The organism is Vibrio sp. D54 (assembly GCF_021728075.1).
GTDB classification, from domain to species: domain Bacteria; phylum Pseudomonadota; class Gammaproteobacteria; order Enterobacterales; family Vibrionaceae; genus Vibrio; species Vibrio alginolyticus.
In genome coordinates, this window is the sequence record NZ_JAKKCS010000001.1 from 440,970 (window position 1) to 498,640 (window position 57,671).

Here is a 57,671-nt window from a genome sequence, read left to right on the forward strand (position 1 = left end):
GTTTTAGCTTTTCTTCTACAACCGATAGGTTTTTCTTCGCGGCTTCAAAGTTAGGCTTTTCCTCTAGCAGTTTTTTATACAAATCAGCCGCATCTTCTAATTGACCATTTTGAGCGAGCGAGTTGGCGAGGTTATAGCGGCCGTTAAGGGAGGCATCATGAGAAAATGCTTCGATAGCGGCTTCGTAGTCACCTTTTTGATAACTGGCGGCTCCTTTCCAGCTTGGGTTTGTAAATAGGTTTTGCGCCTGTTCATACTCACCTTGCTTGTATAGTTCCGCTCCTTGTTGGTCGGCATTTAAGAACGGATTAGCTTCTGCATGCGGTGTCCACGTTACTGGGACTACAGTCGCAACTACCATCCAAATCAGGCCGCGTCGAAACAGTAAACCCGCAGGAAGAAGTAACAACGGCAGTAACCAAAAGCCACTGTTGAGACGAGAATCAGTTTTAACTTCTTCGCTTTGGGTCGCAGAAAGCTGGCTACCAATGTTATTGGTAAAGGCCGCGATGTTTTCAACATCACGGTTGGTGTGCTGAATAGGAACAAATAGGCCACCAGTCTTATTCGCTAGCGTTTGTAGATTTTTCAGATTTGTTTTCGCTACGACGGTAGTGCCTTGTGCAGTTTTTAGCAGAGAGCCATCGGGCAGCGCGATAGGCGCACCGTTAGGAGTCCCGACGGCAAGAACAGAAATGCGAAACTTTGTACCTTGGACTAAATCTAACGCGCGAGACAGCTCTGACGTATCAAGATCATCCGCTAACACGATGATATCGCCTTGTTGCGTGCCGGCTTGAGAAAACTGATTGATCGCCAGTTCAATCGCGGCAGGCAGGTTTGCTCCTTGAAAAGGCATCAGCTCTGGTGACAAATTTTCGATAATGCCAGCAAGCGTGCTGGAATCAGTTGTCAGTGGACTTAAGTTATAGGCATCGCCAGCGTAAGCAATAAGTCCAGTGGCTCCCTCTTTCCATTTAGGCAGCAAATCGAGCGCCTTATAACGTGTTTGTGCTAGCCGATTGGGTTTGATGTCTGTAGCAAACATAGAGCGAGACATATCAAGCACCAAGATACGGTTTTGGTTTAACTCAAAGCTTGGTCGAGCATTGGACTGCCAGCTTGGCCCCGCTAATGAAATGCAAGTTATTGCCCAAGCTAAACCCCATAGAGTGAAGTAATGCTTAGACTGCGTGTTTTGTCCGAGCATCCGCGCTAGGTGAGGGGCAATCAGTGTGGATTTTTGGGCTCTAAATTTGTGATTAAGCAAGAGTGCGATAGGGATCACGATGAGCCCCAAAAGCCAATAAGGATTGAGGAAAATAAACTCAGCCATGTTTTCTCCTTAACAGGAATAACAATACCGATAATACAAATGCAGCGCTTAATGGATATGGAAACCATTCAGACTGTGGGCGCCAAGTTTGTGTGTCGCTAGATACGGGTTCTAGCTGGTTGATGGTGTCATAAATATTTTCGAGCTCTTCTGTATCTCGCGCTCGAAAATATTGTCCACCTGTCACCTCTGCCACTTTAGTCAGTGTTTGTTCATCTAAATCGGCTGCGGTGTTGACTTTGCGAGTCATGAAAAACTCCTTCACCATCATTTCACCAGCGCCCACGCCCACGGTGTAAATAGTGGCGTTGTATTTTTTCGCAATTTCCGCTGCTTCTAGCGGCTCGAGAACCCCTGCAGTATTGCTGCCGTCACTAAGCAAAATCATGACTCGTTGCGGAGCATCACTGTCTACAAAGGTTTTTGTGCCTAAACCAATACCATCACCAATGGCGGTTCGTTGACCAACCAAGCCGATGACGGTTTGATTAATCTGTTGCATGACGCTTTTGCGGTCTGCAGTGAGTGGTGTTTGCAAATAAGCATGGTCGCCAAACAAAACAACTCCGAGACGGTCACCTTTTCTCTTTGCTACGAAATCAGACAGAACTTGTTTGACTGCTGTGAGGCGATCGATATATTCGCCGTTGAGTTCCATGTCTTCCTGCTGCATCGAACCGGACAGATCGACGACTAACATCAAGTCCCGATATTTGGGTTGGAATTCAACGGGATCGCCAAACCAAACTGGACGCGCACAAGCGACGACAAGAAGGCCCCAGATCGCGATTGAAAGCGCTTTTTGCAGCGCTTGCTTAGGCTTGCTGCGATTCTCATTAGTTGGTAAGTACGCCAATTTGATCTCGGCTTGTTGAGATTCTTGTGGCAGGAACTTGTATACCAGCCAGGGGATGGGCAACAAAAACAGTGCCCACCACCAGACAAATTCAATGTTTAGCCATTGGGCAAGATCGGCTATGAGTGTTTGCTCAGTCACGGTTATTTGCCTTTTTCTTTGGTGGCAAAGCGTAGGTTATCCAAAAGACACAATCGTCTACCAAGCTTTGATGCTGCCCTTGGGAGGAATTCTGATACAACGCTTCTTGCCACTGATGTTGTTTGTCTACGAATCGAGTCTCTTTGGTATGGCTATCGAGAAATTTATACCAAGCGATTCCAGTTAATGGTGCGATCTCTTCACGCGGAAAGTAACTCAATGCTGCCTGGCGCAATATTTCCAGAGCAGAAGAGGGGGTATGAGGCGCGGTAGGTTGAGTTAAAAGTGTTAATGCTGTCTTTTTTGCGCGTAAGTGTTTTTTACGCCATCTCACATAAAGACAAATGCCGAAAACGAACAGCAAGGTTGCTGCAAGCACCACCCACCATCCCCAAGCGAGCGGAAACCAATCCGGTGCGTTTGGCAAAATCAAAGGTTCAAGGTCTAGGCTTTGGTTGTTTGTTGTCATTATTATTACTGCTTAATAAATACTGCTTGTCAGTTTGTTAGCTTAATTGTGAAATTAAGGGCCAGCCACTTGATAGCGTGTTAAATGGAATTGCTATCGAATGGCACTGCTGCTTAATGGTTTCTTGATGTTGGGTAAAGTGGCTTTCGAGTTCTCTTCGTTGTCCTTTAGAGCCAAAGTTAAACCATTGACTATGCAGCCCATCCGAAGCTTTCACTTGACCTCTAAAGTCTGTTTCGCCTCTTTCTAACGGATCATAAAACTGAACGGCCCTTACGCTATTGTGTTGTTTGAGTCGACGTAGTTGTGCCAGTTCCGTTGGTGTTACGTGGGCAAAATCACTGAGCATAATAAATTCGCTGCCTTTTGGGGTGAGCGTATGAAGTGTCTCCAATACTTGTGCATACGGCAGTGTACGAGTGTCGTTGCTTGCAGTACGAGTTACTTGCGCATTATGTATGTCGACTATGGCGTTAAGAATCCGCAGCCCTTGTCTTTGTAAAGAAGAGGGGCGAAATTCAAGACATTGATGTCCGTCATCAATCACTGCGCCGATGCGATCCTTTTTAGCTAGAGTTAGCCAAATTAGAACACTGGCAAAGTGGGCCAATTGAACGGATTTGAGTACATACTTAGATCCAAAATGTAGACTAGAACTTAGATCAAGATAAAGAATGACCGCTTGCTCTTTATCTTCTGCAAACAACTTCGTATGTGCTTTACCGGTCCTAGCGGTGACTCGCCAATCAATGCTGCGAATATCGTCGCCAGGTTGATATTGGCGCACCTCCATAAAATCCATACCTCGCCCTTTTTGGCGACTGGTATGGTTACCACTCATCTGCGACCAGAGACTCTGTGCTGGTGGTAACCAACGTACAGATTGAGTGCGATATTGGAGCAGCTCTTCAAGGGTTAATGTCACCCCATTCGCATGAGGTGGTAATGAATGTGTAGCGGACATATCACTCACTCGTTTATGCACTGCCAACAAGGTTTAGCAGTTTATCGATGACCTGGTTTGCCGTAATGCCTTCCGCTTGAGCGTGGTAACTCAATAATAAACGGTGGCGCAGTACCGGATAAGCCATGGTTTGAACATCTTCCGGAGAGACAAAATCACGACCAGCAAGCCAAGCGTGCGCACGTGCACAGCGATCAAGAGCGATGGTGGCACGCGGACTCACACCCATTGACAACCACTTGTCCAACTCAGTGTCATATTTGTTGGCTTGACGTGTCGCCATAACTAAACGGACGATGTACTGCTCTATCGTTTCCGCCATATGAATATCCAACACCTCTTTACGTGCGGTGAATATATCTTGTTGGCTTAACATTGGGCGTTCAACCTTTGCTTCGCCTTTTGCTTCTCCGCGGTTAATACGCAAGATAGATAGCTCATGCTCCGCATCTGGGTATTCCACTTCTAAATGCAATAAAAAGCGGTCTAGCTGCGCTTCAGGAAGGGGGTAGGTCCCTTCTTGCTCTATCGGGTTTTGAGTTGCCATAACCAAAAACAACTCTGGCAGCGGGTAGGTATGACGACCAGCTGTGACTTGTTTCTCTGCCATTGCTTCAAGCATTGCCGCTTGTACTTTGGCTGGTGCACGGTTTATCTCATCCGCAAGAATAAGCGAGTTGAAGATAGGACCTGATTGGAAAGTGAATTCTCCGGTTTCGGGACGGAAGATATCGGTTCCGGTTAAATCGGCTGGCAGCAAGTCAGGGGTGAACTGAATGCGGTGGAAGTCGCCTTCAACACAGTCTGAGAGTGATTTTACTGCACGGGTTTTTGCTAACCCAGGAGGGCCTTCAACTAAAATATGCCCATCCGCAAGAAGCGCAACAAGCAGTTGCTTTACCAGATCTTGCTGTCCGATGATCTGCGACTCTAAGTATTGCTGAAGAGTTTCGAAGTTAGATTTATGCATGCTTTGGACTCTCGGTATCCATATGATTTTCGTGTTGAGTATTGGTCATTTTCCATGTGAAAAAAGTTCCAACGCTCTATTGCAATTTATCTTTTCAATATTGGGACGCTACAGAGAATTGCAAGTACGTGCTATCTCTGAAAGTGCTTATTTGACAGTGTGTTACATTTATTTTTCATAATATAATGAGAAATGCCTCTAGTTTTGTACATATGAGCCGATAAAGATTCCGTGGTGTGCGTGTCATGAGATATGCACCTGATTCCCCTTGCGGGGCCAATAACAAGTGATTCTTTTAAAAGGTCCGAATATGTTGAAACTTCATTCCTTGAGCATCAAACAGAAGGTTGTACTTGGCATTACGTTTGCTGTTCTAGCATCAACAATCATTGTTGGTGTTATGGCTCAGCGTCATGCGAGAGATGTATTGAGCCATCGCCTTATTGACATCGAGCTACCTGCGATGTTGCAGCAAATCAATACCGAAATTGACCGCGAAGTTGTCGAAATGCAACAAGCGGCAAAACAGCTGGCTACAAACGAATTTATTGTTGAAGCCCTATCTAATACAGACCGTGATCCGTCAGTAGAAGTTCAGTTGGTTCAGCAGCTCAATAACGTTAAATCACAGTATGGTCTTAATGATGCGTCGGTAGCGAATCGTCAAACGGCATATTACTGGAATCAAAACGGATTCTTACGTCAACTTAACCGAACGCAAGATGCTTGGTTCTTTGGATTTACGTCGTCTGGTCAAGAAACGTCCGTGAGTGTGTTCCAAGAGGCAAATGGCGAAGTGAAAATGTTTGCCAATTTCCAAGATCTTAATGGTACATCAATGTCAGGTCTCTCTAAATCTATGGGAGACATGGTTGCTTTGCTCAATGGGTTTAAAATTGAAGATACGGGTTACGTGTTCCTCACTAATGAACAAGGCCAGATTCAAATACACCGCCAACAAGGTAAGAACCAAACTTCTATCACTAAACTATTTGGTAGTGACGCAAGTGCGCTGTTGAACAAAAATAGCTTCAACCTAATTAATGTGGAGTTTGAAGGGCAGGATACTTTTGTTTCTAGTTTGTATGTTCCTTCAATGAACTGGTTTGTTATTGGCGTGGTTCCCGTTGATGAAGTATTCGCAGACCTGAATGCGACAGCTAAAAAAATGCTGTTTACGACCATCATTGTTGCCGTTGTATTCATCCTCATGGGCGTATGGTTGGCAAACAGCATTACGAAACCAATCCGACTGATTGCCGATCGTTTTACCGACCTTGGGCAAGGTGAAGGCGATTTGGCGCAGCGTATTGAAATTAAGGGTAATGATGAAATTGCTCAGCTTTCAAAAGGCTTTAATGGATTTATTGAGAAGATTCATGCCACGATGAAAGAGGTTGCTCTAACCAGTGGCTCATTAAGTCAAGCGGCAGAAAGTGTGTCAACGAAAGCAACATCCACACACGACAACAGCCAAGAGCAGCGTGATCAAACCATTCAAGTAGTTGCAGCTATCAACCAAATGGGTGCGACCATCAGTGAAATTGCATCGAACGCTGCTACCGCTGCTGATACGGCAAATCAGGCTTCAGATAACACTCAAACTGGTCGAGAAGTTGTGATGAAAGCAAAAGAGGTGATCAGCCGCCTAGCCGATGATGTTGAAACAACCAATATTGTTGTTACGCAGTTGGCATCGACAACCAAAGATATTGGCTCGATTCTGGGTGTAATTCGTGACATCTCTGAGCAAACGAATTTACTTGCGCTAAACGCTGCAATTGAGGCTGCTCGTGCTGGTGAGCAGGGACGTGGTTTTGCGGTTGTTGCTGATGAGGTAAGAAACCTAGCTTCACGCACGGCTGATTCTACAGAAGAGATTCAGCGCATGATCAATCAGCTTCAAAGTGACGCACAAGACGCGGTAAGTGCTATGGAAGCGGGCAAAGCGGTCACCATAGAAGGGGTTACTTCTACCGATGAAGCAGTCGAGGTATTAATCAGTATTTCTGAACGAATCACCGACATCTCTGATCGTAATACACAAGTTGCAACGGCGACGGAAGAGCAATCCACGGTGGTGCATACCATTAATCAAAATATCGAAGAAATCAACGCGATAAATGAAATGACAACCGCGACAGCAGAAGAGTTGGCGGATGCAAGTCGCGATCTTCAAGCGCTCTCTTCTCGTTTAGACAAGATGGTTGGTAGCTTCAAGTTATAGAGTTGGATAGAATAGGCGAAGTTTAAAAGTTCAATCATTAATTTTAGGTAAGTACTATGAATGACTTCGAAAAAGAACTAGAGCAAATTTCTCAAGAAACCGCTCAGGAGCCAGAAGTAAAACTGCCGTCGCTAGAAGAGCAAAAAGCGATCGTCGCTGAGCTGAAAAAGCTGGAAGCGGAAGGTAAGCTGACGCCAGAAGTGTTAGAACAACACTTTGGTAAGTTTAACCAAAAAAACGCAGTTCCAATCCACTAAGTTAGGTGGTGTTTTGCCTCTAACGTGCGTGATTAAATCACCTGCTCAAACACAAAAAGGGAGTTTATACTCCCTTTTTTAATGTCTGAAAAATGCTAATACCTCTCACATACTTGCCACTTAAAAATTATTGACACTTCAATGAGTTATTAATTAGTACTAGTGATTTTCATACTTGACAATACTACCGCTCTATCTAAATCTATTGCGTATTTCAATAAAAACGACCAAGGGAATGCGATCAGGATGGAGCAGCAAAAAAAAAGAAACGTTATTTTAATCACGGAGGGAAGTCTACAGTCATCTCTGTTGAAAGATGTATTGGAGACCAAACTCGGTATTAGTGTTGCTCTAATCACGCCAGATAATCTGATTCACGGAGTGTTACATGAATCTCTTGCATCAGCCATTATTGTTGATTGCAGCGTGATCACGGATGAAATTTTTCGCCGTTATGCGGAGTTTAAAGCGGCCAAGCAGAAAGACACGCTTGAAATCTTAATTAATTGTGAGCAATCCATATCGACAGAAGATCTCTTTGCTTGGCGTACTTTGGCCGGTATTTTCTATACCTCTGATGATATAAAAACGTTGCAAGTTGGTATTGGTAAGGTGCTTCAAGGAGATATGTGGTTCAGCCGTAAGTTTTCTCAGCAGTACATTACTTACCTTCGTCGACATTGCAAACCTATAAATAAGAATGTTTCCGCTATTCTGACCAAACGAGAGCAACAAATAATTACCTTTCTTTCCATGGGGGCGTCCAATCAACAAATCGCCGAACAATTATTTGTCAGCGAGAATACGGTAAAAACGCATTTACATAATATTTTCAAGAAGATTGATGTGAAAAATAGAGTTCAAGCACTTATTTGGGCAAAGGAAAATATTTCAGACAACTCGTTAACGGTGTAATGCTATTGCAATATTAGGTTGCCTAATTTAGTAAACTCTTAATAATTTCTGTGACCTGAATGTGTTAAAAGTGTTTCTTTTATGAGAAACACTTTTTTTGGTTCTCTTTTTAATAACTTTAGAATTTAAAAAAGTAGCAAATAACTTTACTCTGTGAACTAGCACTTACATATCAAACTAAGTGCTGACGATTAACTACTAATTTAAGAATGTTAAGTCACTGAAAGTATGAGAAACATTATGGAACAGTATATGGAAAAGCCTGAAATCCTAATGCTCACTCAACAAAGTTTACAGAGTGAAAACTTTAAGGAAATGCTTTCTAAAAATACAGAAACTAAAATAACGATCATTGATACTAAAAACCCTAGTTATCATGAACTCATTCCGGAACGCTACTTTTTGCTTGTTGATTTTTCAGTTGAGATTCCTTCCGAAACTTTAGTTTATTTAAAAGATAGTAATAAAGTGCTAGGAACTATAATGCTTAATCTAGGTTATGACTTAGACACAGAAGAACTCGCTTCTTGGCCTCATGTAAAAGGTATATTTGGTCCAGGAGATTCAATGGACAAGGTTTGTCAGGGATTAAAAGCAATAATAAAAGGGGATAATTGGCTGTCTCGAAGATTACTTGATCAGCTAGTAAATTATTATCGAGGCAGAGAAGTAAATAGCATTATCGAACCTGCTATTGAGGTTGAGCTTACTCGGCGTGAAGTTCAGGTTTTAAAAATGTTGAAAGAAGGTGGTTCAAATATGGAAATCGCTGATTCTTTATTTATCAGCGAGCATACTATTAAATCACATCTATACAATATTTTTAGAAAGTTAGAAGTAAAGAACCGTACGCAAGCTACAAGTTGGGCTAAGAGAAACCTGTAGTACTAGTATTAACTTGCTGTAATAAAAAGAAAATACTCTATAAAGTACTAAATTTTATATTTATTATTAAAATGTCAGTCTGAAATATCATCCCATATTCAAACTTATTCCTATTCAGTTGACTATTAGACTTCTCATGTCGTGACGAATCTAGTCAGACGTGGAACAGAAGGTCTATTCAATTAATAAGCTAAGAGGGAATAAAAATGAGCGCAAGTGACAATGACACGTATTTAGGCGATGCAGGTGTAAATAACCAATTTGCTGATTTCGATGGCGGCGATGATTTGTTTATCGGTTTTGGTGGTAATGACTCGTTTGTTGGCGGTGGCGGTAATGATTATGTGATCGGCGGCGACGGCGATGATCGCCTAACTGGTGGTGCTGGAGATGACATCCTTAGGGCTGGTACAGGAAACGACTACCTCGGCGGTGGTACCGGTAATGACTTGCTGTTGGGTTTGCTGGGCGACAATAAATTAAATGGTGGTGTCGGTGAAGATATTCTTGTTGCTGGTTCTGGTGACAACGTTTTAGTTGGCGGCAGCAATGGCGATAAGTTTGTGTTCACGGATAAGTTTGGTGGCCATGGCGAAGCCAAAGTTGTTGATTTCACCATTGGTGAAGACTCTTTGCACATCATTAGCGACTCTGTCACAGACTTTGGTGATTTAAGCTTTAGCTACGATGCAGTTGGGAATGCAGTGTTTACCGATGGGGCTGATCTAACAGTGAAACTTATTGGCGTGACTGAAACTGACATCAACACCTATGGTGCTGATCTGTTCGTAATCTAAACGACTGAAAATAACTCTGGATGGGAATTAGTTTGCGTGGCTCTGCCATGCTGAGGTGAACTAATCGGACACTCTAGAGCGATTTGAGGTTACCTTAAGCTAGGCGCTAGTATTTCTGGCGCCTACAATTTTCACGTTAAACGGAAGTAGTCGTGCAAAAAACGGTTTTCAAAGAAGTGAAACAAAAACTATGCACGCTTGCGGGCTTGCTGATCGTTTTTAGCCTTTTTATCAACTTATTGGTTCTCTCGATTCCGCTGTACATGCTTCAAGTGTACAACCGAGTGATATCCTCCTACTCAACCGATACTTTATTCTTGCTCACTGTCATCGTAATTGTCGCGCTGTTAACCATGTCCATCATCGACATTGCACGAGCACAAATGAGTAAATCTTTTGGTTATTGGATGGACACAAAACTCTCCGCTTTCATGCTCAAGCGCACGATTCAATATCAATCACATACCGGGAAGAGTTATACCTCGCAAACTCTGAGAGACATTCAGAACATCAAAAGCTTTTTGAGCAGTCAAGCACCTTATCCACTGTTGGATGCGCCCTGGACACCGCTGTTTATTTTATTTGTGTATTTATTGCACCCGATACTAGGTCACATCGCGTTACTTGGATCTATCGTATTGTTTAGCCTAGGTCTACTCAATGAGCTGATGACGCGTAAAACAATGCAAGAGAGCGAAGTCAGAGCGATTTCTCATATCAACAACGCAGAATTAGCCACGCAAAACTCCAATTCAATTCTCGCAATGGGGATGATGAATGCATTTTTAGAGAAGTGGCAGTCGCGCGTGAGCGAAGTGAATGTGCTTGAAGAGCGAGTTGCAGGTAAGTCTATCTACATGGCTAACTTTTCTAAGTTTGTGCGTGGCTCATTACAGATATTTTTACTGGGAGGTGGTGCATGGTTAGTTATCCAACATGAGATAACGGCAGGGGCGATGATCGCGAGCTCCATATTAATGAGTCGGGCATTATCGCCGATGGAGCAGGCGATAGGCACGTGGCGAAGCGCGATGTCTGCTAAAGGCGCCTATAAAAGGTTGAAAGAAATCGATGCGATCGTGCGCCAAGATGAATCAGATATGCCACTGCCTAAACCAAAAGGACACTATGAGCTTTCCGGACTGGCCTATCGCCACCCTGGAGCAACTGAACCAGTGCTCTCATCGCTCAGCTTATCGATTCCTCCTGGTGTTGCTGTTGGGGTGATTGGCCCTTCTGGTACGGGTAAATCGACGTTAGCTCGGCTGCTATTAGGTACGGTTAAGCCATTAGCGGGTAAAGTGACTCTTGATGGTATGGAAGTCTCCGTATGGGCATCTGAAGATCGCGGCGTGCATTTTGGGTATCTCGCTCAAGAGGTGGAGTTATTTCCTGGCACAATTCGAGAGAACATCGCGCGCTTTAAAGAAGAAGACCCCGCTAAAGTCATCAAGGCGGCGCAACTAGCAGGATGTCATGAATTAATACTCAAGAAAAACAAAGGCTATGATTGCATTATTGGTGAAAATGGCCGTGGTTTATCTGGGGGGGAAAGGCAGAGAATCGCTCTTGCAAGAGCCGTTTATGGCGACCCATCTATTGTGATTTTCGATGAAGCGAATGCCAACCTCGATGGTGAGGGAGAGGCTGCGTATCAACGTTTGATTGCCCATTTAAAAGCACAGAGTACAACGATTATCGTCATTGCCCACAATCCGAGTACGTTACGACAAATGGATAGGCTGTTGTATTTGGCTGACGGCCGAGTCAAGTTATACGGCGCTAAAGATGAAGTATTAAAACGTTTGATGGGCGAAGAAAGAACAGATATCCCAAGGGTAAGAAATGAGCAATCAACTGCCAACCGTTAATCAGAGTTCTACCGAGATCGTATATCGTTTTAGCCCCAAAGCGAGACTAAGCTTTCGAAAACCAATTTTACTTGGTGTGGTGACCTTAAGTGTTTTTCTTGGAGGTCTTGGCTACTGGGCTGCAACAGCCAAATTAGAAAGTGCAGCGATTGCTTATGGTGATTTGTCAGTTCTCACTAAGCGACAAGAAATTCAGCATTTAGAAGGCGGTATTATTGAAAAGCTATATGTACAGGAGGGGGATTTAGTCGAAAAAGGTCAGTTATTAATTCAACTTTCTAAGCGTCAAGCTATGGCTAAGTTGGACTCGTTAAGTGGTCGTTTTATCCATACTCTAGCAAAGGAAAACCGTTTAAGTGCGGAGCTTGACGAGCTTCCAACGATTGTATGGTCTGATGATCTTGAAAGCATTCCCCGTGTCGATATCGTACAAGAAGCACAACTGGTTCAAAACAAGATCTTTGAAGCGAGAAAGCGATTCTTTGATAGTAAACTGAGTATCATTGAGCAGAGTATTTCTGGAGCAAATTTAGAGCTTGAAAACCTTCAGCAAACCAAAGTGATTGAGACGGAACGACTCAACTTTATTGCTGAAGAAATAGACAGCAACCAAGCCTTGGTGCAAAAAGGTTTCTCGGGAAAATCTACTTTACTTCAACTCAAGCGCTTAGCAGCGGAGGTGAGAAGTACCTTAAGCCAGTTAGACAGGCAATCGCTCACCGTTAGAAAAAGGTTAGATGAGAACCTAGCGCAAATTGAAGAGTTGAAGCTTGAAAGGCTGAATGAGATTGTCGAGGAACTACGAAATACCAAAACGGAAATTGTCGCAATTCGGGAAGAATATCGCTCCGCTCAAGATATTGTCGCAAGAACAACGATCAACGCACCTATTTCTGGTCGCGTAGTCAACATGCAAGTGTTTACCGAAAAAGGTGTGATTGGGTCGGGTGAAACGTTACTAGAACTGGTCCCGCAAGACGATAAGTTGTTAGTCGAGGCTCGTGTTAATCCTCAGGATATTGATTTAGTGAATCCAGGCCAGCAAGCGCATGTTCGTCTGACCGCTCTGAATGCACGGACGTTGGCACCTTTAGACGGTACAGTGCTGACGATTTCTGCCGATAAGCTCTCGCAAGAAAACCAAGAAGATTTTTATCTCGCTAGAATTGCAATTTCACCGGAAGATGTGACAAAACATCGTTTAACCTCAGGTATGAATGCCGAAGTGCTTATTTTATCTGAGCCACGAACGCCATTGAGCTACCTAATAAAGCCAATTACAGAAAGCATGAATCGCGCCTTCAGAGAGGAGTAATTTCAAAAAGACTTGAGTGAGCACGGACAACAGACAAAATAATTTGTTATCGTTAGCTGTTACTGGGCCGTATTTTTATTCGAGGGAGCCGTGGAATGGAGAAAGTGCAGTTAGTTGTCGATTTTCTTCTCACTCATAAATTGATTTTTACCGCATTGATCTTTGCGATTATGTGGTTAATTCGTCGTGCAATTTTATCGATGATTCGTGGTGATCACGCTTTTCTCTCAGAAGATCAGCGTAGTTGGATGTCCAGAACTAAAAATGGCACCTTTGCTGTTACATTACTGATTTTATTTATTTTATGGCAATCAGAAATTAACGAGTTTGCTCTGAGTGTAACGGCGATTGCCGTTGCCATTGTAGTGGCATCCAAAGAAATCATTTTGTGTTTTACGGGTTCGATTCAAAGAGCAAGTTCACGTTCTTTTCGCGTTGGGGACTGGATTGAGGTCGGGAAGTTATGCGGTGAAGTGATTGAGCACAATATGATGGCGACGGTGATTCAAGAGATCGACCTGCATCATGGGCAATATCATTACACCGGCAAAACAGCGACATTGCCTAATAGTATGTTCTTTACCTATCCAGTAAAGAACCTCAACTTCATGAAGCGGTACGTTTACCACAACTTTTCTGTAGTGGTGAAAGACTTCGTCAATTTGTATCCACTGTTACCGATTTTAACTGATAAAATTGAAGAACATTGCAGTTACTTTGCTGATGTTGCACATCGTTACAATGCGATGATTGAAAAACATGCCGGTGTTGACCTTCCTGGTTCTGAGCCACATATGCATATTTCTAGCAACATTAATGGTGAACAAATTCTGCACGTGATGATTTTCTGCCCAACCGATAAAGCGAACCACTTAGAGCACTTAATTCGTAAGGACTTTATGGAACTTTATGAGCAACGTTTTCCTGTAGTGCGAGAAGAATAGAGCATCGTACTTCGCCTTTCATTTCAAACCCCGCTATCGAAATAGCGGGGTTTGTTTTTCTTAGCGTATTTTTAGGCTGTAACAATATTCCCAACTTAGCTGAATTTACTCTTCAGCATTAAAAATAGGAAGTAAGTGCTGCCTATAATAGCGACCAACGTGCCAGCTGCGACCTGACTTGGATAAATAGCGATTTGTCCTAGCCAATCTGCCCACAACATTAGGGTTGCGCCAATTAAGGCACCGACACACAGTTGCTCTTTCACTTTTCTTGCTCCTAACATCATCGCCATATGGGGAGCGACCAAGCCAACAAAAGATATTGGACCAACTGTAGCGGTAGAAAAGGCGCATAACAAAGCAACGATGGTGAGCATAAGCGTATTGGCTACGGTAGGGTTAAGCCCTCGTGCATTTGAGAATTGTCGCCCGATGGAAATTAGTGTTAGCCAACGAGAAATCGAGAATACAGCGGCAAGCAGAACTATTATGGCCAAACATAGCATCAGTGCGGTGTCGGCTGTGACTCGATAAATAGAACCAGTTAGCCACAATAAAATTTTGTAACTGTCACCTGAGCCTTGAGCTAGCGAAAATTGAACGAGGGCTTCTAATAGTGCCGTTAGTGCGATGCCGGACAACACGAAGTTAGATGGATTAAAATGGCTTCGTTTACCGATAATCAGCAATAACATCAATACGGACATACTTCCGAAAAAAGCGATACCCCAGCTAAATGCGGAGAGAAGCGACCCAGCGATGACTCCTGTCGTTATAATGGCAAACGTGGCTCCGGAAGACACACCGAGAATATCGGGACTTGCCAGAGGGTTATAAACAATGCGTTGCAAAATGATTCCGGCAACGGATAGCGCAATACCGACAGAAAGTGCGGTTAACATTCGCGGCCAACGCAATTGCCATTGGAACTCACCTGGCACAGACCATTGAATTCCGTTTATACCATGGGTAACGAATGAGTAAGCTAGAATCCCAACCAGACTGAATAGCGCAATGCTGCATACCGCGCGTTTAGAAAGCGCCGTTTTTCCTTGGCTCATTGAAAGGTTAAGTTGATCGGTTGCCGTCAGCTTTTTACGAGTAAACCAAATTAAAGCGGGAGCGCCAATAGCTGCAGCCGCTACGCCGCTAGGAATGGTTTCCTCTAACCATAAGCTCAGCGAGATAGCGGCAGAGTCTGTGATGATTAGTAGCATTGCGCCCAAAAGCATGCTGCTGATCAATTCGTCGCGCGGTGTTCTTGCCCCCATCGCTCTGGCAATATTGGGTGTCAGTAATCCGATGAAGCTGATAATGCCAACTGCGGTGATTGAGGCAGATACCAGCCAAATACCCATCACCATTAACGCACCAAACGCGGGTAATACCGCTAAGCCTCGGGCTGCTGCGCCTTCTTGTCCTAGTTTCATTAAGGTCAGAATACGTGGTGCGACGATCAAAATTACGATTGCGATAGCGCAGCGAGGCAATAACCACTCAAACCAATCCCAGCTGTATTGAGAAAGGTCTCCGGCTCCCCACATAAAAATATTCTGTGCGAACTGGGCGTTTAAAATAATAATGGCTGTGGCGATAGAACCGAGCAAGATATTGATCACCATCCCCGAAACGACCAACGGCAAACCTGTCATATTACGCACACCGGCAATTGATACGATCAGGCCAAACGCCACTAAAGCCCCCACCATTGCGGCTAATGCAGAGTAATCGGCTACCCAATCGACGAACCAAATGTTTACCACGACTAATGCAAGCCAAGCACCAGAAGAGGTGCCAAGAGTCAACGGCGAGGTGAGGTTATTCTGCGTTAATTGCTGCATTAAGCTGCCGGTGAGACCAAGCATGGCACCAACAAGCAGGGTCATACTTAACCTAGGAAGCTGCGCTTGCGTAAAGAATACGTCACGAAACTCGGTTGCTACCTCTGGTTTTGTTAATAATTGCCATTGTTCGAAAAGTGATAAATTAGTATCAATTTGTAGGCTAAAGACGCTAAGTAACGTAATCAGCGCCAGATAACCAATATAATGTTTCGTTCTCATTGTTCTGGTGCCAACTCTATTAGACTGTCGGTAATCGCTTCAGCGGTGTATTGCAAAGACATGGCACCGCCATACGCCCACACTGCTCTGACTGAATTTACCCGCTGCTTTTTCACAAACGGCATCGCTTGCCAAAGTGGCGACTCTTTCAGTTTTCGTTCTTCTGGGAAAGGTTGTACGTAGAGAACGTAGCTGTTTTGAAGGCTCTGAAGCCGATTGATTCGATCTTGCTTTACTCCCCACGCACGTGGGTCCTCTTTAATTGGAGCCTGTAATCCCAGTTTTCTAACCACGTAGTCAGTGGTGGAGTTTTCGGTTGCAAGTAATACAGTATTCGGGGTTGAAAATCGCATCACAAGAACGCTGAGTGGAGCAGAGTAATAGTGGCGAATTCGCTGGCGCATCTGCGCAAATGAAGCATCTAATTCTGCCAGTTTCTGTTCAGCAAGTGCCTCTTTATTGAATAGCTTGCTGAGCGTACGAAAGTGACGAATGGCCGTTTCAGCTGCGGCCTCATTTTCAGAAAAATTAGGTAAATAGATTACCGGAGCAATTTGTTTGAGTAACGGAATCAAGTCTTGCTGTGGAGACGCAGCAAGGATGACATCTGGTTTCAAACTGGCTATTTTTTCTAAGTTGGGCTCTGCTCGGGTTCCAATATCTTCAATTGACTCTGGTGCAGTTGGATTGACGACCCATTGGCGGTAGCCTGGTAAATTTGGGGCTGCGATTGGTTCTACGTTTAGCGCCAAAACTTGTTCTAAGATGTCCCAGTTTAAGGCTACAACGCGTTGTGGCGCGTGCTCAAAACTATGCTCACCATATTCATCGGTAACGGTGATGACTGCATGTGCATTGGTCATAAAAAATGCGAGGAGAAAAGCAGATTGTGTAACCACAGTAAGTAAACGAGCTATTATGCGCATACAACAGCCACCTTTTGGCTCGCTAATGTGTTAGCCGGGCTTGGGTGCTCAATCAGCTTAATTGGTGACTCATATAGTTTAGAAAGGCGTGCCTCGTCTAACAACATGTCGGCGTTGCCTTCGAAGGCAATTTTACCTTTTTTGAGCGCAACAATGTGGGTGGCGTAGCGCAGTGCTAAGTTCAGATCGTGCAGGATCACGATAATGCCTACATTTTCGGTTCGATTCAGTTCTGCCAGCAGCGCCATTAGTTGAAACTGATGGTGAACATCGAGCGCCGAGGTTGGCTCATCGAGAATTAAAATTGGCGATTGTTGAGCCAGTAGCATAGACACCCAAGCACGTTGGCGTTCGCCGCCCGATAAGTCATCCGCCAAAGCTTGAGCAAAAGGTGTAACTCCTGTTCGTTCCATAGCCTGCGTGATGATCTGTTTGTCTTCGGTTTTCCAACGACCAAGTGCCCCACGCCACGGAAAGCGACCTAAGCGCACTAGCTCTTCTACCGTTAAACCAGCCGAAGAGGGCAGCTTTTGTGGCAAATAGGCGATCTGTTTTGCCAACTCTTTGGTTTTGAGTGATGAAAGGGAAGTATCGTTTAGTGTTACCGTGCCTTTATCTGGTGGCATTTGACCAGAAAGCAGGTTCACCAGTGTCGACTTACCTGAACCGTTATGGCCTAAAACGACCGTTAGCTCATTTGTTGGGATGTTAAGTTGTTCGATGCCGAGGATCTGACGTCCACCTCGTACGATCTCAATATTAGACAGTTGAAACATGGATGGCTCTTAGGAGAAAACTCCCCTCAATAGAGGGGAGTAGAAGTACAATTACCAGCGGTAGTTTGCGTTTAGCATAACAGAGCGAGACTGGCCGTAGTAACACCAGTAATCGCAACCTGAAACAAACTCTTTATCTAGGATGTTGTTCACGTTTAGCTGTGCTTGCCACTGTGAAGTGATGTCGTAAGTGACTGACGCATCCCAAAGAGTGACTGAAGGAACCGTTAGGTTCGAGCTCTTAGGGTTATCTTTTGACTCACCTACGTAGCGCACACCAGTACCGATATTGAGGCCTGGAATCAGGCTGTAGGCGCTGTAGTCTACCCATGCAGAAGCTTGGTGCTCAGGAATAAGTGCGGCTTGTTTTTTACCTTGGCCAAAGCTCTCATCTGTTTTCGCTTTAGTGTAGGTGTAGCTTGCCATCAGTTTTAGATCGTCGGTTAGCTGCGCCGTGCTTTCAAGCTCAATACCTTGAGATGTCACTTCACCTGTTTGTGTCGCAATCCATGTTGATGGGTTAGTGACCAACGCGTTCTTTTGCGTGATGTCGAACCATGCAAGGTTGATAAAGCCATCCATAAAGCTTGGCTCATACTTCACACCCACTTCTACTTGCTCGCCTTCCAGCGGTTTGTAAAGTTCATTGGTTGCCGCATCAATAGTGCTGATCACTTCAAACGACTGAGAGTAGTTTGCGTAAGGTGACAGGCCATTGTTTGCAAGGTACATCACACCCGCACTTAGAGAGAGCTGACCATCATCACGAGATTCACTTTGATCAACGGTAGCGCCTTTGCCAGAGTTTTCTGTTTTCACCCAGTCGTAACGAGCACCGATGTTACCAATCCACTGTTCATGCAGTTTCAATTGGTATTGTGAATAGAGACTTGCTTGAGATTTCTCAATCTCACGTTTCACGTTGTTGGCAGGATCAAGAGGGGTGAAGTTGCCGTAAACTGGGTTCCACGGATTGATGGTGCCAAATGCGTAGTTGTCCTGCTCGTCGCCATCGGTTTTGTGGAATTGCAGATCCATACCGATAAGCACTGTGTGCTCTGCGTTGTCTGTCATCCAGTTGCCGACAGCATTGTTATCGAACGTGATGCTCTGGTTTTTTCCGTCACGGAATACGATGCCTTGCGTTAATTCTTCTTTCGCTGGATCGTTGTTTGAGAACGCGTAAGAGCTGCGCAAGTACAACTCATTCGAACCGTAGTTGAGGTTTTGCGAGAGTGACCACGTGTCATTGATGTCGTGCTCTAGTAAGTAACCCAGAGAAAACTGCGTGCGTTCGTATTTATCGTAGTTTGGCTGACCAAGGTTAGTCGAAGGATCGATTTTGCCAAAGTTAGAACCAATCAGAGTACCTGCTGCTGGGAAGAATGGGTTAGTTGGTACACCGTCATCACGAAGGTAAGTTGCCAAAACGGTCAGCATTGTACGGTCAGAAATGTCGAACTCGACACTTGGCGCTAGGTAGAAACGCTCGTTATTTGTGCCGTCCAGTTCACCATCTTGGCTTGTCATCAAGCCAACCAAACGATAGCGCACAGTGCCTGAGTCGTTTGCTTCGTCAGCAATGTCAAAACCTACGGATTGGTGTTGGTTGTTGCCAACTTCGACTTTTACTTCGCCTTGAGGCGTAAACGTTGGTTTTTTCTGCACCGCATTCACGATACCGCCTGGTGCCGATTCACCAAACAGAATAGCCGATGGGCCTTTAACCACTTCTACACTTTCTAGGCCGTAAGGCTCGACCAACCATGTGTAGTAACCATCGCGGAATAGACGGTTGCCGTTTAGGTAAGTCGCTGCATCAAATCCACGAACTTTGAACCAATCAGTGTCGTTGTCTGCGCCATAAGGCTGAGCGGTTACACCAGACGTGTAGCGTAATGCTTCATCTAGCTTTTTCGGTGCACGAACACGAAGTTCATCTTCAGAAATGATAGATACGCTGCGCGGCGTTTCTGCCGCAGGGGTTTCTACTTTAAGTGCTTGCGCGGTGACCGTTATGGTCTCCATGGCAATCACGTCATCTTGTACGACGTCTTCTTGAGCTTGTGCTGTGAATGCAACCACTGCTGTAGGTGCTAAAGCACAAACCAACGCGTTGCGGATAGCGATGGTCAGTGAGTTATTCTTTTGCATAAATCTATTCCCGATAATTATGATTAACGCTAAGCTTAATTGTAATTATTATCATTTGAGCTTTTGTTTCGGTATTTTACTGACTTTTGTATCAAAAGATAGTAAAACGTTCGCAAATTCATTCGCGGTACCTAAAGTCATTGTTATGTTCAATTGGTTTGAAAAACTGACCCAACCCTTTCCCCAGATGGAAACCGAAAAGCCACCGAAGACGCTATTTGGCTTTTGTCGTTTTTACACTCGTGGCTTTGAAGCCCCTTTACTCGTTATGGCTGTGTTCAGTGCGCTTATTGCCATTACAGAGGTGACGCTGTTGCGTTATATGGGCGAGCTCGTCGATATTCTCTCTAATCAAGATCGCGCAACATTCTGGCAAGACCAGGGTGATCGCATGCTAATGATGCTGTTCTTAGTGGCGGTTGTGATGCCAGCTCTCGGTTTTGTCCACTCAATGGTGATGCACCAAACGTTATTGGGTAACTACCCGATGTCTATCCGTTGGTTGATTCACCGTTACTTGCTAAAACAAGCGGTTGGATTTTTCCAGCGTGACTTTGCAGGCCGAGTTGCGACCAAAGTGATGCAAAGTGCGTTAGCGGTACGAGAAACGGTCATGAAGCTGGTGGATGTACTGGTTTATATCAGCGTTTATTTTCTTTCGATGCTTTGGATGATGGGCGAAGCCGATGGTTTGCTAATGCTACCTATTGTGATTTGGATAGGAATGTACGCGGTTATCCAGTTCTACTTTATCCCTAAAATGAAACAAGTAGCGACAGAGCAAGCGGATGCTCGTTCTGTAATGACTGGGCGCATTGTCGATTCTTACACCAACATATCTACCGTAAAGCTATTCGCGCACTCGCAACGAGAGTTGGAATACGCAGAAAGCAGCATGAAGCAATTTTTGGTGACGGTTTACCGCCAAATGCGCATGGTGACTTGTTTACTGTTTAGTGTGGATGCCATCAACTATTTGCTGCTGATGTCTATTAGTGCCATTTCGGTTTATCTATGGCTAGATCACGCTGTAACAATTGGTGCTATTGCGATTGCCATCAGTATTGCATTGCGCGTACAAGGTATGTCGAAGTGGATCATGTGGGAAGTTAGCGCACTGTTTGAAAACATCGGTACAGTAGTAGACGGTATTAATACGATTTCAAACGATGTTGAAGTGAAAGACGTACCAAATGCTAAGCCTTTGCAAATCTCCCAAGGTGAGATCTGCTTTGATCACGTAGGTTTTAACTACAGTGACGAGAAGGCGGTATTTGAGAACTTGAACCTGACTATCAAACCGGGCGAAAAAGTCGGCATTGTCGGTCGTTCTGGGGCAGGTAAATCCACGTTGGTCAACTTGTTGCTGCGTTTTTACGACGTAAATACCGGTAAGATTTGTATTGATGGACAGGACATTTCTCAAGTCGAACAAGAGTCGCTTCGCCAACACATCGGTATGATCACGCAAGACACCTCTTTGCTGCATCGTTCAATTAAAGAGAACATTCTTTACGGTGATCCAGATGCTTCAATGGATGCCGTTATCGCAGCTGCTGAGAAAGCACATGCTCATGATTTCATTCAATCTCTACGAGACGAGCAAGGTAACGTTGGCTATGACGTTGAAGTGGGTGAACGCGGTGTGAAGCTGTCTGGTGGTCAGCGTCAACGTGTGGCGATTGCTCGCGTGCTGCTGAAAAACGCGCCAATTTTGATCATGGATGAAGCAACGTCTGCACTTGATTCAGAAGTGGAGTCGGCAATTCAAGAAAACCTTGAAGTTCTGATGGAAGGAAAAACAGTGATCGCGATTGCTCACCGTTTATCAACGATTGCCGCGATGGATCGTTTGATTGTAATGGATGACGGCAAAATCATTGAGCAAGGCTCACACCACGAACTGCTGCAATTGGGTGGCGTTTACGCTCAGTTGTGGAAGCATCAAACCGGCGGTTTTTTGTCTGAGCAAGATGATGCTCAACTGCAAGTCATCTAATATGACGCTACACGAAAGAGGAGCAAATGCTCCTCTTTTTTGTGTCTGTCGTTTATACCGAGTAAGTAGGCGTTAATGGGCAACGTTAACTTGTGATTATTCATTGAGTTAGGCCAACTTAATGATGGTTATGTTTATAACTCACTGTCGTTATTGAATTTTTTACGCTTTTTTTACGCGAACTCCGAATGGGCTTTTGCTAAAGTTTTCTACATCGAATTTTGGTTGATGTATTTTATGTTTGTTCAATGGCGAGATAACACCTTTCTCTTTTCTACTACCGTGATTGTTGGCGCGGTTGTGGTCTCATGGCTGTTAGACCAACTGTTTGGCTCTACGGCTGCCGTCCTGCTGATTTTACAGTTAGCGGTCGTGGTGGTAGCGTTTCAATGCAACTCGCGATTCGCTTATGCGGCGGCGGTGATCGAAGCGTTGAGCTTCAACTTCTTTTTCACGACGCCTCGTTACTCTTTGCAGATGTTTCGTCCGGAAGACATTTTTAATTTAGTCGTGTTTATGGTGGTGGCATTTATCACCAGCACCTTTGCGGATCTTTATCGTCGTCAGCAGGGAGAGTTAAAACAAACCAAGCTGCAAAACAGCATCCTGCTATCGGTGTCCCATGACCTACGCACGCCGCTGGCAACCATTATTGGAACACTGACCACACTCAACGAGTACATGCCCAAGCTCAATGGCTTAGAGCGCAAAGAATTGCTCGACAGTGCGACTTCAGAAAGCCATCGCTTGCATCAATATATCGAGAACCTCTTACAGGCGACTAAGCTCCAGCACGGCACATTAAAAATTACCAAAAAAGATGAGCCTATTGCGAATATTGTACGGGACGCGGTTTCTCGTTTGCCAAATTACACCGAGAAAGTGTCCATGAATATGGATGATTCCGTTGATTATTTGTCAGTAAGTCGTTCGCTCATCGAGCAAGCGATTTTTAATGTGTTGGATAATGCCATGCGATTTTCACCAGAGAATGAATCTGTCGAGGTTTCACTTTCTAAGCAGGGTTCGTCGTGCGTGATTGATGTTCGGGACATGGGGATTGGCATCAAAGCTGAAGATGCGGAAAAAATATTCAGCCTTTTCTATTCCGACGCGAACAACAAATCGGCCGATTCAGGCACCGGAATGGGACTCGCGGTTGCCAAAGGCATCATCATCGCACACCAAGGAGAGATTCAATCTATGCCAGTATCAGAAGGGACGCTGATCCGCATTCGACTTCCACTCAATCCAGGAGCAGAGCAGGCGTGAGTTACAAAGTTTTAGTCGTGGACGATGAGCCTCGCATTCATACCTTTATTCGAATTTCGCTGTCTGCTGAAGGGTTTGATTACATTGGCGCGAGTACCATTGCAGAAGCCAAAGCGTGTTTCGAAGCGCATTCGCCGCACGTCATTCTGCTAGATTTAGGCTTGCCCGACGGCGATGGGAAGGAGTTTCTCACTACGCTTCGTCAGACGTATAAAACGCCAGTGCTAGTGCTGACGGCTCGCGATCAAGAAGAGGAAAAAATCCGCCTTTTAGAAGCGGGCGCGAATGATTACTTGAGCAAGCCTTTTGGCGTAAAAGAGCTCATCGCGCGCATCAAAGTGCTGGTTCGAGATTTGGTGGATGAGAAATCCATCGCTGATGAGCTGGTGGCTGGCCGAGTCAAAATCATCAAAAGCACCCACCAATTTTGGTTGGATCAGAGGGAAATTCCACTCACCAAGAAAGAATTTTCTTTCATTGAACAGTTGATTCTCAAGCCGGGAAAACTCATTGAGCAAACTCATTTGCTAGCGGTGATTTGGGGAAAAAGTCATGTCGAAGATACTCACTACTTACGCGTGTTAGTGAGTCAACTACGCAAAAAACTGAACGATAGTGCTGACGAACAGCGACTTTTAAAAACCGAGCCGGGGCTGGGTTATCGTTTAGTGCTAGAGGCGTCCAAGCACCACTAAATTCCAAATTTAATCAACGTTAATGCCAAGGTTTAGTGCTGGTTATCGGCACTCGAACAGGATTCGTGTTGCCTATTTTCCGTGACGGAAAATCAGTCTAGCCCTTAACGCATTAGCATTTTCTATACATAAAACACAGTTAGGTATTGATATGGCTCACTTTACAGTAATTGGTCTAGGGCGATTTGGCGTTGCCGCCAGCTTAGAACTTATTCATCTTGGACACACCGTAACGGGGGTGGATAGCGCCCCGAAAATCGTCGAAAAATACGTCGAGGAGTTAACGCAAGCGGTCATATGTGACGCAACAGACGAAGGTGCACTCAGAGAGTTAGCGTTAGCAAACAGTGATGTGGTGTTGGTGGCGATTGGCGAAGACATGCAAGCCAGTTTGTTGTGTACTCTGGCGCTGAAAAATCTGGGTGTGAAATCCATTTGGGTCAAAGCGAGCACCAAAGCACACCACACCATAGTGTCTAAGCTTGGTGTACAACGCATTATTCATCCGGAAGAGGAGATGGGCGTAAGAGTCGCACAGGCACTCAACTATCCGATGGTGAACAACTATTTGGAAATGGGGCATGGCTTGTATGTGGTGGAAATCCACGTTAAATCCAATCTGCACGATACGCCGCTTTCTAAGTTGATCAGCCGAGGCAGTTACAACATTCAGCCGATCTTGGTGAAGCGCGAAGAAGCCGTCTACACCAATATCAATGATGAGTTTGTGCTTAATGAGTTCGACACGCTGTTGCTTTGTGGTAGTCGCGCTGAGCTGAAATACGTCGCTCCAAGGTTGGTGTAACATGGTTTTGTGGCATCCCTCTATTATCCCAATCGAGCGAAAACCCAAAGCGGGCAAAAAATTGCTGGGCGCACCGCCATTAATACTTAGCCTCAGCTTTGCGTGCTTGATCATGCTCGGCACGGTCTTACTCAAACTGCCGATTGCCACCACAGAGCCCATCACTTGGATTCAAAGCCTGTTTACAGCAACATCGGCCATTACGGTGACGGGATTAGTTGTGGTAGACACGGGCACGGCGTTTACGCCTTTTGGGCAAGTGGTTATTGCTTTCCTGATTCAATGTGGTGGCCTAGGTTTGATGACGTTTGCTATCGTGACCTTGCTGGCTCTGGGCGGAAAAATTGGCTTTTTGGAGCGAGCCGTCGCGAGAGAGGCGTTCAACCAGACTGATTCATCGACACTCATTGCCACTGCTAAATCTGTATTGATGTTCGCTCTGCTCGTTGAACTTATTGGTTTCACTATTTTGAGCGTTTATTGGAGTGAAGAGCTGGGCTGGGAAACCAGTTTGTTCCATGGTTTCTTCTACACCATCAGTGCGTTTAACAATGCAGGTTTTGCGTTGAGTGCCGATAGCTTAATGCCTTACGTGGACGACCCGGTCGTTAACTTCACCATTACCAGTTTGTTCATTATTGGTGGTTTAGGCTTCTCGGTTTGGATTGACTTAAAACGGAATCGCCGTTGGCATCGACTCACCGTTTACAGTCGAATGATGATCTTAGGCACGATGATCATTAACGTGGTGGCACTTATCGCGATTTATCTGATTGAATATGACAACCCCAACACGCTTGCCCCGTTGAACGAAGCAGGGAAATGGTGGGCATCGTGGTTTCAAGCGGTGACGCCAAGAACGGCAGGGTTCAACACTTTAGCTATCGATCAGTTGGAAGATGCCACAACGGCGATCATTCTGGTGTTGATGTTTATCGGCGGTGGTTCATTGAGTACGGCAAGTGGCATTAAAGTTGTGACATTTATGGTATTGGTCTTGGCAACTTACAGCTATTTGCGTCGCGATGAAGCAACCTATGCATTTCAACGCGAGATTCCCAAAGAGACCATCAGCAAGGCATTGGCGCTGACTCTGATCTCGGTGGGGGTGACTTGGTTTGCCATATTCACGCTGTTACTGACAGAGAAAGCGTCTATGTTAGATATTATGTTCGAAGCGGTCTCGGCACTGGGTACGGTTGGGTTATCGCGAGGCTTAACGGGCAGTTTGTCCGAACCAGGTGAGTTAGTGATCATCTTCATGATGTTTATGGGACGATTAGGGCCTCTTACATTAGCGTACTTCTTAGCCAGTCCAAGAAAGAAAAAAGCGCGTTACGCGAGTACTAAACTGGCAATAGGGTAAATGGGCTAACTCGAAGAAAGTGAGCAAAAGGCTAGGCAAAAGAGGAGTAACTGCTCCTCTTTTTGTGCTTGTTGTAGCCACGAAACTGTATACGGCAGTCTCTCTCACAACAATTTATGATTCATCTCTATTTTTTATCATTTATAAATTGTCGTTTTTGAGGTGTTGTCCAGAATGGCATTATCCACGTGCAACATAAGATTGCCGGGAATAAAAATAATTACAATACTGCCTTACTGGAAGATACATGAAAATCAAACCCCTCCCACCTTTAAATAGCCTCGTTGCGTTTGAAGCGTCGGCGCGGCACTTGAGTTTTACGTTAGCCGCTGACGAGCTAAACGTGACCCAAGGTGCTATCAGTCGCCAAATTAGACAATTAGAAGAATACTTAGGCAAGGCTATGTTCACGCGAGCCAATCGAAGCATTAATTTAACGCCTACAGGTCTTCAATATTATCAAGCTGTCAGCCAATCTTTGCTCGATATTGCTCAAATCACGGGTGAAGTGAAGAAATGGCAGGGCGAACAAAAGATCACGGTTGCGACGACAAATGCAATGGCAGCCTTGTGGTTGTTGCCTAAGGTTGCTCAATTTCAAAATGAACATGATGACATCGATATAAGGATATTGGCCTCAGATAATGTGTTGGACTTACGCCGATTAGATTGCGATATCGCTTTGTTTTATTGTCGCACTCCACCTGCGGAAATGGATGTGACAACGCTATTTTCAGAAGAAGTCTTCCCTGTGTGTAGCCCGCTTTATTTAGAGAAAATAGGCCAGCCTAGTGAGCCAGAAGAAATCTTCAATAAAACGTTACTCTATCTGCAAGAGTCTCAAAGAGATTGGGTGAATTGGGAGCAGTGGTTTGCAAGTGTGGGGTTGCCAAATATTTCGCCTCGTAATCGCATGAACATCAATAACTATCCAATGCTGTTACAAGCGGCAATTAATGGTCAGGGAATCGCGTTAGCCTGGGGGTCATTAGTGGACGACTATTTACAAAGCGGTGCTTTAGTTAGGCCAGTCGAACACGTGCTTTCAACACCTTCCAATTTCTCTATGCTTGAACCTAAAAATAGAGGTTTAATCCCAGCAAGCGTCAAGCGTTTTAGAGAGTGGCTTTTGCAACAGTTGCCAGATGAGGTGGGTGATCGAGGTTTAGCCTAAATCAATAAGCAGAGAAAATAACAGAGTTTGGTCATGTTAAAAAGCGGGAGTACCAGTTCCCGCTTTGTTTTAATTGATTGGATGAAACGACGCACTAACTTAGTACTGGTCCTTGATTGAGTGTGGAATCATCTTTCAGCGAGGATGTTGAAGCGATAGGCTCGGAAGCCACAGCTTTGCTTTCAACAAGCGGTTCAACAGGACCATCAAGTTTCTCTTGCTCTGGGTGAACATGCTCAGGCAGCATTGCCCATGGCTTAGGTTCGCGTCGAATACTATGGAACAGCGTTAAGCTCATCACCGCGATAAAAATGGCGATAGGGAAACCGGCAATAATGGAGGCCGTTTGCATTGCTTTTAACCCTTCTGCGTATAGAAGTACTCCCGCAATGGCTGCGATCATGATCCCCCACAATACGCGTATAGAGGTAGGAGGCTCACTGTGCCCAGCGGCATCGAGGGTGCATAGAACCAAGGTACCCGAGTCTGCGGAGGTAATGAAATAAGTACCGAGCAATAGACACGCAAGCACGCTAAGTAGTTTACCAAACATACCTGTATCTAGATTGTCGAATAGCGTAAACAAAGCGCGTGTCGTATCGGCTTTAGTCGCTTCAAGAATCGGGCCGCCAGAAAAATCCGCAGGTGGTGTCTGTTTGGCTTCTTGTGCCGCAGTGACTTGCTCTTGATGAGCAACACGAGCGTCTTGCTCTACCTTCAACGCTGCACCACCAAATACTGAAATCCATAAAAACGTGATTAGCGTAGGTACGATTAATGCGCCACCGATAAGTTCACGTATTGTGCGTCCTTTAGAGATACGAGCCACAAACATGCCAACGAAAGGTGCCCAAGTCATCCACCAAGGCCAGTAATAAGCCGTCCACCAGTTTTGCCAGCCAGAGTCATTCTGTGCATCGCTCCATAAGCTCATACCGACAATGTTTTGTGCATAAAGCCCCGTACTTTCGAGTAGCGTATTTAAGATATAGCGAGTTGGACCAATGTAAAGTACGACTAGCACGAGTGCGAGTGAGAGCAGCATGTTCCATTCTGATAAACGGCGAATACCTTTTCCTACACCAGATAGCACCGACGCAACCGCACAAGTACAAAGGGAAACGATAATAAAGAGTTGAATCCCCAAACTAATTTCTAGACCAAAGGCTTGATTCAAACCAGAGTTTATTTGGATAACTCCCATCCCCAAGGTTTGAGAGATACCGAAAGCTGTCACCGCGACTGTTAGGATATCAACCGTGTGCCCGATAGGCCCATAAATACGATCGCCAATCAAAGGGTACAAGATAGAGCGTAGGGTAAAAGGCAGATCTTTACGGTAGGAAAAGTAAGCTAATGCGAGTGCAACAATAATAAAGACAGACCAAGGATGTAGACCCCAGTGAAAGAATGTCAGTTTCATTGATGTTGTTGCGGCTTCATTGGTCAGGCCTTGAGTAAATGGGTTGTCAGCGTAATGCCACATCGGTTCGGCGACCGACCAGAAAATTAAGCCTATCCCCATGCCTCCGGAAAAAAGCATGGATACCCAAGACAAATAACTAAACTCTGGTTTTTCGTCATCTTTACTCAAACGAATATGCCCATATCGACTAACCATAAGGTAAAGAAGAAACCCGACAACGAGTGAAACAAGTCCGATGTAAAACCACTTCATATTCTGTAGCAAAATGCCGGAAATCGTTTCGAAGTATTGGCCCGCTTGGTTGGCGAGAATGGCGCAGAAAAGTACAAAACCGATAACGACGATCTTTGATGCGATAGTCACAGTCGGATTGAGTCCTTTCAATATCCCAGATGTTGCTCTCATAGGCATCCCTCACAGTGCGTTTGTTTTAGCGTTATTGTTTGTTGCGTTATTGTTAATTTTTGAAAGAGAGTAGAGAGAGGGCTTTTGTGTTTCAACTGATTAATACTCATCGGTTAATGAGTATTAATCATGACAAGAAGATCATTGTTAATTAAAAGGTTATTTTTTTGTTCGAGATCAATGCATGAATGACAAAAACTCATCCAAGCCCGGCGAAAAAGTCGTTTGTTTGTTGCCGGGTTGTTAATCAAAATCATCTCCACTAACACAACACGATGTTGTACGCACTGGATGCAACTCGACTCTCGGAGATAAGAATATGAGCAATGTCAACCAAACCATTATTCCTGTTGAACTTGTTGATAATGTACTGAACCCAATCAGTGAAGCAACAGGAATGCCGAATCAGGCCTACACCAGCGAAGAGTATTTTACTTTTGAGCGTGATCAGGTGTTTGGTAACACTTGGGTATGCATTGGTTTTGCATCAGACCTGCTTAAAAATGGCTATGTGATGCCACTTGATTTCATGCATCTTCCACTACTCATGATGAGAAATCGTCAAGGTGAAGTCCAAGTCTTCCACAACGTATGTAGTCATCGTGGTATGAAGCTGGTGCATGAGGCAGGCGAAGTTCAAGGTATGATTCGCTGTCCTTACCATTCATGGACGTACGATCTTGACGGCAATCTAAAAGGCACACCACACATTGGTGGTATCGCAAAACACAAAGATGACCGATTTAAGTGTGAAAAACATGGCCTTAAGCCACTTCGTTCAGCCGTTTGGATGGACATGGTGTTCGTCAACTTATCGGGCAATGCAGAAAGCTTTGAAGAGCATATCGCGCCGCTAGAGCAACGTTGGCAGCAATTCTTAGGTGAAGAAGGATTAGGGCTTCTTCGCCGCGTGAACATGGGTGGCAACCTAGAGATAGAAGTGAAAAGTAACTGGAAGCTTGCCGTAGAAAACTACTGTGAAGCTTACCACTTACCTTGGGTGCATCCGAGTTTGAATAGTTATTCTCGCCTAGAGGATCACTACAACATCATGTTTGCAGAGCGTTTTGCTGGCCAAGGTAGTCTCGCATACAACCTCTCTGATACTGCAGGAACACACTTACCTAAATTTCCAAACTGGCCAGAAGATAAACTGCGTCATGCAGAATATGTTGCACTCTTTCCAAACGTGTTGCTTGGTATTCAAGCCGATCATGCCTTTGCGATGATGATTGAACCAATCACTGCGAATAAGAGTGTTGAGCACCTACGTGTTTTCTATGTGGGTGATGAAGCAACGAAAGATGAGTTCGCTGCGTGCCGTACTGCTACCGTTGAGTCATGGCGAGTCGTATTCGGCGAAGATATTGGAGCGGTCGAGGGCATGCAGGAAGGTCGTTACTCACCTGGCTTTGGTGGTGGTGTGTTCTCACCAGAAATGGATGTTCCGACGCATTTCTTCCAAACCTGGTTGGCAAAGCAAGTGAAAGCGGTACTGGAGCAGTAATATGATGCATTACCTTAATTATATTGATGGTGAGTGGTGCGATTCAGAGCAAGCGCTGACCGTCATGAACCCTGGCACAGCCGAAGCGTATGCGACGATTGCAGAAGCCACTATCACAGATGCCGATCGCGCAATGGCAGCGGCACGTCGAGTGGTCTATCAAGGTCTTCTTTCGGACGTTCGTCCCGCCGTCAGAACCGAGTGGATGTTAAAAGCCGCCGCAGCTATTCGTGAAATGGTTGATGAAGGTGGGTTAGTTGCCTGTCGTGAAAATGGGAAATCTTTGCAAGATGCCAAAGATGAGTTTTTAGAGTCGGCACGTTACTTCGAATACTACGCTGGCATGGCCGACAAGCTGGAAGGCACGTCAATTCCGTTGGGTAAAGACTATGTCGACTTCACTCAATATGTGCCGTTTGGCGTGTCAGTGCAGATTGTGCCGTGGAATTTCCCTGTCTCTATTTGTGCACGCTCATTGGCACCTGCATTAGCCGCAGGTAACGCAGTGGTGATCAAATCGCCAGAGATTTCTCCACTTGCCATGACGTTGTTGATTAAAGCGATTGAAAAAGCGGGCTTCCCAAAAGGCACGATTAACTTGCTATGTGGCAAAGGCTCAGTCGTTGGCAGTCATTTGGTGCAGCACCAAGAGGTCGATCAAATTGTCTTTACGGGTTCTGTTCCAACTGGCCAACGCATCCTGCAAGATTCAGCGCAACGCGCTACTCCATCGGTGATGGAGCTGGGTGGTAAATCGGCTGCTATCGCGCTGAAAGATGCGAGCCTCGAAACACTTTTGAAAAGCGTTCAGGTAGGTATTTTCTTTAACGCTGGTCAAGTTTGTTCGGCAATGTCTCGTTTGCTGATTCAAAAAGAGCGTTATGAAGAAGTAAAAGCGGCGGTTGTGGAAATGGCAAAAAGCCTAACCATTGGCCAAGGCGAAAGCCAGCCGGACATCACACCGTTGGTATCGGCTGATCAACAAGCGCGCGTGCTTGAAATGATAGAACAAGCAAAAGCCGACGGCGCGAACATCCTAACGGGTGGCTACGCCCCTGATTTGTCGGGTTACTTTGTGGCACCGACGGTGATTGAAGCCTCACCAGATATGCGTATTGCTCAAGAAGAAGTGTTTGGCCCTGTACTGGTAATTACACCGTTTGAAACCGAGCAAGAGGCCGTTGAAATCGCGAATGGCACCGATTTTGGCCTGGTCGCTGGTGTCTTTGGTGAAAGCCTAAACCAAACATTGCGTGTGGCACAGCAACTGCGTGGTGGACAAGTGTTCATCAATGAATGGTTTGCTGGTGGCATCGAAACACCATTTGGTGGCGTGGGCTTGTCCGGGTTTGGGCGAGAAAAAGGACAAGAAGCGATTTATAGCTACGTCCAGACACGCAATATTGCCATTCGTTTGCAGCAAGACAGCAACGTATAGCTACCGTGTAACTGTATTTTCATCACCTCGTACCGGCTTGGATTTCAGACCACAAGCTAGGGCGAGGTTGATGGAATCGCTACAAATCTGACAGCGGTTTGTAAACACGGAAATTCTGAACAAGGTAGTTGGAGTAAAAGTGATGAGAAAGTGGCTCTGTATTATTTGCGGCTTAATCTATGATGAAGCACAAGGTTGGCCATCCGATGGCATTGCACCAGGAACAGCATGGGAAGATGTACCGGATGACTGGTTATGTCCTGACTGTTTAGTGGGTAAGGCCGATTTTGAAATGATCGAAATCACCGACGATGCGCCACTAGAAGAGGTTGCAGCGGTGTCTTCGGTGTCGGTAGAAGCGTCTGTTCAGCCAAATACGGCTCAGCCTCTTCCATCTGAAGTTACTCAACCTGTATTCTCAAATGACCCTATCGTTATCATCGGTAGTGGCCACAGTGGTTACCAGTTGGCGGCGGCACTTAGAGCACAATCCGAGACGGTTGCTATCACCGTCTTTACCGCTGATGATGGCGCTCTGTACAGCAAACCAGCTTTGTCTAATGCGTTGGTCATGAACAAAGACGGCGACGCGCTACAAAGTGAGAGCGCGTTGGAGTGGGAAAGCCGTCTCAATATCCGAGTTTATCCGCATACCCGTGTTGAACAGATCGATCGTGCCAATTCAACGCTACATACCTCCATCGGTAAATACGCCTACAGCCGCTTGGTACTGGCAACAGGTGCATCACCGATTGAAATCCCAATTGAGGGCGATCGCTCTTGGGTTATGAGTGTGAACGACTTAGTTGACTACCGCCGTTTCAGATCGGAGCTGCAAGACAAAAAGCGCATCGCGATCCTAGGTGATGGCTTAATTGGCTGTGAGTTCGCGAATGACCTGATCGAAAGCGGTTATGAAGTGACAGTTATCGGGTTGGGTCAATGGCCAATGGAGCGTTTGATCCCGCAACAGTTGGGTGAATCATTACAAAGCGCACTTGCCGATCGAGGCGTGCAATGGGCTCTACAAGACAGTATCACCAGAATCGAGCCAAGGTCCGCATCCAGTGCGGTTTTACATCTAAACAGTGGCAAGCAGATTGAAGCAGATCTAGTGCTGAGCGCGGTTGGACTCAAGCCAAATGTTTCTCTGGCTGAGCAAGCAGGGCTCGAAGTGGGCCGCGGCATTAAAGTGAATCAATTCGGCCAGACGAGTGATGAGAATATTTACTCGCTAGGTGATTGTGTTGAAACTGAGCAAGGTTGGCAGCCCTATATTGCACCGATTAATCAAATGATCCCTTCTGTAGCGAAAAGCTTGCTAGGCGATGTCGCCTCTATCTCGTTAACACCAACTCCAGTGATTGTAAAAACGCCGATTCTTCCACTCACGATTTTCCCGGTAGCCGCTGAAGAACAGGGACAATGGTACATCGAGAACCAAGCAGATGAATTGACCGCTGCGTTTTATTCACCAGAAGGAGCAATGCTCGGTTTTGCGTTGCTAGGAAGAAAAGTACAGTCATTACGCGGCCCTTGGCTAGATCAATTGTCATTGAAACTGTCAGCAGCGTAGCGGAGAAAAAAGATGATTCATTTACCCAATGATGACGTGACGTGTGGTTGGTATCATGCGTTGCCAAGTATTCCAGAAAAATCGGCGTTAAAAGGTAAACAAAGTGCTGACTATGCCGTGTTAGGTGCCGGTTTCGCAGGCCTAGCTATGGCAAGACGTTTAGCTGAACTTATGCCTAATGCACGAATTATACTGATTGATGCGCAACGTATCGGCCAAGGGGCTTCAGGAAGAAATTCGGGCTTTGTTATCGATTTGCCTCATAAGTTTTCACTTGAGCATCCCGACCCTGAGCACAAACAAAAGTTATTGTCGCTCAACCGCTCTGCGATTGCTCAGCTAAACACTTTAGTGTCAAAGCACAGTATTTCTTGTCAGTGGTCAGCAAAGGGCAAATATCAAGGAGCCGTAGGGGCGCGCGGTGAAGCATATCTCGATCACTTTGAGCACCTAATGAAAGACCTTGGCGAACCATACTTCCATGTTAATGGCAGTGAGCTGGCGAAAGTCTTGGGAACCAACTACTACAGCCGCGCAATTTACACGCCAGGTGGTTATTTAATGCAACCTGCTGCTTTGGTGCGTGGGCTAGGGGAAAGCCTTCCAGAGAACGTCGAGGTGTTAGAGAACTCGCCAATCCGCAAGTTCAGTAAAGAAAACGGTTGCTGGGTATTACATGGAGATAGTGGCTCTGTTGAAACCCCTGAACTGCTGCTTGGGACCAGCATTTTTACTCGGGAGTTTGGTTATCTTAAAAACAGACTACTTCCAGTGATGACGTTTGCAAGCTGGACGCGTCCATTAACCGACGCAGAAATGCAACGATACGGAGGTGAGCTGAATTGGGGGTTAACTTTAACTCCAGCTGATCATGCGGGAACGACGTTACGTATGACCGCCGATCGACGTATTTTGATTCGCAATACTTACAAACACGTGCCGAAATATGGATCAAGCATGAACGATAAAGTCAGAGAGCAAATCCGAGACGATCATCGTCAAGTCTTTTTGGCGCGTTATCCCGAGCTGGCCGACGTGCCATTTACTCACACATGGGGTGGGGTGTATGCCATCTCTCGTAACTTTACTAACTTTTTTGGTCAATTAGATGAAGGTGTTTATGCCAGCGCTTGCGACAATGGTGTTGGTGCTGCGTGGGGAACCATTTCTGGAACACTGTTAGCTGACTATGTCGTTGGTGCGACATCTAAATCATTGGATGACATACAGCAAGTGACAGGAATGCCTTGTTTGAATCCGCCAGAGCCTTTTTTAGGTTTGGGAGTAAAAACGCGTATCCAATTAGCAAAATGGCAAAGCCGGAGTGAATTATGAAGCAAGTCAAACTTGTTGATAGTAAAAGTCTAGATTTCAATGTTCGTGGTGATACGCCAGGAATGGCGTATGTTGCCAGGGCGTTAAGCCCAGAAATTTCACCAAACATTGGCGTAGGCTTTGCTAAATGGGAAGGCGCTAAAGTGGCTTGGACAGTGCTTTATGATGAAGTTATTTTCGTGATTGAAGGCTGTTTCGAGCTGACCGCAAATGGTGAAACACATTTTGTGCACCCAGGTCAGATGCTGTGGATACCGGAAGGGACTGAATTGGTTTATGGTGGGCATGCTCTGTTCGGCTATGTGGTTCATCCAGGAAACTGGAAAGAGTTACATGGTATTGAATGACTTTTATCATTTAGTAGTGTCTCGGAAAGGCAAAACAAAAATCCGATTTTTACCCATGAGTTTTCGTAAAAGAACTTAATCTCAATGGAGCAAGGGTTTCTTACTTGCTATGTTTCTTGGTCACGTTTCCAGACGTGTTAGACCTTTATCAATTGCTATTTTATCTATCAAAAAGGGAAGCCTTGGCTTCCCTAGAATGAGTCTTCTTTTGGCTTGGCTAAATCTTTTATTTTAGCTCAAATTTACCCTGCATGATTGCCCAGTGACCCGGGAATGAACAGAAGAATGAATAGTCACCGCCGGCTTTCATTTTCTCAGTACTGAACGTAATGCTGGTGCTTTCACCGCCACCAATTACTTTTGTGTGAGCGTAGACGCGATCATCGTTTGGTTTTACGTAGTTATTTTCTGCTCCAGCTGCCATGCCATCAGTACCGACTGCTTGTAGGTTGGCTGTGTCAGAGATGACCACGTTGTGACCCATCGATTGCGCTGGCATCTTACCTGTGTGATTCAGCGTCAGTTTTACCTCTTTACAAGTGGCTGGTACGCTCAATGTTTTAGTAGAAAACTGCATCATATCGTTAGCATCTAATGACACTTCACACTCGGCACTGGCTTGGGCACCAAAGCTCATTCCGACTAATGCGAAGGTTGTTGCTAATAAACGTAAAGACATATAACACTCTCCATTTTGTATTTTAGGCTGACTTGGATTGATCTTATCCAATAGTTCTCATTATCAGCCAATTTTCACTCCAAAAACGTGCTTCAATCGGTATATTGACGTTTTGTTGCAAGCTTGTACTGGTCAGTTCCGCTATTTGATCACTCAAATACCTTATTTCATGCGATTGCGTGAGTTAAATCAAAAGTCGTGATTAGCCAGAGTTAAGGTGAAATTAATCTCGCTAAACGGGTGGAAGAATCGTTTGGTTTTAAGGTATTGGAGAGGTTTCGAGAAAGAAGCTCAGCTAAATTGCTGAGCTTCTAGAGAACAGATGACAAGTAAACCTAGCGAGTTTGTTTTAACGTGTGCAACACATCATGCAGTGAAGGTGCGACGGTATGGCCTAATTGTTTTATTTCGTTGCAAGGCTCAACCAAATCAGGAATTTGATAAGTGATCATGTTCGCTGCTACAGCAGCACGCACGCCATTATTTGAATCTTCAAAGGCGAGACATTTGGTTGGATCTACGCTTAGACGACTTGCTGCAAGCAGGTAGATCTCTGGATCAGGTTTGCCGTGTGACACTTCACAGCCTGTCGTTAAGTTGTCGAAATACTTGCTTAGGCCCGCTAATTCCAACTTCTTCTGTGCCACTTCTTTTGCTGTAGAAGTGGCGACTGCAATTGGCAACCCTTGGCTTTTCAACCACTCAAGCAGCTCAATCACCCCTTCTTTTACTGGTATCGCTTGGTGCTTAACCACAGCGTCGTAACGGTCGCGCCACTCTTGGTGTAAGCGGTCAAGATCATCCCCATAAGCTTTACGAAAAATCACTTCAATGCCCGCTGCATTGCGACCAATGATTGAAAGGTAAACATCTTTATAGAAGGGTAGGTTCTGGGCTTCACATGCTTCTTGGAAAATATGCATACAGACGCGCTCAGTATCAAGGAGCAAACCATCCATATCAAAAATAGCAGCTTGGTAGTTCATTACATTAAGACTTTTTGGTTGGGATGGCGCATTTTGACACAAGCAACATCGATTTTCCTGCGGAATTCCACCATCTCACACGCTTTTTACCCAATCCCTATTTTATCCCTAGGCGTTTTGCTAAGCGGTGTAAATTACCGTTATCTAATTCAAGCTGACGTGCCGTTGCTGCCCAGTTGCCTTGGTTTTCTTCCAGTGCTCGAACAATCATCGCTTTTTGGAAGGCGTCTGTGGCTGGTTTCAATCCGCCTTCTGGTAACTCAAGCCGAGAGCTTTGTTTCGTTTCTTCAACGTTCTTGATGTTCTGATTCGGCGTTCTAATATCAAAATCTTGCTCAACTAACTCAATGTCCATGGCGTGAGTGCGCGCTTTTGCCAAAACACCAGCACGTTTAATGACATGTTCAAGCTCTCGCACGTTGCCTGGCCATGAATAGTCTTTGAGTGCTTGCACTAAAGTAGGGGACAAACGAATGCTGTTCAATCCCAATTTGCTTCTTAAGCGTTCGGCAAAAAAGCCTGCGAGTAACACCACATCGTCTTCACGTTCACGAAGAGGTGGAACATGAAGCGGGAAGACGCTTAGACGATGATACAAGTCTGCTCGGAAGCGACCAGCAGTCACTTCTTCATGCAATACACGGTTGGTGGCGGCGACAATGCGTGTGTTGACTCGAATATGGCGGTCATCACCCACACGTTGAATGTCGCCGTATTGTAGGGCTCGAAGTAACTTGGCTTGCAGCTCTAACGACAGTTCGCCGACTTCATCCAAAAACAGTGTGCCGCCATCGGCTTGTTCGAACTTACCTTTACGATTGCTGATCGCGCCTGTGAATGCGCCTTTGATATGGCCGAACAACTCGCTTTCCGCGACTGATTCTGGCAGCGCCGCACAGTTGAGGTAAACCAAAGTATTGTTAGAGCGACTAGAGCGATGGTGAATAGCGCTCGCAACCAACTCTTTACCTACGCCCGTTTCTCCCATCACTAGCACAGACAATTCCGTATCGGCGACGGCATCAATCTGCTCTTGAAGATTCTTCATCCCCTGAGAGTTACCAATGATTTCATTACTTAAGGTGCGTTTCTCGGCGTAAGAGTCGCGTGGCAGGCTCGCTTGTGTCTCTAGTTGTTCTAGTAGGAGTGCAGTGTGTAGGCCACCTGCTGCCAACGCGCTGACAAAACGTAACTCTTGGTTGCGTAGCCCATCGAATTGGTTGGGGTCGAAGGCGTCAATCGTAATGGCACCGATCAGTTGATCGTCGATCAGCAAAGGTAAACCAATGCAGGAATGGACATGCAGTTTGTCATCGTGGTTTGGAATCAAGCCATCGTATGGATCCGGTAAATCACTGTCAGAGGGAAAGCGCACGATATCGCCTGCTCGGGCAATGGCTTCTAATCTTGGGTGCTGCTCAATGGAGAAACGGCGTCCAAGCACTTCTCTCGCCAATCCATTGATCGCTAAAGGTTTAAAGTGCTGGTCTTCATACAAAAGAAGGGCAGAAGAGTCACACTTCAATACCTCTCGAATCGTGGTTAATAACGTATCAAAGCGAGCCTGTTGAGTGAGCGCCGAGTTAAGGTCTTGCGTGATGTGTAGCCATTGCGCGATTAAAGAAGTCATAGCCAATACCGATTGTGTCAATATGACTATTGTAGTGTCTTAATGACAATTTTCAACTGTGTCTAAATGACACTTGTCAAAGTTGGATTTTAATTAAGATATTGAAATGTATAGTAATTAAAAGTTGGCACGCCCAGTGCAATACAAGAAGAAATTATTTTTGTTTATCCCGTCATTCAAGGTAGTAATTATGACAATTCACGTAAAAAACAACATCCACTGGGTAGGTCAACGCGATTGGGAAGTTCAAGACTTCCACGGTACAGAATACAAAATGACAAAAGGTACCAGCTACAACAGTTATCTAATTCGTGAAGAGAAAACCGTATTGATTGATACGGTCGATCATCGATTCAGTCAACAATTCATCCAAAATTTAGAGATGGAAATCGACCTTAAGTCTATCGACTTTATCGTGGTAAACCATGCAGAAGAAGATCACTCAGGCGCGTTGTCGGCTTTGATGGAGAAGATTCCGAACACGCCAATTTACTGTACAGAAGCGGCGATTGATTCGATTGTGGGTCATCATCACCATCCTGAGTGGAACTTCAAAACCGTAAAAACGGGCGACAGCATCGATATTGGTAACGGTAAGCAATTGGTGTTCGTGGAAGCGCCGATGCTGCATTGGCCAGACAGCATGATGACTTACCTAACTGGCGATGCAGTGTTATTCAGTAACGACGCATTTGGTCAGCACTACTGCGATGAACGTTTGTTCAATGATGAAGTGGATCAAAATGAGTTGATGGAACAGTGTTTGCGTTACTACTCAAACATCCTAACGCCATTCAGCAGCTTGGTAACCGCTAAAATCAAAGAAGTGCTGAGCTTTAATTTGCCTGTTGACATGATCGCCACGTCACACGGTATTGTATGGCGCGATAATCCGGTTCAAATCATCGAGCAATACTTAGCGTGGGCAGACAATTATCAAGAAGATCGCATTACGATTTTCTACGATTCTATGTCAAACAACACCCGAATGATGGCCGATGCAATCGCGCAAGGCATTCACGATGTCGACCCTAGTGTGGCGGTCAAAGTCTTTAATGTCTCTAAGCATGATAAGAATGAAATTCTCGCCAATGTATTCCGCTCAAAAGGCATCTTGGTTGGTTCGTCTACCATGAATAACGTCATGATGCCGAAGATCGCTGGCATGCTAGAAGAAATTACCGGTCTGCGCTTTAAAGCGAAAAAGGCCGCTGCATTCGGTAGCTACGGGTGGAATGGTGGCGCGGTGGATCGTATCCATGCTCGATTGACTGACGCAGGTTTTGAAACCGCAGTGAGCTTGAAAACCAAATGGCGACCAGATGGTAAAGCGATGCGTGAATGTCGCGAACATGGTCAGAACATCGCAAAATTGTGGGCAAAGCATGACCTGACAAGTCCTGTTATTTCTCCTGCGATTACTGCATCTGTACCACAAGTTCAATCACAACCCGTTGCGCCAGTGACAACACAAGCGGTAGTAGATGCTGCTCCTAGCAACCCTAGTACTGAGGCGCATCCCGCAGATTGTCAATGCATGGTTTGTACGGTTTGTAATTGGGTATACGACCCAGCTAAAGGCGAGCCTAACCAAGGTGTTGAACCGGGTACAGCTTGGTCGGAAGTGCCAGATTACTTCTTGTGCCCAGAATGCCATTTAGGTAAAGACGTTTTCGTTGAATACAACGGTTAGGAGGGAATATGCAAGCACCTATTGTGATTATTGGTAGCGGCTTTGCGGCTTACCAATTGGTGAAAACAGTGCGTCGAATGGACGCACATATTCCGCTGCAAGTGTTTACTGCTGATGACGGCGCGGAATACAACAAGCCTGATTTGAGTCATGTATTTAGTAACAAGCAAACTGCCCGAGACTTGGTAGTTAAAAGTGGTGAGGCGTTTGCACAGGAACACAACATCGAACTGTTCGCCCATACCAAGGTTGAGCATGTCGACGTGCAAGCTCAGCAAGTGGTCGCCAACGGCCAAACCTATCCTTATTCCAAACTGGTGTTTGCGACAGGCGCGAAAGCCTTTGTGCCGCCAATATCTGGCGATTCAGCACCTGAGGTGATAACGCTGAACTCGCTACAAGAATATCAATTAGCGGAAGAGCAAATTAGCCGCGCGGAACGAATTCTAGTAATGGGTGGTGGTTTGATCGGCGTCGAGATCGCCACGGATCTCGCAACCAGTGGTAAAGCCGTTACGGTGGTTGAGCCAAATCCCCGTTTGCTCGCTAACTTGATTCCTGAATTTGTTGCATTGCGGCTGGAGAATCAACTTAAGCAGCAAGGTATTCAACTTGCCTTAGAGACTGGAGTTGTCGCGATCAATCACTCGGATGATTCGCTGGTGGCAAGCTTGAGCAAAGGTAAGGAAATCGAAGCCGATGTAGTGATTTCAGCTGCGGGTTTACGTGCTAACACTTGGTTAGCGAAGGCTTGTGGGTTGAGTGTCAATAAAGGCATCGAGGTGGATGCTCGATTACAGACATCAGCAGCCAATGTGTTCGCATTAGGCGATTGTGCTGAGATCCAAGGTCGAATGATGCCGTACCTCCAACCGATCGTGCTAAGTGCCAATGCTTTGGGCAAACAACTACTGGGGCAAGAAGCAGAGTTGAAACTACCGCCTATGATGGTAAAGGTCAAAACGCCGAGCTACCCAATTCAATTGGCAGGCGATTTTAGTTCGGTGACGAACTGGAGCGTGCAGATTTCTCAAACTGGCATTGCCGCGAAAGCAGAAGATGAAAATAGCCGACTCATGGGCTTCGTCGTGACGGGAGAACAAGTTACGCAAGCATTTCCATTGCTTCGAGAGTTGTCTCAAGCCGCTCAGGCTTAACCGATTTTAACGAAAAGAATTGTAATTAGAGAGGGTATCATTATGTCGCATCTAAGAATTCCTAAAGACTGGACTGTTCAACGTTCAACGCCTTTCTTCACTAAAGACAATGTGCCACCAGCGCTACTGACTCATCACAATACCGCTGAGGGAGTGTTTGGACAGCTTTGCGTCATGGAAGGGCAAGTGACTTACTACGGCTTTGCTGATGAAAATGCCACAGAAGCAGAAGTAGTGGTGGTGATTAATGCAGGCCAGTTTGCTACAAGTCCACCGCAGTACTGGCACCGCATTGAGATGAGCGATGATGCTCAGTTCAACATCAATTTCTGGTCGAACAAGGACAAGAGTGGGCAAGCGATGTTCCATGCTAAGCAGTAGTGAACCTATGTAAGTGCTTTGACTGTTACGCTAATCGTCAAGTAAAGGGGTGTAGAAGGCGCAATAAACGGACTGCAATGCAGGATCATCGAGACCGAGGAAAGAGAAATCACGAGTAATGATTTCAATTCTTTAGTAGCATGTTACGAAACATTTCAGTCAGGTGAACTAAGGGAAGCGTGCAATGGAAAAACAACGAGTAGCATTTATTGGTCTGGGTGTGATGGGATACCCAATGGCTGGTTACCTAAGTAAAGCGGGCTTTGAAACCAAAGTATACAACCGCACAAAAGCGAAAGCCGACAAATGGGCTGAAGAATACCAAGGCGTAGCTTGTGAAACACCACGTGAAGCGGCGGAAGGCTGTGACATCGTTTTTACCTGTGTGGGTAATGATGATGACGTTCGTAGCGTTGTTTACGGTGAAGAGGGCATTCTGGTCGGCTTGAAAGCGGACGCAGTGCTAGTCGATCACACGACCACTTCTGCAGACCTAGCGGTTGAGCTGGCTGAAGCGTGTGTTAAGTACGGTAATCACTTTATTGATGCGCCAGTTTCTGGTGGTCAAGCGGGCGCAGAAAATGGTGTTCTAACCATCATGTGTGGTGGTGAACAAAGCATTTTTGACCGTGTGTCTCCGGCGATGGATGTGTACGCGAAGCAGATGACGCTACTGGGTGAAAACGGTCAGGGTCAACGCTGTAAGATGGTAAACCAAATCTGTATTGGAGGCGTTTTACAAGGTCTGAGTGAAGCTTTGTTGCTAGCACAAAAATCAGGCTTGGACATTGCTCAAGTTGTAGAAACACTTAAGCATGGCGCTGCAGGTTCTTGGCAGATGGAAAACCGCGCAAATACGATGGCTGAAGACAAGTTCGATTTTGGCTTCGCTATTGATTGGATGCGCAAAGACTTAGGTTTCTGTCTGCAAGAAGCTGAGCGAGTGGGTCTAGAACTTCCACTGACTAAGAAAGTGGATGAGCAATACGCAGACCTTCAACGTGATGGTTTAGGTCGCATGGATACATCAGTACTGATCAAAGCGGTAGCTAAAAATCAGTAGTTGATGAATCAGTAATAGATAAACAGTTCTTTGGTATCAAAGAGCTTAAAGAAATCTAAGTTAATCATAATGAATCACCTTGAGCATGTTTTGTGACTTGTGATTAAGGATTAGTGATTTGAAATCAGGAGGTGCTGTAGAGCACCTCCTTTTTTTCGTCTTTAAATCACACAGTGTAATGATTGCAGCGTTCGCTTACTTGTTTAAGCCTAGTGCAATTTCAAGACCTTTGCCGTACGCTTCGTCCGCTTGGTATGCGTGTTGAACGTGGCGCTGTTGGATGAACTCTGGCACACCGTCCATTGCGCGAGCTGTGTTGTCGAACAGAGTTTGACGTTGCTCTTCGCTCATCAGACGGAATAGGTCACCCGCTTGGCTGAAGTAGTCTTCGTCTACACGATGATCGTAGTGATCAGCGTTGCCATTGATGCGTAGAGGTGGCTCAGAGTAATCTGGTTGCTCTGCCCATTCTTGTTTGTAGTTTGGCTCGTAACCCAGTGTTGAACCAAAGTTGCCATCAACGCGCATTGCGCCATCGCGGTGGTAGCTGTGAACAGGGCAACGAGGTGTGTTCACTGGGATTTGATGGTGGTTCACACCTAGACGGTAACGCTGAGCATCGCCGTAAGCGAACAGACGACCTTGTAGCATTTTATCTGGAGAGAAGCCGATACCAGGTACGACTGCTGCTGGGTTGAACGCTGATTGCTCAACTTCTGCGTAGAAGTTTTCTGGGTTACGGTTCAGTTCAAACTCACCAACTGGGATCAGTGGGTAGTCTTTTTGAGACCATACACGTGTTAGGTCGAATGGGTTGAAGTTGACTTCATCCGCTTCTAGCTCAGGCATGATCTGTACGTACATCTTCCATTTAGGGAAGTCTTGACGCTCAATCGCTTCGTAAAGGTCACGGTGATGGCTTTCGCGGTCTTTACCTACGATCGCTTCTGCTTCTTGGTCAGTTAGGTTTTTGATGCCTTGCTGAGTTTTGAAGTGGAATTTCACCCAGTAACGCTCGTTTTCTGCGTTGATGAAGCTGAATGTGTGGCTACCAAAACCATGCATATGACGGTAAGACGCTGGGATACCACGGTCACTCATTACGATAGTCACTTGGTGGAATGCTTCTGGTAGTGATGTCCAGAAATCCCAGTTGTTGGTAGAGCTACGCATGTTAGTGCGAGGGTCGCGTTTTACTGCGTGGTTTAGGTCTGGGAATTTTAGTGGGTCACGTAGGAAGAATACTGGTGTGTTGTTACCAACCAAGTCCCAGTTACCTTCTTCAGTGTAGAATTTTAGTGCGAAACCACGGATGTCGCGTTCTGCGTCTGCTGCACCGCGCTCACCAGCTACAGTAGTGAAGCGAGCGAATAGTTCTGTTTTTTTGCCGATGTCAGAGAAGATCTTAGCGCGAGTGTATTTTGTGATGTCGTGCGTTACTGTGAACGTACCGTAAGCACCAGAACCTTTTGCGTGCATACGACGCTCAGGGATCACTTCGCGGTCAAAGTGTGCCAATTTTTCAAGGAACCAAACGTCTTGTAATAGTTGAGGGCCACGAGGACCTGCAGTCATAACGTTTTGGTTATGTGCGACAGGGCAACCTGCTGCTGTAGTCAATTTCTTGTTTGTCATTTTTCTTCCCCCTCCAGGGCTCAATACCTTAGAAACTGTAGAGGAGCTTATTACGGAAAAGCTGGAGGAGAAAACTGATATTGCTTATCAATTCAATAGATGGTGACTATGGTCGAAACTATATTAGAATCAGAAATTTACTACATTAGCTTGATTGACATAACAATCGACGTTCTCGAATGCGATTGACTGGGGGGAGCGCTATCCAGTTAGCGTGTCTGCGATGCTAGTAATATCGCCCCTTAAATGAAGTTTTACGTGTCATCAAAGGGGCGAAAGGGGGGAAGTAATTAAGAGTACTTCACTTCAAGTTGTTCAGCTTTTGCAAATGCTGGGTGTGTCGCGAGCTGTTTCCCATAACGTTCAATATTAGGGAAGTGATTAACTAAACCAAACTTTTGAACCAATTCGACAATGAAAGACATCATGATGTCAGCGCCAGTCAGACGTTCTTCTACTAGGTAAGTTTTGCCTTCTAAGGATTGCTCGAAGTAGCCTAGTACATTCATTGCTTCCTTGTCGGCATAGCCTGATAAAAACTGAGTTTCATTTGGCTCTTTGCTTACGAAGATTTTTAGCAGCATAGGTAAAATTGCAGAGCTTTCTGCAAAGTGCATCCATTGCAAATATTCTGTGTGTGCTTTTGTACCGCGCTCAGGAGCAAAGGCTCCGTCACTGTATTTCTCAATCAAATATTCGGTCATTGCACCCGACTCAATGATAATCTCGCCGTTATCTTCAAGAACAGGTGACTTTCCTAATGGGTGAACACTTTTTAGTTCTGGCGGTGCCATGAAGGTCACGGAATCACGGACATAGGGTACAATTTCGTAATTTACATCTAGCTCTTCAAGTAACCAAATGATGCGCTTTGAACGAGACTGATTGAGGTGGTGAAGTTTAATCATTTACATATCCCTTTTTATAATGGGTCGTTAATCTGTACTACAAGCTTGCCGAAATTCTTACCTTCCAACAGACCGATGAATGCTTTTGGCGCATTATCCAGTCCTTGTACTAGATGTTCGCGGTATTGGATCTTTCCTTCTGCCAACCATTGATTAATATCTTGCGCAAATTCACCGTAACGATGTCCGTAATCATCAAAAATGATGAAGCCTTGCACCTTGATTCGTTTGGTCAGGAGCTTACCCATTAGTAATGGAAGGTGGTCGGTACCTTCAGGCAGCTCTGTCGCGTTGTACTGAGAAATCAAACCACAAAGTGGGATACGCGCATTTGTATTCAGAAGTGGCATTACAGCCTCGAATACTTTGCCACCTACGTTTTCGAAGTAAACATCAATACCTTTGTCACAGGCATTTTTCAGTTGTTCTGCAAAGTCTTCAGCTTTGTGATCAATACACTCATCGAAACCAAGCACCTCTTTAGCGTAACGGCATTTTTCTTCTCCGCCTGCTATACCAACAACGCGGCAACCTTTGATTTTACCAATTTGACCAACTGTTGCGCCTACAGGCCCCGTAGCAGCTGCTACCACGATGGTTTCCCCTGGTTTTGGCTGACCAATGTCGAGTAAACCCATGTACGCGGTAAATCCTGGCATACCTGCAACGCCTAACGCGTAAGAAGGGTTTTGCGGTTCTTTACCAAGTTTAATGACCATCTCACCAGTTGAGATAGCGTAGTCTTGCCAGCCAACAGTGTAGGCAAGAACCCATTCACCCGCTTCGTAATCTGGGTGGTTTGATGTTTCTACCTGACAAACTGTACCACCGACCATTACGTCATCAATTGCAACAGGGTCAGCGTATGATTCGGCATCACTCATGCGACCACGCATGTATGGATCTAGAGATAAATAAACCGTTCTCAATAGCATTTCACCCTCTTTCGGAGTCGGTTTCGTTACCTCTTCTAAACGAAAGTTTTCTTGTGTCGGTGCACCATGGGGACGTGACGCGAGTACGATTCTGCGATTTGTTGCGTTAGTCATATCTATCTCACTTGTTGATTAGACCGGTCGTCTAGTATTTGTTTCAAAATATCCCGCTTATTTAAAGCGGGAAGGTTTACAGTGTTAACACTGACGCTTTTTCTGACAGTGAAACGTGTGTAGGGTGTTCATTCTACTTCCACGCCGCCCGTTATTGGCAAGTGCGCGTATTCTGCAGTAAGTGTTGAGTATAGGTCAGACTTTGCGTCAATGCTGCCTGATCTTGATAAAGTTTGTTCAGCAAGCTAGCGCCATTCCAAAGGTAGTATATCTGCCTTGCTAATAACGCACTGTCACCATTGGGGATTGAGCCATCTTGAATGCCGATGTCAATGCAATCCGCTATCGCTTGAATGGTTTTGTCTGCTCCTTGGCGTAATGCCAAGCGCATTGACTCAGAGAGATCGGAGACTTCTGCACTTAACTTAACCAATAAACATTTGTTCGCATTACACACGTCGTCTTCTACTTTGACCATTTCTTCGAAATAGCTCATTAGGCGTTGGTAGCCACTCAGTTCAGTATTGGTAAAGCGTGCGTTTAAACGCTCAAAATACTTAGTAAAGTAGTCTTGAATCATCGCTTCACCAAATTGTTCTTTGGATTTGAAGTAATGATAAAACGAACCTTTTGGCACTGCGGCCTTTTTTAATAGCTCTGAAAGACCAACACTCGTGAACCCTCGGTTTACGATCAACTCGTATCCGACGTCGAGAATATGTTGGCGTGTGTCATTCGTCTTTGCGTTCATGAAGTGTACTATAGAATGAATTAGACCAGTCGTCTAGCCTTTGTTGTGGGTTATTTAATCAGCTCATACTCAATAACAAATAGCGTGTCGGTATTTGGGTAGATTTCTCGAATTAACTGCTTGAGTTTTGGTAGTTCGATGGCTTCTTGTTCTGCATGAAACTCATTAATATCTTCAAAGTGAAGTGGTTCTACAGAACGTATCTTGATATCGCAGACTTTACGATCCGTTTCTAAGGTAAAAACTTCGACTTCTGTATTGGGAACGTAATGGCTTTCTGATTCATCTCGAATCGTTATCGTCTTTTTGCCTGACGTGATCAACGGGGTTAAGAATTCAAAAAAAGTAATCTTGGTTGGATGAGATGGCATGATGTACTCGTTAGTCTGGTTGTTTGGCGTAATTATATACCCAAATCCCCCAGAGATTCCTGTATTACTAGAACGATCGAGTGCGGATGAAGCGAATTAACTTGGCACTAAAGTAACCTGAGATAACGCCTATCCAGTTGGTGCTGAGATCATCAAAACTAAATGATCGATTTGGAATGAAAAGTTGGCTTATTTCTTCCATTGAAACGATAGCTAACAGCAGTAGCAAAAGACGAATCCCAAAAACGTCGGTTTTATTCGAGCTCACCAGAGAAGGGAACGTGAAGACCGATAAAAAGCCGATCAATAAACTGAAAGTAAAGTGAAGCGTACTCGAACCGCCTAAGTAGGTTTCCATTTGCAGGTAAGCAGTATGGTGTAAGTCAGAGCTTTTCCACAGAGAGAGTGAAGCGGTTAGCGTCAGGACTAAAACAAAACTCGTGCGTGCCAGTATTAAAGCCATAATTAACCTATTGGAAAGAAGCCTAAGTAACGTTTTACAAAGTACAGTGCAGCTAAATTCTGGATAGCCATGCCAATTGCCATTGCCCATGCTGCACCAATCACCCCAAACATTTGGCAAAGCGTAACAAGTAGGCAGATGGACACCGTACCGGAGGAAATTGTAATGTATTTCATGGTTCTCTCATGACCGCTCATTAATAATAAAAAACCTACTGAACCAGTCGCAACATTGACTAACTGCCCCAGAGAAAGGACGACTAATAGTGGTGCCGCGGCGAGAAACTCCTCACCAAAAAACTGCATTACAAACTCGGGGAAGAGGGTGCAAATAATTACGGGTACAATCGCTAAACCAACATTGGCTCGGCACGCCAAGCGGCTCAGATTCTGCAGTTTGCGCATTTGACGCTCTTTGTAGAGAGAGGCAAACATCGGGGCGACCACAAAGTTAATGGTAATCAGCACAAAGCCAATCAGTAGTGATGTGCGTTGGGCTGCGGCTAACAAACCGAGTTCCGCTGTTGAGATAAAAAAGCCCGCAATAACAAGGCTTCCCCACTGAAGAACATTCGTGAAGATACTGCCAACCCAGACTTGCTTGGCAGAAGCGACCATTTTTTTGTTTGGTACGAAAGCCGATGTTTGATATTGATCTGAGCCAAGCCAATTGGCACTAGATATGACCGCGACACCTATGCTCGCTAAAAGCAGTGCGGTCATTAGATTGTTGATATTTTGCTGACCGATATAGTCTAGGGCAAAGACAAAAATGACCATCAACATGCTTACCCCAAGCTGCAACGCAAACAGAGATGATACAACTTTTCTACATGCTTGAAGCACCCGACTGTTGGTTTGCGCAAGCACCAAGAAAGGTATGCAAAGCAAGCATAAAGTAATCGCATACATTGGTGATTGAGTCTGGTTTAGCTGTTCTGGAAACAGATTAAACCCTGCTAACAAAACGCCTATGGCGAGCAAGCAAAATGCCATACTTCGATAAAGTGCGGTTTTATAGTTTTGGCTTTGTTCAAGCTTCTCTTTGTTATTAAAAGCGATCGCATTGTAACGAACTAACGAGACATCAAAACCTAGCTGAGAAACGATGGCGAGTAGCGAGACTAGGTTGAATAAAAAGAAGAATTGACCGGCCGTCGAAGCGTCACTGGTCTTCGATACAATCAGAGTCAGTAAAAAAGCAAATAGCGCACTCAACACACGCGTGATTGCGGTTTTTAATCCAGTAGATAACAAGCTTTTTTTACCGCTGGGCATCAACAGTAATTTTTGTTGAACAGTGTGAAACATAGGAGCATTTAACCGTATAGTTTATTGAGTGCTAGGCGCTGTTTTTCTTCACTGAAGGCATTGTTTAATTCTGCTGTATATTGGCGAAAATCGATCTCTTCATAATGATTGACACAATGCGCGATCTGCTTGGCCATTTCTTCAGGTGTGAGCGCTAAAAACGGGTAGTTGAGATCTTTGGTTGCGCCGATGGTCCGAATAACCATAGGAAGATGTAACTTGGATGCTTCTAGAATGGTTAACGGCATCCCTTCCCATGCTGCAGTATGTAGATAAAGGTCTGAACCTTTGAGCTTTTCAACTACCTCATCGCGAGGCAGCATACCCGTTACATCCACATTTTCAGTACGTAATTTCTGTTCGAGTACTTGGTCACCGCCACCTATCCATGTGATCTCTATCGGGCGGTTAAGCGCATACCGATTAAGGAACTGCAATGTGCTGATAAGAAACTGAGGATCTTTTTGGGGCGCGACACGACCAAGTACAACGAGCTTCAGCGCTTCTTGCTTGTCTCGCTCTTTACGATCTTCACTTTGATAAGACACGTAGTTGTTGAGCAGTTCGGCATGTTTCGCACCAATGCTAATGGCTAGGTCACACTCTCGTTGGCTACAGCCTGCAACCACATCAATTTTGCTCAGTTTTACTTTCTCTAGTGCTTTATAGATCTGGCGTGCAAGCTCTGAGATATCTTCACGTTCGAAGGCATAACAGTGCGGTGTGTAAACCAAGCGTGCCTTGCCAAGCTTTAGAAATCGGCCGAGAAATCCCGCTTTACTCGAGTGCAAATGCACGACGTCGGGAGCAAGTGATGCAATCATGTGGTTTGCATCGCGAATAAATTGAAGCAAGCCGCCTTCTACCCACTTTGTCTGTACGAAAATGTGGTGGTTGTTCTCATTGGTCAAGTCGTTTTCTCGGGCTCTGGCTAGCAAGAAATGTTGATAAGGCTCGTCTCTGGATGAGTGAACATAACTATAGAGGGCGGTTTGAACGCCACCTCCAAACGCTTCTGTAACATGGAGTACTTTCTTCATGATGATTTTGTCCCTGGTGTTTGCATCCATTTGTGTTTAAAAGCATCACGCTCTTGCTCTGAATAAACGTGGCGATACAAGGGAAGATCGTACATATAGAACAGTTTTGAGAAGTCGTAGTGATTCTTAAAGTGTTGGTGGATATTGGAGTACCACTTGTTTTTCGCTTCGTTGCTGTTTTTCAGTACGAAGTCTTGCAACTCAAGAAACTCACCGATTTCTTTATCAAGCGAACTGAGCTGTTCGCATTTGATTAGCATGACGTTGGCCTGATCGTTCTGGAATGTGAAGAAAGGTTGAGTGTTGTCCAGCTCTTGGCGCATCACATCGATATTGAAATTACGCTTTAACTCGTTGTCGAACCAGTCCGCAAAATAGTTGAGATTGATATAGTTATCAAAGCAATGCTCGAGGTGCTGATACGTGACTTCCATATCTCGGTGAATTGCATCATTCTTTTTGCCTTCGATAAATTGCAAATGGAGGTCTTGAAAGAAACGAGAAAAGACAGTTGCGATTGGATCGCGGACCAGCGTAACGATTTTAATCTGCTCGCGTTTTTGTAAGATACGTTTTCGCTGCTTGAGCACTAAGCGATAGAGTGCGCGGTTTCGGAAGTCGAAGAATTTACTCACGTCTTTTTTATTGTGATACATGTGAAATTCTTCGTGATCATCAAAGGTGTGGATGTGATAGCTCGGGATATTTTTCTCCCCTAGCGTGTGCTCAATTGATGAGGAGCCAACTTTGCCCATTTGGTAAACTAAAACAAAATTATCAGCTTGGAGTTCTCGGTTCTTTTCAAATTGTCGAGAGATTGAATACTTCATCTATCCTATCCTTGATTATTCATATTCGTGGTGATGGTTTACCGGAAAAGTATGAGCAATGGCCCTTGAGTCGTTGCTCATGCTGATCATGACGGGTAATAAGAGTATTAAAATTATGGTGGTGTTTACCGCAACGAAAAACACCATGATGAGGGCGTATATCGCAAGTAATAGGCTTTTTCTGTTTTCATTAAGACTACGGAAGCAAAAGCGAATAAAAAGAAAATAACCACCAAACAGCAGACCAATACCAAGCAATCCGTATTCAATTGCGGTATCTAACACAAAGTTGTGGGTGTAGATCGCCAGCTCATCATAGTTAAAGTAACTGATCATAAAGTTGGGTAACATTTTCGCGCCGACACCTAACACTGGGTGTTGAAGTAAAATATCTAGCCCATTGGCAAGTAAAAGTTTTCTATGAAGATTCGATACCCAGCGGGCTTCACTTTGGTTGGCAAATAAGACGTCTTCTTGGGTTATTTCCAATGTGTCTGCTAGAGTTTCAAACCCAACGTAGAGTGTGGTTGTGACGGCAGTAAACACAATGAAGCTCAAGGCTAATAAAATCGCCCACGTGTACGTTTCGCTGAGCGATTTTTTCATTAAGTTTTTTACGAGCAGTTGGTCAAAGAAGAAAAGCAGACAAAAACCAAGTAGCGCTTTTCTTTCTTGTGACAACACCAGTAATACTAAAGCTACGAGCATCAAAAGGTGGAAAGCGCGAATTTTATCTCGATAAAGGTACAGTAGTGAGCACAGTACACCGAACCCGTATTTACTTACCCCGAGTAACTTAAACCCGCTTTGATAGCCCTGAGCAAAGTGCCATAAGGCAACGAGCGTACAGATGAAAAACAACAGATACGTGAAATATACCATTACCCGTTCGTCATCAAACACGCCATAGGCGTACATTAGGCTCAGTAGGCACAAAATCGCTAACCATTGCACAGTTTCTATAACTAGCGGCATTAAAGGGACGCGATTTAGCAGACCATTTATGAACACATACCCAGTGAACAATACGAGGAACCCCATACAGGGATGCATGAGTTTTTCAGCTTTTCCTTCCAATACCACTAATGCAGTAAAACCAATGGACAAAAGGCTTGCGATGTCAGATGGGGCTAGCGCTATTCCTCCAGCACGAAACTTCATAGGAATAAAGAATAATGCTAATAGGCATGCTGCAAGCAATGAGGCGCGATGGCTCGATGGCGCGGAATTATTTGTTGGCGCAAAGCTGCTGGTAGATTCCATAGTAACCTTCACGAAATTTATCGACGGTGTAGAGAGAGGCCCTATTGACGGAGTATTGACTTGCAGCGTTATACCGCTCAACACTTTCACACAGTTGGAGAACTTTTTGGCTCAGTTCAGTGGCGTTACCAACTTGAAATAAATATTCGGCACGTCCGGTGACGTCATCCAAACCAGGTACGTCCGACGATAGTACGGGTAAGCCTGCTGCCATTGCCTCAACCGCCGCCAAACCAAAGCCTTCGACGTGCGACGATTGCACATAAATATCCATGTCGTTCAAAAAGGCTGGAACGTCAGAAACTACGCCATGAAAGTGAACACGTTGCGCGACGTTGATTTTTGTTGCCAATGCTTGCAGTGACGATTTTTTTTCTCCATCTCCCGCAAGGTGGAGTTCGTATCGTCTTGGTAAATGGATAAGTGCTTGGATAAGCGTTTCATGATCTTTATGTTGGTGAAGTCGGCCCACCATTCCAATCTTGATAGCTGGTTTGTCGATTAGGTGGCTGGCGCATCTTGGCGTCATAGAAAACCTTTTTAAATCAACGCCATTGTGCACCACGTGATATTTGTGTTGGTAGCGAGGCATGAACTTCACCAGTTCATCTTGTACTTTTTCACTAATACTGACCGTCAAGTCGTGGCCCCAATACAAGACGTATTCCATGAACTTAAACAGCGGATAGTCACGTCGACGGTTATAAGAACAGTGCTCAGTCTGGATTCGTTTTTTACCTACCGCCAATAGCGCTAGGTAAATGGAAGGGTAGAGGTGCCCGTGAACGACATCCGGCCAACGCAGCAAAGAGAATTTCTCACTCAATGACAATGTGCGCCAGTTAAAACACTCTATCCCTTGGGCGGATAGCATTGGTAAGTAATCATTTTCATCACACAAGACCAAAATTTTGATTTCGTATTCAGGCTTATGTTCTAAAACAAGGTCGACTAAGAACTTCTGAGCACCGCCGTTCTGAGAAAGATCATTAATAATATGTAGAATCTTGGTTTTCATGATTAATTGGTCAGATATTGCTGTTTAAGGTCGATGATTTCTGCATTTGAGAAAAAGTGCTTCGTCAATTTAGAATTCAGCATTTCTTCAACGTACTCGGGTGTTGGTTGAAATTGCGTTTTGAATTCTTTCAGTAGTGGCGAGTACCATTTGTTGTCTGATTGATTTTCATAAACAACATCCACGGGGTAACCTAAAAAGTCTTCAACTGCGGAGTTAGCCTTTGTTAGCTTGTCACTTCGAATGACCAACAGTGAGAAGTTATTGTTATGGTATGTTTGATAGCCTACTTCGTGATTAAAAGACTCGTTAAACACATCAATCCCTGTTAGTTGTTTGATCTCGTTGTCAAACCACTGCAGCGCATATTGATGATTCATGTGCTTATCAAATGCTTCTTGGAGTAATTGCGGTCGTTCGGTACGTATTGCGCTGTCATCCTTTAGATATTTGTCCGCCATCCAAAAAGGAAGTGCTTGAAAGAACATTGAGACATTTCGTCCGATCGGTTCACGCACCAGCGAGATAATTCGAACTTTTTTTTTGCGCTTTAACATATGGCTCATCGTTATACGCTTTAGTCGTCGCTTTAACGCATTGATCTGAGGCTTATGCAATTGCGCTCTAACGGGGGATATTTGTTTTTGCGCATCGACGGTCATAAGGTCGTGCAAGTGAATCGAGTCAGGAATGGAATGCTCTAATGCACTCGAACCTACTTTGCCCATTTGATAGATCAATACCGGCTGTTCTTGGCTTTTCAACGTTTGGTACCAAGATAGGTTTACGTTAGTAGGCGTATTTCTGGACATAAAGCGTCTCTCCTTCCTTGGCCTTGGCTTGTGTGATTAAGACGCCAAGAGATGGAACTGAGTGTTGTATTTGTTTAGATAACGCAAGGTTAACCAGTGATGATTTTGTCGATTCTGAGCGAATGACGGTAATCAGACCATTGGCATACTGACCAAGAATAAGTGCGTCACTCACTGACAGTAGGGGCGGTGTATCGATAATGATCCGGTCATACTTATTTTGAAAATGTTCGAGCAACTTTTTAAAGCGATCAGAAGCCAATAATTCCTGTGGGTTTGGCGGAATTAGGCCGGCCGATAATACATCTAAGTTGGCTTCTTTTATATGTGTAACACAATCTTTGATTGGCGTATCCATCGTCAGGATATGCGTTAAGCCAGGGCTTGATTCAGCAATACCGAATCGCTTTGCTATGGAAGGTCGACGTAAATCGCAGTCGATGATCAATACCTTTTCCATTTTTGAAAACGACACCGCCATATTGATACTGGTTGATGTTTTTCCTTCTTCTGGAATAGCAGAGGTAAAGGGCAATATCTTTTGCTTCGTGTTGGTTAATCTGAGCAGAAGCGAGGTTCTGACGGAGCGGCAAGCTTCACTAAATAGCTTTTCTTCATCATCTAAATACGCGGTATAACTGACGCCGTTTTTACGCAAATTGCGTTTTTTGACCATAGGAATCACACCTAAACACGTAACACCGAGTTTTTCCTGCACATCGGCTGTGCTTCGGATAACTTCTCGCATCGTTTCTAAGATGATGACTAGAGCGCAAGCAATGGCAAAGCCAAAAAAGGTGGCAATTAGTACCAGTTTGATTCGTTGTGGTGCCACCGGGAATAGAGGAATGATGGCTTTATCAGTAAAGCGAGCAGTGACATTCTTGTAGTCGCTGGTGGCGTTGGTCTCTTTCTCACGATTTAAGAACGCTTCATAGAGTGCCTTATTGGATTCAACCTCGCGTTTTAACTGTTCGTAACGCGCTTTTTGTGACCCTAACGATTGGAAGTCTGACTTTTTGTTATCGAGTTCTGCGCGAAGCATGTCCTCTTGCGCTTTTGCAGCAAGAAGGTCTTGTTGCTTACTGAAGGAAATGTCACGGATGAGTTGCTGGGTTCTAGATTGAATTTCAGCAAGCTGCGCTTTCGCCTGAATCATTCGATCATGTTTAGGTCCGTAGCGCTGTGCCAGTTCAGAGAGATTTTTGGCTGCCTGTGCTTCCGACAATTTTAGATCGCGGATTTGCGCTTGATTAGCGAATTCATCAATTGACAACAAGCTGTCTAAACTTTGCGAAGATTTACGTCGTAACAGTTGGATTAACGTCTGCGCTTCAATACGCTTATTAACAGCGATATTCAGCTTGCGAGTGAGTTCTTCTAGCTCATTTGCGTAAATTTCATCAATACCGTTTATATCGATCAACCCTTCTTTTAACAAGAATTCTTGCAGCGCTTGCTCCGAGTTACGTAATCGCTCCTCCAATTTTTGAGAGTTATTTGTCAACCAAGTAGCCGCATTTTGTGTAACGACCAATTTGGCTTCAAAATTTGCGTCAATATAGGCTTGGCCGACCGCGTTGGCGATTGTCGTAGCAAGCTTAGGATCGTTAGAACGAAAGCGAATTCTGACTAATTGGGTGTTACGTACTGGCTCAATATCGAGTTTACTTCTGAAAGCTTGAAGTGCCTGATAATAGGACTCTGAAAACTGCGCGGTTTCTTTTGGGCTTGGTGCCACATTCAGTAGGTCTTGAACAAAAGGAATCGACTTTATTTGGTCGATTTTTTTATTTAACCCCCCTGAGCTTGTGAATTCAGGTAATTGGGTAAGGTTCAGCTCTCTAATGACCTTATCTGCAATATGATTCGATTTTAAAATGGCGATTTGCGTTTGAAAGTACTCTTTTTTTGTCGTGTCGACGCCATATACTTCCTCGATTGAAAGGGCGCTTTTTTGCTCCTCTTGGATGAGTAGCGTAGCTGTAGCTTGGTATATCGATGCTTTGGAGTAGATATACCAAGTACAAGTTAATGAGAACAGAAGCGTGAATGCTGCGATGCTTAGCCAATTCTTTTTAATCGCTTTGAAGTGATGGCCAAAACGAATCAGTTCTACTTTGTTCATCTGGAGATTATTTGGATGAGTCCCGTTCATTTGATTCCCTGTCACTTAAAAGAAGCTCTGGTCAATAAATACAATGTCACCAGGTTCAACGTTGCGGTGCATACTGACCCCCTCCATCGTTTGACCTGTTTTATGCTTGGTGAGGTTAATGCCTTTGCGTGAGGCTCTGTCGGTCAAGCCACCTGCTAGAGCGATGGCCTTCTCTATGGTTAACCCTGGACGGTACTCAAATCCACCAGGTTTCCTGACTTCTCCATTAACGTAAAACAGACGAAAGTTATTGATGGTGACCATCACTTTTGGATTGATGAGATAATCGCCTTTTAAGCCCGTTTCTATTTCGTACTTGAGTTGTTTTGGTGTTTTTTTGATTGCTTTAATTCGGCCAAGGTAGGGGTAATCAAAGTAGCCATCTGACGTTATTAGAATATTTTTAATCGTAAGATCTTCTTCACCATAGACCTGCACGGAAATGGTATCGCCAGTATCGAGTAAGTAATCTTCCTCGTTTGAGTCAGCGTTGACCAAAGTGCTAAATAGCAACAACGCTACACTCATGAATTTGATGAATGCCTTCATTAATAATCCTTTTTACAGAGAAAACTGTGCGCTTAAAGTCCAAATATTTTGTTCGAAGCTATAATCCGATCGGCTAGAGTTTTTATCTTGGTATTGCCAATCGGCTTGCAGCTGTATCCAACGTTTGATCTGATAATCGATACCAAAAGATAGAGTGTACCGATCGTCGTTTCTGGAGATTCCCGTGTAATCATCTTGTTGATAAACAGCACCTAAGCGAGTTGCAAGGTAACTATTCCAATCGTGCTTCAGGTTCAGTCGGTAACGAGTTTGTAGGTTGTAATCGCCATCTTGATCGGGGTTAACCGCCGCTTGAGTGGTTTTCACGCTGACTAGAGTTTGTTCTTGAGGCAACCATTCAAAGCCGATATCCCAACTAAAGCCTTTAAATGTCTCTCGTTGAGCGCTGTCAAAATCTTTGATTTGATAACCGAGTCGAGCGATGCCTTTGGTTTTTCCTGTGACTTCCCATTCGGCACCGGTGTAATAGAAACTGGTGTTGTTATCTTTCGATGGCTGCGCAGAATTTCGGTGCTGATACTCGGTTACGATTTGGTTTGTTCCGACTAACCAATAGGTTCTTGGCGTCGCTCTTAAATAGAACTCCAAATGTGCATTGGGAGCTCGAAAATCGTTGTATTTAGTTTTAGCGTTTGGGCGCCCAGGCAAGCCGTCACGATAGTTTTGATAGGTTTTATCACTATAGCCTAAACC

The 57,671-nt window shown here is 44.9% G+C and carries 50 protein-coding genes and 2 pseudogenes (1 of these 52 only partly in view); 24 read left to right on the plus strand and 28 right to left on the minus strand.

Annotated elements, in window-relative coordinates; genetic code table 11:
* The 5 genes from L3V37_RS01970 to L3V37_RS01990 form a co-directional block, all read right to left on the minus strand.
* Window positions 1-1,336, minus strand: a 1,336-nt coding sequence (locus L3V37_RS01970; protein WP_237305732.1) for a VWA domain-containing protein, incomplete at its 3' end; no start/stop codon positions are given.
* Window positions 1,329-2,333, minus strand: a complete 1,005-nt coding sequence (locus L3V37_RS01975; protein WP_237305733.1) for a VWA domain-containing protein — start codon at window positions 2,331-2,333, stop codon at window positions 1,329-1,331. The genes L3V37_RS01975 and L3V37_RS01970, both read right to left, overlap by 8 nt.
* Window positions 2,326-2,802 (minus strand): DUF4381 domain-containing protein, encoded by a 477-nt coding sequence (locus L3V37_RS01980; protein ID WP_237305734.1) that lies wholly within the window; start codon window positions 2,800-2,802, stop codon window positions 2,326-2,328. Before L3V37_RS01980 ends, L3V37_RS01975 begins: the two co-directional genes overlap by 8 nt.
* Window positions 2,803-2,839: 37 nt before the next feature.
* Window positions 2,840-3,766, minus strand: coding sequence for a DUF58 domain-containing protein (locus L3V37_RS01985; RefSeq protein WP_237305735.1), 927 nt, complete (start codon window positions 3,764-3,766; stop codon window positions 2,840-2,842).
* 13 nt (window positions 3,767-3,779) lie between these two features.
* Window positions 3,780-4,736, minus strand: coding sequence for a MoxR family ATPase (locus L3V37_RS01990; protein ID WP_017635415.1), 957 nt, complete (start codon window positions 4,734-4,736; stop codon window positions 3,780-3,782).
* A gap of 310 nt (window positions 4,737-5,046) precedes the next feature.
* Here L3V37_RS01990 and L3V37_RS01995 point away from each other — a divergent pair, with 310 nt between their 5' ends.
* The 8 genes from L3V37_RS01995 to L3V37_RS02030 all read left to right on the plus strand — a co-directional run bounded on the left by L3V37_RS01995 (window position 5,047) and on the right by L3V37_RS02030 (window position 13,947).
* Window positions 5,047-6,963 (plus strand): methyl-accepting chemotaxis protein, encoded by a 1,917-nt coding sequence (locus tag L3V37_RS01995; RefSeq protein ID WP_017821859.1) that lies wholly within the window; start codon window positions 5,047-5,049, stop codon window positions 6,961-6,963.
* A 56-nt stretch (window positions 6,964-7,019) separates the two neighbouring features.
* Entirely contained in the window at window positions 7,020-7,220 is a 201-nt protein-coding gene (locus tag L3V37_RS02000) for a restriction endonuclease subunit S (protein WP_005375165.1), read from the plus strand.
* Between the two features lie 246 nt (window positions 7,221-7,466).
* Window positions 7,467-8,135, plus strand: a complete 669-nt coding sequence (locus L3V37_RS02005) for a LuxR C-terminal-related transcriptional regulator (RefSeq protein WP_021707603.1) — start codon at window positions 7,467-7,469, stop codon at window positions 8,133-8,135.
* 228 nt (window positions 8,136-8,363) lie between these two features.
* Window positions 8,364-9,020 (plus strand): LuxR C-terminal-related transcriptional regulator, encoded by a 657-nt coding sequence (locus L3V37_RS02010; protein ID WP_031777174.1) that lies wholly within the window; start codon window positions 8,364-8,366, stop codon window positions 9,018-9,020.
* 206 nt (window positions 9,021-9,226) lie between these two features.
* Window positions 9,227-9,817, plus strand: coding sequence for a calcium-binding protein (locus L3V37_RS02015; RefSeq protein ID WP_005375168.1), 591 nt, complete (start codon window positions 9,227-9,229; stop codon window positions 9,815-9,817).
* Between the two features lie 152 nt (window positions 9,818-9,969).
* Window positions 9,970-11,688, plus strand: coding sequence for a type I secretion system permease/ATPase (locus L3V37_RS02020; protein ID WP_237305736.1), 1,719 nt, complete (start codon window positions 9,970-9,972; stop codon window positions 11,686-11,688).
* Window positions 11,663-13,003, plus strand: a complete 1,341-nt coding sequence (locus L3V37_RS02025; RefSeq protein WP_005383906.1) for an HlyD family type I secretion periplasmic adaptor subunit — start codon at window positions 11,663-11,665, stop codon at window positions 13,001-13,003. Before L3V37_RS02020 ends, L3V37_RS02025 begins: the two co-directional genes overlap by 26 nt.
* A 95-nt stretch (window positions 13,004-13,098) precedes the next feature.
* Entirely contained in the window at window positions 13,099-13,947 is an 849-nt protein-coding gene (locus tag L3V37_RS02030) for a mechanosensitive ion channel family protein (RefSeq protein ID WP_005375171.1), read from the plus strand.
* 95 nt (window positions 13,948-14,042) lie between these two features.
* Here the strand turns inward: L3V37_RS02030 and fhuB are convergent, their stop codons facing one another.
* From fhuB to L3V37_RS02050, 4 genes are read right to left on the minus strand one after another with little or no spacing between them, the layout of a single operon-like run.
* A complete protein-coding gene (gene fhuB / locus L3V37_RS02035) occupies window positions 14,043-16,010 on the minus strand; it encodes a Fe(3+)-hydroxamate ABC transporter permease FhuB (RefSeq protein WP_047103935.1) in 1,968 nt (655 codons plus the stop codon).
* The gene (locus L3V37_RS02040; RefSeq protein WP_154203993.1) at window positions 16,007-16,936 is read right to left on the minus strand and encodes an iron-siderophore ABC transporter substrate-binding protein; all 930 of its coding nucleotides are present in this window, start codon (window positions 16,934-16,936) and stop codon (window positions 16,007-16,009) included. Before L3V37_RS02040 ends, fhuB begins: the two co-directional genes overlap by 4 nt.
* Window positions 16,927-17,712 carry an ABC transporter ATP-binding protein gene (locus L3V37_RS02045; RefSeq protein WP_005383893.1) on the minus strand — a complete coding sequence of 262 codons (786 nt, stop codon included), beginning with the start codon at window positions 17,710-17,712 and terminating at the stop codon, window positions 16,927-16,929. The genes L3V37_RS02040 and L3V37_RS02045 overlap by 10 nt, the downstream gene beginning before the upstream one ends.
* A gap of 51 nt (window positions 17,713-17,763) precedes the next feature.
* Window positions 17,764-19,866 carry a TonB-dependent siderophore receptor gene (locus L3V37_RS02050; protein WP_237305737.1) on the minus strand — a complete coding sequence of 701 codons (2,103 nt, stop codon included), beginning with the start codon at window positions 19,864-19,866 and terminating at the stop codon, window positions 17,764-17,766.
* Window positions 19,867-20,011: 145 nt separating this feature from the next.
* On the opposite strand from L3V37_RS02050, the gene L3V37_RS02055 reads away from it, so the two are divergent.
* The 6 genes from L3V37_RS02055 (at window position 20,012) to gcvA (ending at window position 27,177) form a co-directional block, all read left to right on the plus strand.
* Window positions 20,012-21,865 (plus strand): ABC transporter ATP-binding protein, encoded by a 1,854-nt coding sequence (locus L3V37_RS02055; RefSeq protein ID WP_237305738.1) that lies wholly within the window; start codon window positions 20,012-20,014, stop codon window positions 21,863-21,865.
* A gap of 237 nt (window positions 21,866-22,102) precedes the next feature.
* Window positions 22,103-23,137, plus strand: a complete 1,035-nt coding sequence (locus L3V37_RS02060) for an ATP-binding protein (protein WP_237305739.1) — start codon at window positions 22,103-22,105, stop codon at window positions 23,135-23,137.
* Complete coding sequence (locus tag L3V37_RS02065; RefSeq protein WP_025768538.1) at window positions 23,134-23,832, plus strand: response regulator transcription factor; 699 nt, start codon at window positions 23,134-23,136, stop codon at window positions 23,830-23,832. The genes L3V37_RS02060 and L3V37_RS02065 overlap by 4 nt, the downstream gene beginning before the upstream one ends.
* 151 nt (window positions 23,833-23,983) lie before the next feature.
* Window positions 23,984-24,637 (plus strand): TrkA family potassium uptake protein, encoded by a 654-nt coding sequence (locus tag L3V37_RS02070; protein WP_017447289.1) that lies wholly within the window; start codon window positions 23,984-23,986, stop codon window positions 24,635-24,637.
* A 1-nt stretch (window position 24,638) separates the two neighbouring features.
* Complete coding sequence (locus L3V37_RS02075) at window positions 24,639-26,003, plus strand: TrkH family potassium uptake protein (protein ID WP_237305740.1); 1,365 nt, start codon at window positions 24,639-24,641, stop codon at window positions 26,001-26,003.
* Window positions 26,004-26,250: 247 nt separating this feature from the next.
* Window positions 26,251-27,177 carry a transcriptional regulator GcvA gene (gene gcvA, locus L3V37_RS02080; RefSeq protein WP_237305741.1) on the plus strand — a complete coding sequence of 309 codons (927 nt, stop codon included), beginning with the start codon at window positions 26,251-26,253 and terminating at the stop codon, window positions 27,175-27,177.
* A gap of 94 nt (window positions 27,178-27,271) precedes the next feature.
* Here gcvA and L3V37_RS02085 read toward each other — a convergent pair whose 3' ends face one another.
* Window positions 27,272-29,008 (minus strand): BCCT family transporter, encoded by a 1,737-nt coding sequence (locus L3V37_RS02085; RefSeq protein WP_237305742.1) that lies wholly within the window; start codon window positions 29,006-29,008, stop codon window positions 27,272-27,274.
* A gap of 319 nt (window positions 29,009-29,327) precedes the next feature.
* Between L3V37_RS02085 and L3V37_RS02090 the strand changes: the two genes are divergently transcribed.
* From L3V37_RS02090 to L3V37_RS02115, 6 genes and pseudogenes are all read left to right on the plus strand, one after another.
* Window positions 29,328-30,515, plus strand: coding sequence for an aromatic ring-hydroxylating dioxygenase subunit alpha (locus L3V37_RS02090; protein ID WP_213867410.1), 1,188 nt, complete (start codon window positions 29,328-29,330; stop codon window positions 30,513-30,515).
* Window position 30,516: 1 nt separating this feature from the next.
* Complete coding sequence (locus L3V37_RS02095; RefSeq protein WP_053303840.1) at window positions 30,517-31,953, plus strand: aldehyde dehydrogenase family protein; 1,437 nt, start codon at window positions 30,517-30,519, stop codon at window positions 31,951-31,953.
* A gap of 142 nt (window positions 31,954-32,095) precedes the next feature.
* A pseudogene (locus tag L3V37_RS02100) lies at window positions 32,096-32,257 on the plus strand (rubredoxin); the annotation flags it as partial.
* The gene (locus tag L3V37_RS02105) at window positions 32,246-33,529 is read left to right on the plus strand and encodes an NAD(P)/FAD-dependent oxidoreductase (RefSeq protein WP_237305775.1); all 1,284 of its coding nucleotides are present in this window, start codon (window positions 32,246-32,248) and stop codon (window positions 33,527-33,529) included. The pseudogene L3V37_RS02100 and the gene L3V37_RS02105, both read left to right, overlap by 12 nt.
* Before the next feature lie 12 nt (window positions 33,530-33,541).
* Window positions 33,542-34,864, plus strand: coding sequence for an FAD-binding oxidoreductase (locus L3V37_RS02110; RefSeq protein ID WP_237305743.1), 1,323 nt, complete (start codon window positions 33,542-33,544; stop codon window positions 34,862-34,864).
* Window positions 34,861-35,211 (plus strand): ethanolamine utilization protein EutQ, encoded by a 351-nt coding sequence (locus tag L3V37_RS02115; protein ID WP_005375208.1) that lies wholly within the window; start codon window positions 34,861-34,863, stop codon window positions 35,209-35,211. Before L3V37_RS02110 ends, L3V37_RS02115 begins: the two co-directional genes overlap by 4 nt.
* A gap of 226 nt (window positions 35,212-35,437) precedes the next feature.
* Here L3V37_RS02115 and azu read toward each other — a convergent pair whose 3' ends face one another.
* The 3 genes from azu to norR form a co-directional block, all read right to left on the minus strand.
* Window positions 35,438-35,890 (minus strand): azurin, encoded by a 453-nt coding sequence (gene azu / locus L3V37_RS02120; protein WP_005375211.1) that lies wholly within the window; start codon window positions 35,888-35,890, stop codon window positions 35,438-35,440.
* 335 nt (window positions 35,891-36,225) lie between these two features.
* Window positions 36,226-36,876, minus strand: a complete 651-nt coding sequence (locus tag L3V37_RS02125) for an HAD family phosphatase (RefSeq protein WP_053350068.1) — start codon at window positions 36,874-36,876, stop codon at window positions 36,226-36,228.
* A 97-nt stretch (window positions 36,877-36,973) separates the two neighbouring features.
* Window positions 36,974-38,506 (minus strand): nitric oxide reductase transcriptional regulator NorR, encoded by a 1,533-nt coding sequence (gene norR / locus L3V37_RS02130; protein ID WP_237305744.1) that lies wholly within the window; start codon window positions 38,504-38,506, stop codon window positions 36,974-36,976.
* A gap of 190 nt (window positions 38,507-38,696) precedes the next feature.
* Between norR and norV the strand changes: the two are divergent.
* From norV to L3V37_RS02150, 4 genes and pseudogenes are all read left to right on the plus strand, one after another.
* Window positions 38,697-40,236, plus strand: a pseudogene (norV, locus tag L3V37_RS02135) (anaerobic nitric oxide reductase flavorubredoxin).
* On the plus strand, window positions 40,208-41,356 hold the full coding sequence (gene norW / locus L3V37_RS02140; protein WP_237305745.1) for an NADH:flavorubredoxin reductase NorW: 1,149 nt from the start codon (window positions 40,208-40,210) through the stop codon (window positions 41,354-41,356). The pseudogene norV and the gene norW overlap by 29 nt, the downstream one beginning before the upstream one ends.
* Before the next feature lie 42 nt (window positions 41,357-41,398).
* Complete coding sequence (locus L3V37_RS02145; protein ID WP_005375231.1) at window positions 41,399-41,737, plus strand: DUF1971 domain-containing protein; 339 nt, start codon at window positions 41,399-41,401, stop codon at window positions 41,735-41,737.
* Between the two features lie 184 nt (window positions 41,738-41,921).
* Entirely contained in the window at window positions 41,922-42,800 is an 879-nt protein-coding gene (locus L3V37_RS02150; RefSeq protein ID WP_017821261.1) for an NAD(P)-dependent oxidoreductase, read from the plus strand.
* A gap of 195 nt (window positions 42,801-42,995) precedes the next feature.
* Here the strand turns inward: L3V37_RS02150 and L3V37_RS02155 are convergent, their stop codons facing one another.
* The 15 genes from L3V37_RS02155 to L3V37_RS02225 form a co-directional block, all read right to left on the minus strand.
* Window positions 42,996-44,435: a catalase gene (locus L3V37_RS02155; protein ID WP_237305746.1), complete on the minus strand. Its 1,440-nt coding sequence runs from the start codon at window positions 44,433-44,435 to the stop codon at window positions 42,996-42,998.
* Between the two features lie 290 nt (window positions 44,436-44,725).
* Window positions 44,726-45,343 (minus strand): glutathione S-transferase family protein, encoded by a 618-nt coding sequence (locus L3V37_RS02160; RefSeq protein WP_005375238.1) that lies wholly within the window; start codon window positions 45,341-45,343, stop codon window positions 44,726-44,728.
* A 14-nt stretch (window positions 45,344-45,357) separates the two neighbouring features.
* Window positions 45,358-46,392, minus strand: a complete 1,035-nt coding sequence (locus tag L3V37_RS02165; protein WP_053350072.1) for an NADP-dependent oxidoreductase — start codon at window positions 46,390-46,392, stop codon at window positions 45,358-45,360.
* A gap of 151 nt (window positions 46,393-46,543) precedes the next feature.
* Complete coding sequence (locus L3V37_RS02170) at window positions 46,544-47,143, minus strand: TetR/AcrR family transcriptional regulator (RefSeq protein ID WP_237305747.1); 600 nt, start codon at window positions 47,141-47,143, stop codon at window positions 46,544-46,546.
* A 50-nt stretch (window positions 47,144-47,193) separates the two neighbouring features.
* Window positions 47,194-47,514 carry a N(4)-acetylcytidine aminohydrolase gene (yqfB, locus tag L3V37_RS02175; RefSeq protein ID WP_005385855.1) on the minus strand — a complete coding sequence of 107 codons (321 nt, stop codon included), beginning with the start codon at window positions 47,512-47,514 and terminating at the stop codon, window positions 47,194-47,196.
* A gap of 67 nt (window positions 47,515-47,581) precedes the next feature.
* Entirely contained in the window at window positions 47,582-47,977 is a 396-nt protein-coding gene (locus L3V37_RS02180; RefSeq protein WP_017635292.1) for a VanZ family protein, read from the minus strand.
* A gap of 2 nt (window positions 47,978-47,979) precedes the next feature.
* Window positions 47,980-49,287, minus strand: coding sequence for an oligosaccharide flippase family protein (locus L3V37_RS02185; RefSeq protein ID WP_213972875.1), 1,308 nt, complete (start codon window positions 49,285-49,287; stop codon window positions 47,980-47,982).
* An 8-nt stretch (window positions 49,288-49,295) separates the two neighbouring features.
* A complete protein-coding gene (locus tag L3V37_RS02190; protein ID WP_237305748.1) occupies window positions 49,296-50,327 on the minus strand; it encodes a glycosyltransferase in 1,032 nt (343 codons plus the stop codon).
* Window positions 50,324-51,157 (minus strand): putative capsular polysaccharide synthesis family protein, encoded by an 834-nt coding sequence (locus L3V37_RS02195; RefSeq protein WP_005375258.1) that lies wholly within the window; start codon window positions 51,155-51,157, stop codon window positions 50,324-50,326. The genes L3V37_RS02190 and L3V37_RS02195 overlap by 4 nt, the downstream gene beginning before the upstream one ends.
* A 15-nt stretch (window positions 51,158-51,172) precedes the next feature.
* Window positions 51,173-52,420 carry an O-antigen ligase family protein gene (locus L3V37_RS02200; RefSeq protein ID WP_237305749.1) on the minus strand — a complete coding sequence of 416 codons (1,248 nt, stop codon included), beginning with the start codon at window positions 52,418-52,420 and terminating at the stop codon, window positions 51,173-51,175.
* Window positions 52,386-53,438 carry a glycosyltransferase gene (locus L3V37_RS02205; RefSeq protein WP_237305750.1) on the minus strand — a complete coding sequence of 351 codons (1,053 nt, stop codon included), beginning with the start codon at window positions 53,436-53,438 and terminating at the stop codon, window positions 52,386-52,388. Before L3V37_RS02205 ends, L3V37_RS02200 begins: the two co-directional genes overlap by 35 nt.
* 2 nt (window positions 53,439-53,440) lie before the next feature.
* A complete protein-coding gene (locus L3V37_RS02210) occupies window positions 53,441-54,250 on the minus strand; it encodes a putative capsular polysaccharide synthesis family protein (protein WP_213867850.1) in 810 nt (269 codons plus the stop codon).
* Entirely contained in the window at window positions 54,228-56,408 is a 2,181-nt protein-coding gene (locus L3V37_RS02215; RefSeq protein WP_237305751.1) for a polysaccharide biosynthesis tyrosine autokinase, read from the minus strand. The genes L3V37_RS02210 and L3V37_RS02215 overlap by 23 nt, the downstream gene beginning before the upstream one ends.
* 15 nt (window positions 56,409-56,423) lie before the next feature.
* Entirely contained in the window at window positions 56,424-56,936 is a 513-nt protein-coding gene (locus L3V37_RS02220) for a polysaccharide biosynthesis/export family protein (RefSeq protein ID WP_005385846.1), read from the minus strand.
* Between the two features lie 33 nt (window positions 56,937-56,969).
* A protein-coding gene (locus L3V37_RS02225) for an outer membrane beta-barrel protein (protein WP_017635284.1) crosses the window boundary here: on the minus strand, window positions 56,970-57,671 show its 3' portion. 504 nt of this gene lie beyond the right edge of the window; only the last 702 of its 1,206 coding nucleotides appear in the window; its start codon lies beyond the right edge, outside the window — the gene reads right to left on this strand; the stop codon is at window positions 56,970-56,972.

Excerpts from the sequence above, each read along its gene's own strand:
- L3V37_RS02125 (WP_053350068.1), bottom strand. The coding sequence starts at position 36,876 with ATGAACTACCAAGCTGCTATTTTTGATATGGATGGTTTGCTCCTTGAT.
- L3V37_RS01995 (WP_017821859.1), top strand. The coding sequence starts at position 5,047 with ATGTTGAAACTTCATTCCTTGAGCATCAAACAGAAGGTTGTACTTGGC.
- L3V37_RS02060 (WP_237305739.1), top strand. The coding sequence starts at position 22,103 with ATGTTTGTTCAATGGCGAGATAACACCTTTCTCTTTTCTACTACCGTG.
- L3V37_RS02150 (WP_017821261.1), top strand. The coding sequence starts at position 41,922 with ATGGAAAAACAACGAGTAGCATTTATTGGTCTGGGTGTGATGGGATAC.
- L3V37_RS02045 (WP_005383893.1), bottom strand. The coding sequence starts at position 17,712 with ATGTTTCAACTGTCTAATATTGAGATCGTACGAGGTGGACGTCAGATC.
- L3V37_RS02215 (WP_237305751.1), bottom strand. The coding sequence starts at position 56,408 with ATGAACGGGACTCATCCAAATAATCTCCAGATGAACAAAGTAGAACTG.
- L3V37_RS02220 (WP_005385846.1), bottom strand. The coding sequence starts at position 56,936 with ATGAGTGTAGCGTTGTTGCTATTTAGCACTTTGGTCAACGCTGACTCA.
- L3V37_RS02160 (WP_005375238.1), bottom strand. The coding sequence starts at position 45,343 with ATGATTAAACTTCACCACCTCAATCAGTCTCGTTCAAAGCGCATCATT.
- L3V37_RS02010 (WP_031777174.1), top strand. The coding sequence starts at position 8,364 with ATGAGAAACATTATGGAACAGTATATGGAAAAGCCTGAAATCCTAATG.
- L3V37_RS02090 (WP_213867410.1), top strand. The coding sequence starts at position 29,328 with ATGAGCAATGTCAACCAAACCATTATTCCTGTTGAACTTGTTGATAAT.
- L3V37_RS02115 (WP_005375208.1), top strand. The coding sequence starts at position 34,861 with ATGAAGCAAGTCAAACTTGTTGATAGTAAAAGTCTAGATTTCAATGTT.
- L3V37_RS02075 (WP_237305740.1), top strand. The coding sequence starts at position 24,639 with ATGGTTTTGTGGCATCCCTCTATTATCCCAATCGAGCGAAAACCCAAA.
- L3V37_RS02165 (WP_053350072.1), bottom strand. The coding sequence starts at position 46,392 with ATGACTAACGCAACAAATCGCAGAATCGTACTCGCGTCACGTCCCCAT.
- L3V37_RS02085 (WP_237305742.1), bottom strand. The coding sequence starts at position 29,008 with ATGAGAGCAACATCTGGGATATTGAAAGGACTCAATCCGACTGTGACT.
- L3V37_RS02015 (WP_005375168.1), top strand. The coding sequence starts at position 9,227 with ATGAGCGCAAGTGACAATGACACGTATTTAGGCGATGCAGGTGTAAAT.
- L3V37_RS02185 (WP_213972875.1), bottom strand. The coding sequence starts at position 49,287 with ATGTTTCACACTGTTCAACAAAAATTACTGTTGATGCCCAGCGGTAAA.
- L3V37_RS02105 (WP_237305775.1), top strand. The coding sequence starts at position 32,246 with ATGATCGAAATCACCGACGATGCGCCACTAGAAGAGGTTGCAGCGGTG.
- L3V37_RS02040 (WP_154203993.1), bottom strand. The coding sequence starts at position 16,936 with ATGCGCATAATAGCTCGTTTACTTACTGTGGTTACACAATCTGCTTTT.
- L3V37_RS02005 (WP_021707603.1), top strand. The coding sequence starts at position 7,467 with ATGGAGCAGCAAAAAAAAAGAAACGTTATTTTAATCACGGAGGGAAGT.
- L3V37_RS02070 (WP_017447289.1), top strand. The coding sequence starts at position 23,984 with ATGGCTCACTTTACAGTAATTGGTCTAGGGCGATTTGGCGTTGCCGCC.
- L3V37_RS02210 (WP_213867850.1), bottom strand. The coding sequence starts at position 54,250 with ATGTCCAGAAATACGCCTACTAACGTAAACCTATCTTGGTACCAAACG.
- yqfB (WP_005385855.1), bottom strand. The coding sequence starts at position 47,514 with ATGCCATCTCATCCAACCAAGATTACTTTTTTTGAATTCTTAACCCCG.
- L3V37_RS02195 (WP_005375258.1), bottom strand. The coding sequence starts at position 51,157 with ATGAAGTATTCAATCTCTCGACAATTTGAAAAGAACCGAGAACTCCAA.
- L3V37_RS02030 (WP_005375171.1), top strand. The coding sequence starts at position 13,099 with ATGGAGAAAGTGCAGTTAGTTGTCGATTTTCTTCTCACTCATAAATTG.
- L3V37_RS02110 (WP_237305743.1), top strand. The coding sequence starts at position 33,542 with ATGATTCATTTACCCAATGATGACGTGACGTGTGGTTGGTATCATGCG.
- norR (WP_237305744.1), bottom strand. The coding sequence starts at position 38,506 with ATGACTTCTTTAATCGCGCAATGGCTACACATCACGCAAGACCTTAAC.
- L3V37_RS02190 (WP_237305748.1), bottom strand. The coding sequence starts at position 50,327 with ATGAAGAAAGTACTCCATGTTACAGAAGCGTTTGGAGGTGGCGTTCAA.
- L3V37_RS02050 (WP_237305737.1), bottom strand. The coding sequence starts at position 19,866 with ATGCAAAAGAATAACTCACTGACCATCGCTATCCGCAACGCGTTGGTT.
- L3V37_RS02000 (WP_005375165.1), top strand. The coding sequence starts at position 7,020 with ATGAATGACTTCGAAAAAGAACTAGAGCAAATTTCTCAAGAAACCGCT.
- fhuB (WP_047103935.1), bottom strand. The coding sequence starts at position 16,010 with ATGAGAACGAAACATTATATTGGTTATCTGGCGCTGATTACGTTACTT.
- L3V37_RS02095 (WP_053303840.1), top strand. The coding sequence starts at position 30,517 with ATGATGCATTACCTTAATTATATTGATGGTGAGTGGTGCGATTCAGAG.
- gcvA (WP_237305741.1), top strand. The coding sequence starts at position 26,251 with ATGAAAATCAAACCCCTCCCACCTTTAAATAGCCTCGTTGCGTTTGAA.
- L3V37_RS01980 (WP_237305734.1), bottom strand. The coding sequence starts at position 2,802 with ATGACAACAAACAACCAAAGCCTAGACCTTGAACCTTTGATTTTGCCA.
- norW (WP_237305745.1), top strand. The coding sequence starts at position 40,208 with ATGCAAGCACCTATTGTGATTATTGGTAGCGGCTTTGCGGCTTACCAA.
- L3V37_RS02025 (WP_005383906.1), top strand. The coding sequence starts at position 11,663 with ATGAGCAATCAACTGCCAACCGTTAATCAGAGTTCTACCGAGATCGTA.
- L3V37_RS02155 (WP_237305746.1), bottom strand. The coding sequence starts at position 44,435 with ATGACAAACAAGAAATTGACTACAGCAGCAGGTTGCCCTGTCGCACAT.
- L3V37_RS02055 (WP_237305738.1), top strand. The coding sequence starts at position 20,012 with ATGTTCAATTGGTTTGAAAAACTGACCCAACCCTTTCCCCAGATGGAA.
- L3V37_RS02180 (WP_017635292.1), bottom strand. The coding sequence starts at position 47,977 with ATGGCTTTAATACTGGCACGCACGAGTTTTGTTTTAGTCCTGACGCTA.
- L3V37_RS02200 (WP_237305749.1), bottom strand. The coding sequence starts at position 52,420 with ATGGAATCTACCAGCAGCTTTGCGCCAACAAATAATTCCGCGCCATCG.
- L3V37_RS02145 (WP_005375231.1), top strand. The coding sequence starts at position 41,399 with ATGTCGCATCTAAGAATTCCTAAAGACTGGACTGTTCAACGTTCAACG.
- azu (WP_005375211.1), bottom strand. The coding sequence starts at position 35,890 with ATGTCTTTACGTTTATTAGCAACAACCTTCGCATTAGTCGGAATGAGC.
- L3V37_RS01990 (WP_017635415.1), bottom strand. The coding sequence starts at position 4,736 with ATGCATAAATCTAACTTCGAAACTCTTCAGCAATACTTAGAGTCGCAG.
- L3V37_RS02205 (WP_237305750.1), bottom strand. The coding sequence starts at position 53,438 with ATGAAAACCAAGATTCTACATATTATTAATGATCTTTCTCAGAACGGC.
- L3V37_RS02170 (WP_237305747.1), bottom strand. The coding sequence starts at position 47,143 with ATGAACGCAAAGACGAATGACACACGCCAACATATTCTCGACGTCGGA.
- L3V37_RS01985 (WP_237305735.1), bottom strand. The coding sequence starts at position 3,766 with ATGTCCGCTACACATTCATTACCACCTCATGCGAATGGGGTGACATTA.